General features: G+C 45.3%; 44 protein-coding genes and 1 pseudogene. 23 read left to right on the forward strand and 22 right to left on the reverse strand.

Annotation, left to right across the window (positions count from 1 at the left end; all coding sequences use genetic code 11):
- Positions 1-534 (reverse strand): annotated as a pseudogene (locus tag H528_RS0108185) (hypothetical protein); the annotation flags it as partial.
- Between the two features lie 339 nt (positions 535-873).
- Here H528_RS0108185 and H528_RS0108190 point away from each other — a divergent pair.
- Complete coding sequence (locus H528_RS0108190; protein ID WP_022853834.1) at positions 874-1644, forward strand: ABC transporter ATP-binding protein; 771 nt, start codon at positions 874-876, stop codon at positions 1642-1644.
- Here H528_RS0108190 and H528_RS13205 read toward each other — a convergent pair.
- The 7 genes from H528_RS13205 to H528_RS0108225 are packed head-to-tail and all read right to left on the reverse strand — an operon-like array spanning position 1620 to position 9370.
- Positions 1620-3176: a methylenetetrahydrofolate reductase C-terminal domain-containing protein gene (locus H528_RS13205; protein WP_022853835.1), complete on the reverse strand. Its 1557-nt coding sequence runs from the start codon at positions 3174-3176 to the stop codon at positions 1620-1622. The two genes, H528_RS0108190 and H528_RS13205, sit on opposite strands and share 25 nt — an antisense overlap.
- Positions 3176-4537 (reverse strand): sigma-54-dependent transcriptional regulator, encoded by a 1362-nt coding sequence (locus H528_RS0108200; protein WP_022853836.1) that lies wholly within the window; start codon positions 4535-4537, stop codon positions 3176-3178. Before H528_RS0108200 ends, H528_RS13205 begins: the two co-directional genes overlap by 1 nt.
- On the reverse strand, positions 4534-6702 hold the full coding sequence (locus H528_RS0108205) for a sensor histidine kinase (RefSeq protein ID WP_022853837.1): 2169 nt from the start codon (positions 6700-6702) through the stop codon (positions 4534-4536). The genes H528_RS0108200 and H528_RS0108205 overlap by 4 nt, the downstream gene beginning before the upstream one ends.
- A 6-nt stretch (positions 6703-6708) precedes the next feature.
- Entirely contained in the window at positions 6709-7269 is a 561-nt protein-coding gene (locus tag H528_RS0108210; protein WP_022853838.1) for a DUF4390 domain-containing protein, read from the reverse strand.
- Between the two features lie 2 nt (positions 7270-7271).
- Positions 7272-7799: a nitroreductase family protein gene (locus H528_RS0108215; RefSeq protein ID WP_022853839.1), complete on the reverse strand. Its 528-nt coding sequence runs from the start codon at positions 7797-7799 to the stop codon at positions 7272-7274.
- Positions 7780-8475: a flavodoxin family protein gene (locus H528_RS0108220; protein WP_022853840.1), complete on the reverse strand. Its 696-nt coding sequence runs from the start codon at positions 8473-8475 to the stop codon at positions 7780-7782. The genes H528_RS0108215 and H528_RS0108220 overlap by 20 nt, the downstream gene beginning before the upstream one ends.
- A gap of 1 nt (position 8476) precedes the next feature.
- Positions 8477-9370 carry a spermine/spermidine synthase domain-containing protein gene (locus tag H528_RS0108225; RefSeq protein WP_022853841.1) on the reverse strand — a complete coding sequence of 298 codons (894 nt, stop codon included), beginning with the start codon at positions 9368-9370 and terminating at the stop codon, positions 8477-8479.
- A gap of 290 nt (positions 9371-9660) precedes the next feature.
- On the opposite strand from H528_RS0108225, the gene sat reads away from it, so the two are divergent.
- Genes sat through ptsP form a run of 8 tightly spaced genes read left to right on the forward strand, consistent with a single transcriptional unit; the run spans position 9661 to position 17266 of the window.
- Positions 9661-11019: a sulfate adenylyltransferase gene (gene sat, locus H528_RS0108230; RefSeq protein WP_022853842.1), complete on the forward strand. Its 1359-nt coding sequence runs from the start codon at positions 9661-9663 to the stop codon at positions 11017-11019.
- A gap of 28 nt (positions 11020-11047) precedes the next feature.
- Positions 11048-11404 carry a DUF6955 family protein gene (locus H528_RS0108235; RefSeq protein ID WP_022853843.1) on the forward strand — a complete coding sequence of 119 codons (357 nt, stop codon included), beginning with the start codon at positions 11048-11050 and terminating at the stop codon, positions 11402-11404.
- 36 nt (positions 11405-11440) lie between these two features.
- On the forward strand, positions 11441-12592 hold the full coding sequence (locus tag H528_RS0108240) for an exo-beta-N-acetylmuramidase NamZ family protein (protein WP_022853844.1): 1152 nt from the start codon (positions 11441-11443) through the stop codon (positions 12590-12592).
- A 1-nt stretch (position 12593) separates the two neighbouring features.
- The gene (locus H528_RS0108245; protein ID WP_022853845.1) at positions 12594-13631 is read left to right on the forward strand and encodes a DHH family phosphoesterase; all 1038 of its coding nucleotides are present in this window, start codon (positions 12594-12596) and stop codon (positions 13629-13631) included.
- 12 nt (positions 13632-13643) lie between these two features.
- Complete coding sequence (locus H528_RS13210; protein WP_022853846.1) at positions 13644-14045, forward strand: FmdB family zinc ribbon protein; 402 nt, start codon at positions 13644-13646, stop codon at positions 14043-14045.
- Complete coding sequence (locus tag H528_RS0108255) at positions 14042-15283, forward strand: glucose-1-phosphate adenylyltransferase family protein (RefSeq protein ID WP_022853847.1); 1242 nt, start codon at positions 14042-14044, stop codon at positions 15281-15283. The genes H528_RS13210 and H528_RS0108255 overlap by 4 nt, the downstream gene beginning before the upstream one ends.
- 1 nt (position 15284) lies before the next feature.
- Positions 15285-15545, forward strand: coding sequence for an HPr family phosphocarrier protein (locus H528_RS0108260; RefSeq protein WP_022853848.1), 261 nt, complete (start codon positions 15285-15287; stop codon positions 15543-15545).
- Positions 15542-17266 (forward strand): phosphoenolpyruvate--protein phosphotransferase, encoded by a 1725-nt coding sequence (gene ptsP, locus H528_RS13215; RefSeq protein ID WP_022853849.1) that lies wholly within the window; start codon positions 15542-15544, stop codon positions 17264-17266. Before H528_RS0108260 ends, ptsP begins: the two co-directional genes overlap by 4 nt.
- On the opposite strand, the gene H528_RS0108270 is transcribed toward ptsP, so the two are convergent.
- A complete protein-coding gene (locus tag H528_RS0108270) occupies positions 17263-17472 on the reverse strand; it encodes a hypothetical protein (RefSeq protein ID WP_022853850.1) in 210 nt (69 codons plus the stop codon). The genes ptsP and H528_RS0108270 overlap by 4 nt on opposite strands.
- Before the next feature lie 92 nt (positions 17473-17564).
- On the opposite strand from H528_RS0108270, the gene ahbD reads away from it, so the two are divergent.
- A complete protein-coding gene (gene ahbD, locus H528_RS0108275; RefSeq protein WP_022853851.1) occupies positions 17565-18656 on the forward strand; it encodes a heme b synthase in 1092 nt (363 codons plus the stop codon).
- Between the two features lie 95 nt (positions 18657-18751).
- Here the strand turns inward: ahbD and H528_RS0108280 are convergent, their stop codons facing one another.
- The 4 genes from H528_RS0108280 to carA form a co-directional block, all read right to left on the reverse strand.
- Positions 18752-19090 (reverse strand): hypothetical protein, encoded by a 339-nt coding sequence (locus H528_RS0108280; RefSeq protein WP_022853852.1) that lies wholly within the window; start codon positions 19088-19090, stop codon positions 18752-18754.
- 63 nt (positions 19091-19153) lie between these two features.
- Positions 19154-20080: a bifunctional riboflavin kinase/FAD synthetase gene (locus tag H528_RS0108285; RefSeq protein WP_022853853.1), complete on the reverse strand. Its 927-nt coding sequence runs from the start codon at positions 20078-20080 to the stop codon at positions 19154-19156.
- 3 nt (positions 20081-20083) lie between these two features.
- A complete protein-coding gene (locus H528_RS14095) occupies positions 20084-20731 on the reverse strand; it encodes a DUF2760 domain-containing protein (RefSeq protein WP_022853854.1) in 648 nt (215 codons plus the stop codon).
- On the reverse strand, positions 20728-21852 hold the full coding sequence (carA, locus tag H528_RS0108295; protein ID WP_022853855.1) for a glutamine-hydrolyzing carbamoyl-phosphate synthase small subunit: 1125 nt from the start codon (positions 21850-21852) through the stop codon (positions 20728-20730). Before carA ends, H528_RS14095 begins: the two co-directional genes overlap by 4 nt.
- A gap of 115 nt (positions 21853-21967) precedes the next feature.
- On the opposite strand from carA, the gene gyrA reads away from it, so the two are divergent.
- Positions 21968-24391: a DNA gyrase subunit A gene (gene gyrA / locus H528_RS0108300; RefSeq protein WP_022853856.1), complete on the forward strand. Its 2424-nt coding sequence runs from the start codon at positions 21968-21970 to the stop codon at positions 24389-24391.
- Here the strand turns inward: gyrA and mqnE are convergent.
- Positions 24388-25473, reverse strand: a complete 1086-nt coding sequence (mqnE, locus tag H528_RS0108305) for an aminofutalosine synthase MqnE (RefSeq protein WP_022853857.1) — start codon at positions 25471-25473, stop codon at positions 24388-24390. The two genes, gyrA and mqnE, sit on opposite strands and share 4 nt — an antisense overlap.
- A gap of 28 nt (positions 25474-25501) precedes the next feature.
- Here mqnE and H528_RS0108310 point away from each other — a divergent pair, with 28 nt between their 5' ends.
- Genes H528_RS0108310 through H528_RS0108355 form a run of 10 tightly spaced genes read left to right on the forward strand, consistent with a single transcriptional unit; the run spans position 25502 to position 35831 of the window.
- Positions 25502-25828 carry an HNH endonuclease gene (locus tag H528_RS0108310; RefSeq protein ID WP_022853858.1) on the forward strand — a complete coding sequence of 109 codons (327 nt, stop codon included), beginning with the start codon at positions 25502-25504 and terminating at the stop codon, positions 25826-25828.
- Positions 25818-26375: a polysaccharide biosynthesis/export family protein gene (locus tag H528_RS0108315; RefSeq protein ID WP_022853859.1), complete on the forward strand. Its 558-nt coding sequence runs from the start codon at positions 25818-25820 to the stop codon at positions 26373-26375. The genes H528_RS0108310 and H528_RS0108315 overlap by 11 nt, the downstream gene beginning before the upstream one ends.
- An 8-nt stretch (positions 26376-26383) precedes the next feature.
- On the forward strand, positions 26384-27640 hold the full coding sequence (locus H528_RS0108320; RefSeq protein ID WP_022853860.1) for a porin family protein: 1257 nt from the start codon (positions 26384-26386) through the stop codon (positions 27638-27640).
- Between the two features lie 16 nt (positions 27641-27656).
- The gene (locus tag H528_RS0108325; RefSeq protein ID WP_022853861.1) at positions 27657-29201 is read left to right on the forward strand and encodes an XrtA system polysaccharide chain length determinant; all 1545 of its coding nucleotides are present in this window, start codon (positions 27657-27659) and stop codon (positions 29199-29201) included.
- Complete coding sequence (locus H528_RS0108330) at positions 29202-30185, forward strand: ExeA family protein (protein ID WP_022853862.1); 984 nt, start codon at positions 29202-29204, stop codon at positions 30183-30185.
- Positions 30186-30201: 16 nt separating this feature from the next.
- On the forward strand, positions 30202-31050 hold the full coding sequence (locus tag H528_RS0108335; RefSeq protein WP_022853863.1) for a P-loop NTPase family protein: 849 nt from the start codon (positions 30202-30204) through the stop codon (positions 31048-31050).
- 2 nt (positions 31051-31052) lie between these two features.
- A complete protein-coding gene (locus tag H528_RS0108340; protein WP_022853864.1) occupies positions 31053-32459 on the forward strand; it encodes a TIGR03013 family XrtA/PEP-CTERM system glycosyltransferase in 1407 nt (468 codons plus the stop codon).
- Positions 32459-34306: a glutamine--fructose-6-phosphate transaminase (isomerizing) gene (gene glmS, locus H528_RS0108345; protein ID WP_022853865.1), complete on the forward strand. Its 1848-nt coding sequence runs from the start codon at positions 32459-32461 to the stop codon at positions 34304-34306. Before H528_RS0108340 ends, glmS begins: the two co-directional genes overlap by 1 nt.
- 2 nt (positions 34307-34308) lie before the next feature.
- Positions 34309-35286 carry a GDP-mannose 4,6-dehydratase gene (locus H528_RS0108350; protein WP_022853866.1) on the forward strand — a complete coding sequence of 326 codons (978 nt, stop codon included), beginning with the start codon at positions 34309-34311 and terminating at the stop codon, positions 35284-35286.
- Entirely contained in the window at positions 35283-35831 is a 549-nt protein-coding gene (locus tag H528_RS0108355) for a hypothetical protein (protein ID WP_022853867.1), read from the forward strand. The genes H528_RS0108350 and H528_RS0108355 overlap by 4 nt, the downstream gene beginning before the upstream one ends.
- Before the next feature lie 31 nt (positions 35832-35862).
- Here the strand turns inward: H528_RS0108355 and H528_RS0108360 are convergent, their stop codons facing one another.
- Genes H528_RS0108360 through mqnC form a run of 8 tightly spaced genes read right to left on the reverse strand, consistent with a single transcriptional unit; the run spans position 35863 to position 44816 of the window.
- Complete coding sequence (locus tag H528_RS0108360) at positions 35863-37332, reverse strand: menaquinone biosynthesis decarboxylase (protein WP_028845870.1); 1470 nt, start codon at positions 37330-37332, stop codon at positions 35863-35865.
- Positions 37332-38714 (reverse strand): amidophosphoribosyltransferase, encoded by a 1383-nt coding sequence (gene purF, locus H528_RS0108365; RefSeq protein ID WP_022853869.1) that lies wholly within the window; start codon positions 38712-38714, stop codon positions 37332-37334. The genes H528_RS0108360 and purF overlap by 1 nt, the downstream gene beginning before the upstream one ends.
- Positions 38715-38732: 18 nt before the next feature.
- A complete protein-coding gene (locus H528_RS0108370; protein WP_028845871.1) occupies positions 38733-40118 on the reverse strand; it encodes a TldD/PmbA family protein in 1386 nt (461 codons plus the stop codon).
- Positions 40096-41052, reverse strand: coding sequence for a carbohydrate kinase family protein (locus H528_RS0108375; RefSeq protein WP_022853871.1), 957 nt, complete (start codon positions 41050-41052; stop codon positions 40096-40098). The genes H528_RS0108370 and H528_RS0108375 overlap by 23 nt, the downstream gene beginning before the upstream one ends.
- Complete coding sequence (locus tag H528_RS0108380) at positions 41024-41695, reverse strand: zinc dependent phospholipase C family protein (protein ID WP_169352788.1); 672 nt, start codon at positions 41693-41695, stop codon at positions 41024-41026. The genes H528_RS0108375 and H528_RS0108380 overlap by 29 nt, the downstream gene beginning before the upstream one ends.
- 43 nt (positions 41696-41738) lie before the next feature.
- The gene (locus H528_RS14100; RefSeq protein WP_022853873.1) at positions 41739-42500 is read right to left on the reverse strand and encodes a hypothetical protein; all 762 of its coding nucleotides are present in this window, start codon (positions 42498-42500) and stop codon (positions 41739-41741) included.
- 39 nt (positions 42501-42539) lie between these two features.
- Entirely contained in the window at positions 42540-43751 is a 1212-nt protein-coding gene (locus H528_RS0108390) for an amidohydrolase family protein (RefSeq protein ID WP_022853874.1), read from the reverse strand.
- A 6-nt stretch (positions 43752-43757) separates the two neighbouring features.
- On the reverse strand, positions 43758-44816 hold the full coding sequence (mqnC, locus tag H528_RS0108395) for a cyclic dehypoxanthinyl futalosine synthase (protein ID WP_022853875.1): 1059 nt from the start codon (positions 44814-44816) through the stop codon (positions 43758-43760).
- Between the two features lie 75 nt (positions 44817-44891).
- On the opposite strand from mqnC, the gene H528_RS0108400 reads away from it, so the two are divergent.
- Positions 44892-46172 carry an endonuclease Q family protein gene (locus tag H528_RS0108400; RefSeq protein ID WP_022853876.1) on the forward strand — a complete coding sequence of 427 codons (1281 nt, stop codon included), beginning with the start codon at positions 44892-44894 and terminating at the stop codon, positions 46170-46172.
- Between the two features lie 54 nt (positions 46173-46226).
- On the forward strand, positions 46227-46829 hold the full coding sequence (locus H528_RS0108405) for a hypothetical protein (protein WP_022853877.1): 603 nt from the start codon (positions 46227-46229) through the stop codon (positions 46827-46829).
- The last annotated feature ends 98 nt before the right edge of the window (positions 46830-46927 follow it).

Below are 46927 nucleotides of genomic sequence, written 5' to 3' on the forward strand. Positions count from 1 at the left end.
AACTCCAGGAGCAAAAATATCTTCTGCAAGGGTGCCCATTCGCTCTGCAATCTCACCCCATTTTTGGCGCATTTTTTTCATCTCAGTTTGAAATTCATCACGCATCTCTTTCAATTCAGTCTGGAATTCTTCGCGCATTTCTTTCATCTCAGCCCGGAATTCTTCGCGCATCTCTTTCATCTCAGCCCGGAATTCTTCGCGCATTTCTTTCATCTCAGTCTGGAATTCTTCGCGCATCTCTTTCATCTCAGCCCGGAATTCTTCGCGCATTTCTTTCATCTCAGTCTGGAATTCATCACGCATGTCCCGCATCTCAGCCTGGAATTCGTCACGCATTTCTTTCATTTCAGCATGGAACTCGTCGCGCATTTCTTTCATCTCAGCCCGGAATTCTTCGCGCATTTCATCTACTGCTTTGACGAGATTCCAGGAAACATCACGTAAAAACCTGAGTTCCATTTTTATGCGGTCGTGTTCGCTCAAAACCCGGGTTTTAAATTCTCGATAGTCCTTTTCAAGCTTTTCAGGCTGCATAAAAACTCCTGCCAAAGAAGATAATTCTACTTTAACACAATTTATTAGCTTTAATCCATAAGTACCGTTGCCTTTTATTCTTCTGATCCGCCCGTTTTTTCGGCCTTGTTCTAGTATTTTGTGTTTCAGATAGAATAGGGCCTGGCAAGATAAGTCTATCAGTCTGTGTTTAGGCAGGAGATATTTTTCCTACTTAGTTTTTTTGGCATACTAATCCGGGGTTTTTAGGCATAAAGACAAACTGAAACTTTACGCCGTCTGTGGCAAGAACTAAACTAAACACTATGAAGTCTCTTACTGCAGATTTTAACGAATTTGTGGAAAATTAGTTAGTAAGCAGTGCAAAAAGCCCTTCTTAAAGTAGAGAACTTAAGTAAAAAATTTCGCGGGGTTTTGGCCCTAAAAGACGTTTCTTTTTCTCTGGCCAAAGGAGAATTCCTCGGGCTAATCGGGCCAAACGGTGCTGGGAAAACTACTATTATCAACATAATCTCCGGGTTTATTAGGCCTGATACAGGGAAGATCCTCTTTAATGGCGAAGATATAACCGGTTTTTCGCCTGAAAAAGTCGCTCGTCTCGGTGTTTTACGCACTTTTCAGCACGTGCAAATCTTTAAAGACCTTACTGTTTTGGAAAACGTCTTGCTTGGTTTTAGCAGACATCTTAAGCGCCGTCTCTGGCACGATTTATTTTCCCTGTCTTTAGCCAGGAAAGAAGAAGCGGCCTTTCATGAAGAAGCGTTTAATATCCTAGAGCTTTGCGGATTAAAGGATAAAAGTGGATTCCCTTCCCACACGTTGCCCTATGGGGAACAGCGTCGGGTGGTGCTTGCGCGGGCGCTTGCCGCTAAACCCGAACTACTCCTTCTTGATGAGCCAGCAGCAGGGCTTTCTGCTACGGAAAACAAAGAACTGGTTTCCCTTTTGAAAAAACTAAAAGCAAAGGGGCAGAGCCTTCTCATAGTTGACCATGACGTAGAGCTTATCTGGGAACTTTGTGACCGGGTGATCGTCCTTGCTTTTGGCGAAATTATCGCCGAAGGCCCCCCTGCGCACGTGCGCCAAAATCCTCGCGTTATCGAAGCCTACTTAGGAGAGTCTTTTTCTTGATTTTTTCCCGCCTTATTGTGGCGGTGATGGTCTTTTCCAAGCCAGAAATTGAGCCAGGAAGAAGTCCCGGTAAGGCTCCAGTCCCTGGGGGGGACAAATTCTTCACGCAATAGATGTCGCTTGCCAACAGCTTTTAGCCGTTCATAAACCTTTACGTAGTGGCATATTTTGTCGGGATATACTTCACAGTAGCCGTTTTGGCTACCACCACAGGGGCCATTTAGGATGTTTTTAGCGCAACCTCTTTGAGGACAAAGATAGGCCATTTCTCCTAAAAAGCAGTCCCCACAACGCTGACAATCAAAAAGCAACTCTTTGGCCGTGTACTCGAACTTGGTAAACCATTTTTCATAACGGGTGCCTGAGATTTTTCGGGCAAACTTAACCGCCTGATTATAAAACCCTTTGCCAGGTTCGAAGAAAAGATCATGCACTTTAAGATTAATATGAAACATGAGAGGAGCCCTTGCTGACTCAGCAGTCTCAATCCGTTCGTTGGTGTTAAGGCCGGTAGTTGGGTCTTTGCGATAAAGATAAAAGGTATCAGGATGGGCATTATGAAATTCGGGTAAAAATTCTTGCCACCTAGGGTAAAACTCTTCAGCCTTGTCTAATAAAAAGGCTATGTCGTCGTAGTTTACTTTGGCACCACAAATATGGACTCCGTCGTATCCTATCCCTCGCAAAATGGCGATAAGTTTAGCGGCCCTAAGCAGGGCAGCCTTGTAATGGTCGCCTATTTTTTTGCTTTCTATTTCGATGTGGGCCAGATAGTCATTCGTAACGTATATCCCGGGAATAATCCCTTTGTTAAAGAGGCGTGCCATGCGCACATCCATCACAAACACGCCCCCGATCAACGGTACGTTCAATCCTTCGTCTTTCATGTAAAGCAAGAGTTCGTGGAATTTACGGGCGTCAAAGCCAACCTGGGTGATAACATATTGTGCCCCTGCCCGGATTTTCTTGTGAAGCTTGTAGTACTGGGGCATAAGCTCTGCTTCAAAGCGTTTAAAAGGGGTCACCACGCATCCCTTGAAAAAGGGCATGGGAGGGAGCTTCACACCTCCCCCTGGTGCTTCAGGGGGAAGCTCAATGCCTTTTTCCATTTCAGTAATGAGCTTTAAAAGATGGACTACGTCAAGGTCAAAGACTGGCTTGGCCTTTCCCATAAAGCCGTAACGGGGAAAGTCTCCTGTCATAACCAGGAGGTTGTGCAGGCTTTCTCGGTCTCGGGCAAAAAGAGAGCTTTCTATCTGGTTGCGATTTTTGTCTTTACAGGTGAAGTGCAAAATGGGCTCAAGGCCGATTTCAAGGATTTCTCTTCCTAACACCGCCGGAGAAAGGGCCGGGTGGCCGCCGGCATTTTCCGTAATGGTTAGGCCATGCAGGCGGCCGTCTTCGGCGGCAGCTCGGGCAAAGTTAATAATCCTTTCGAACTGTCTTAGGCGTGTGCTTCTCCCGGGGACCAGTTCGTAAGTAAAAGTAAACGTTTCTTTGTCATTGAGACTTTCTCGAAAAGAACGCGCCATTAATTTTCTCCTGCAAGGCCTAAGCTCTTGAGTTTACGGTGAAGATAGCTTCTTTCAAGCCCTATGGCTTCTGCTGTTTGGGAAATATTGCCATTGTATTCCGCAAGTTTACGCCTTAAGAATTCCCGCTCGAAAAGATGGCGCGCTGTTTTGAAATCATCACATTTAAACCAGGGCTCTTCAGGAGGCGGGGTTTGGCTTGGCCTTTGGAATTCCTGGGGAAGGTCGTCAAGGGTGATGATGTTGCCGCGGCTCATGATAACCAGCCGCTCAATAAGATTGCGCAATTCGCGAATATTCCCAGGCCAATGGTATTGCTTAAGAGCGGCCAAGGCTTCTTCGGATATTTTTTTGCGCCCAAGGCCTGAATGTTTGGCGAATTCTTCTAAAAATTCCTCTACTAAAAGAGGGATGTCTTCTGGGCGTTCCCTTAAAGGAGGAATGTGAATGGGGACTACGTTTAAGCGATAATAAAGGTCTTCACGGAACTTGCCTGCTGCTATTTCTTTTTTAAGGTCTTTGTTGGTGGCCGCAATCACGCGTACGTCAACATTAATAGTCCTGGTGCCTCCTACCCTTTCAAAACACTTCTCCTGAAGAACACGTAGCACCTTGGCCTGGGCTGAAAGACTCATATCGCCAATTTCATCGAGGAAAATTGTTCCGCCGTTAGCCAGGTCGAACTTGCCCTTTTTGGCAGAGAGCGCACCGGTAAAAGCCCCGCGCTCGTGGCCAAATAGCTCTGATTCAATTAACTCTTCTGGGATAGCAGCACAATTCACCGCCACAAAAGGGCCGTCTTTGCGACGGGAAAGGGCATGTACCGTGCGAGCTGCAACTTCTTTGCCCACACCAGATTCTCCGGTAATTAGCACCGTGGCGTCTGTTTGGGCTACCTTTTCCAAGGCTTCCTGGAGTTGCCTGATGGCCTGGCTTTTTCCAGTGATTCTTGGGCCGGAAAGGCTTTTTTTAAGGGAGATGTATTCCTGCTTTAAGGCACGGAATTTTAAGGCGTTGGCAACGGTAACAACTACCCTGTCGTAAGAAAGAGGTTTTTCTAGAAAATCAAAAGCACCGAGCTTTATCGCCCTGACCGCTGTTTCAACGGTCCCGTGGCCTGATATGACGATAACAGGAAGCTCTGGATAATCTTTACGCAGGCTTTTTAAAAGTTTAAGCCCGTCAAGATCTGGTAACCAGACATCAAGGATAAGCAAGTCAGGGGTGTCTTTTTTGATTTCTTCAAGGCCATTTTGGGCTGTTTTTGCGGTTATTACCTGATACCCTTCGTCTTCTAAAATGTCAGCAAGACTAGCCAGGATAGATTCTTCGTCGTCTATAACCAGAATTTTTTCGTTCATAAGCCTTTAGGTATTTCGATAACGAATTTTGCCCCTGAGGGATGATTATCTTCTATCCATATTTTGCCACGGTGTTCCTGTATAATGGAATTTACGATGGCAAGGCCAAGGCCGCTTCCGCCGTTGGCGGAAAAATATGGCTCAAAAATCCTTCCGCGGATTTCAGTTGGAATCCCTTCACCAGTATCTTTTACTTCAATATGCACTGAGCCGTTTTCCCCACACACTTTTACCGTTATGGTCCCGCCGTTAGGCATAGCACGGATGGCATTATCAAAGAGGTTTAAAAATACCCGCTTCATTTGTTCTCTGTCAAAAAGTGCCTCGGTGTCGCCACTTGTTTCCACCTGAAAAAGGATTCCTGGATGCCCATCACGATAAAGGTCAACCACTTCTTTTACAATGAGACTTAGGTCTCCTTTTTCAGCTTTAAGGGAGGGAAGGCGTGCGAAGGTAGAAAATTCGTTCACCAGGTGCTTTAGTTCGTCCACTTGTTTTTCAATGGTAGTGGTACAGCGCTCAAGTATTTCTTGCTCTCCTTTGGGAAGTTTATCCTTTAGACGGCGGCGCAAGCGTTGGGCAGAAAGCTGAATAGGGGTCAGAGGGTTTTTGACCTCATGGGCAATGCGACGGGCTACCTCTCGCCAGGCTGCCAGGCGCTGGATGCGCTCTTTTTCGGTGATATCCTCAAGCAGACAGAGATAGCCCAGGTTCTCGCCAGCGTTTGATTCAAGCAGTGTGATCGTAACCAGCAGGGTCAAGGCTTTTCCGCCAATCTCTACCCTTAAAGGGCGCTGGACGATCTTTTGAGGTGAGCTCTTGGCCTGGGCAAGCATTTCTTGGGCGATTTCAAAATATTCTTCTGGAAGCAGTTTTTCTATTTGGTGGCCAATTAAGCGCGAAGGATGTGCTCCAAGGAGTTTAGCCGCCATGCGATTAATGATGGTTATTTTCCCTTGGTTATCAAGCGCTATCACCCCGGCAGTGATGTTTGCCAGCACGGTTTCCAGATACCAAGTGCGCCGCATGAGCTCTTTGTTGGTTTCGTGGAGCGCTGCCGTGGTTTCTTCTACCTTTTGGCGATACTCTTTGAGTTCCTGGGTCATGCGTCTGAAGGCTCTTACAAGTTGCCCTACTTCGTCGGCACTTTCTTCAGGAAGTGAGACGTCGAAGTTTCCTTCTGCAATTTGCTGGGTGGCCTCGGCCAGGGCGTGTACCGGTTCAGTTAGTCTTTTGGCAAAACGCATACCAAACCAAATTGCTACAAATATCGTTAGGAGAGTTATCAGGAGCAAAATTAGAATTAGCGAAGATTTGAGCGGATCCTTGAAGAACTTGAGTTGTTGGTAAGTTTCAATGCCTTTTCCTACTTCGTTTATAAGTTTTTCTATGCTTGGATCAAGAAAGACCCCGCAAGCAACGGCGACTTTTTGTTTGTGATAAGAGGCAGGGATAAAAACCCTTAACAAGACCTTGTCTTTAAGGCGTGTTATTTCGCTGGTGGCGCTTTCTTCTTCAAAAACTTTGGCCAAAATACTCGGGGGAACACCGATGCCCGCTGCTATTTGGTACCGGTATGAGGCTTTAAGTAGTTTTCCCGAGGGAGCATAAACTTCCAGAGAGTCGAGATTTAGATGTTTGCGCCAGTAACGAAGATTTTTGGCTCTCAAGCGGTCGGTCTTCTCAAGGTACCCATTTATAAAATTTTCTGCTTTAACAGCAAGCTCACGTTCTTTTTCCTGGTAGATGGATTGGGCTTCAAAAAGGGCTTCTTGTAAGCTGCGGTCAAGATTACTGCTGAACCAAAAATCAAGGCTTGTTTCAATGAACTTAAAAGATACCAGGAAAAGAAAGATAGTGGGAATTAGGGCCAGAAAAATAAAGGCAATGGCAATACGGGTTCGCAATCGTTCGGCAAAGCGTCCTCTAGGGGAATCAAAAAATAACTTAAGGAGGTTTCGTACCACCAGGAAGCCTACAACCAGTAGCAAAATGGCATTCACTTGAAGCAGGATATAGGCCAATAAGTTGACCTCGCTTGAAGGCAGTTCGCGGAAGGTCTTAATCTCAACCAGAGAAAGAATCCCAAGCAAAACGAAGGCAAAAAAGGCAATGATTAATTCGCGGCGCCTTTTACGTCTTTCTTGTTCTTTTAGAAGAGGCATTATAGGCTAATTAGAAAATCTGAATCGAATTATTTTCCAGTCTGATTCAATTTTACCGCCTTTGAAAATTATACGTAAGACACGAGAAGGAAGATTGGGGGAGATTCTTTGAATAATGGTGGCTTTTATCTTCAGACGATAGAAAGCCCCGGGTTCAATGAGGTTTGCGGGTAAGAGGGGTAGATTTTGGGCACAAGCGGCTACATTTAAGGCTTCTTCAAGAGAGGAAAAAGCCCTGGGGGCACTGCTTATTCCTACGAACTGAACGTTATAAACGTTTTTGACCGCATCGTAATAAATTTCGCGTAAAACTAGATGATGAAGAAGGGTCTCATCCCACCAGAAGCGTCTAATTTTTTCGATAATAATTTCAAATTGTAAACGCACCGGGATGCCGTGGTGCAGGGTTTCATCGAGTTTTTCGATGGGTATGTCTTTTAATTCCCATGAACATACCAGATAATTGGCTTCAGTGCTTAAGCTCACATTTTCCAAAGATAGGGCCAGGGCATAAGATGCTTTTAGCAGGAAAAATATGGTCAGCACCAGAAGAGCGAATTTTTTCAAAATTACCAGCACTCCTTGATAATTACTTCTTCAATTGGTTTACGCGAACTTTTTTGGTCACGCCTTTTAGGATGGCCAATGGCGACCACTGCCATAAGTTCTAAGTTTTCAGGCAGGCCAAGGATATTTCGTACTTGATCCGCATTTTTTAGAATTTCACCAAGCCACACTGCTCCGAGGCCCAAGGCATGGGCAGCCAGGAGCATATTTTGAATACAGGCGCCCATAGCCTGGTGGTCTTTTACTTCGTGATACATGGCATCTTTGTCAACGAAGACCGCTATAACTACCGGAGCCCTTTTGATAATTTCCCCATAGCGGGTAAGCTCTGCCAGCTTTTCACGTAAATCCTGGTCTGCAACGATTACAAAGCGCCATGGCTGGTTGTTTAAACCAGATGGCGCCCAGGTACCTGCCCTGATGATCTCATAAATAGTCTTACGGGGGATTTCTTCTTCGGTATAGTCCCTAACGCTTCTGCGGGCGTAAATGGCTTCAAGTACAGGGTTCTCAGAGGTTGGTCTCTCCATGTTCTCTTTCGTACACCTCCTTTTCTGCTAAAATTTTGGTACGAATTTTTTCAAGCAGGTTTTTGTTGTCCTGGTAAGTAAGGGTTCCAGAAAGACCTTTAAGCCTTGCTGCCAGGCCACATGCCAGCAAACCAACGTTAATAGCATCCATCACCGCGCGGTCGTCATATATAGCTTTGTCCGCGTTGCGAGAGTATGCGTGGGCCCAGGGCGGCACGATAGCACCCATGGCATTAAGCACCGTAAGAAGATACCCCCCTGCCATGGTAAGCCCGGCATCGGCCCCCACGGTTATGGCGCCTACTACCTTGCCTTCCATGTAACTTGGTTCTCCATAAGCCACCATGTTTTCAAGGCAGGTCATGCGGTCAATGAGGTTTTTCATAACCCCTGAAGGGGCGTACCAATAAATAGGGGTGCCGAAAATAATTACGTCAGCCTGGTGTATCTTTATGAGCACCTCTTTGCCAAAGTCGTCAAAAATACAAGGAAATTTGCAATTAGGTTCTTCTTCCTGGATACAGCCCTTACAAGGAGTTATCTCTCCATCGTAAAGACAGGTAAGATCAGTCTTTGCACCTTCTAAAAGAGCACCTTTTAAAGCACAACGCAAAAGCTGGCCGGTTCCGCCAAATTGATGCGGAGAGCCTAGAATTCCTAGTACTGAAACAGACATCTTACTTCAACGCCTCCTGCCAGAATTTAGGTAATGCAAACGAAGCCCGGTGGACCTCATGGGTGTAGTATTTGGTGTTTTCTATTTCATCTCTTTTGGGTTCAACAGGTGAATCTCCCGGACACCGCAAAATATAAGCGTTGTCCCCACCAAAAGAAGGTATATCAGCACGGTAGCAATAAACGTCTTCTTTGCCATAGACCGCGACAAAAGTCTGGTAAGTCCAGGCGAGGACGTTTTTCATAGTAAAAGGAGTTGCGGCTTGCTGGACTATAAGACCATTGGGGGCAAGCTTTTTAAGGAGTTCATGAAACTCCTGGCTGAAAAGGGAATGCGAGAGTTCTATGGTTTGCCCTTCAGGGGAAATATCAGGGTCGGTAGAGTCAATAATAATTAGATCAAACTGTTTTCCTTGCGCGACCATTTCTTCTACCAGCTTATAAGCGTCTGTTACCAAAAGTTTGAGTCTTGGATCTTCTTTAGGAAGGAGTCCAGGGAAATATTCTTTTACGATTTCTGGAACATGAGGGTCGATATCGGCAATGATGACCTCTTCGATATCGTGGTACTTAAGGAGTTCACGGGCGGCCCCGAAATCTCCGCCACCGCAAATGAGTACTTTTTTAATGGTTCCTTCGGGCCTGGCCTGTACGGGAATGTGGATGAGGGCCTCATGATAAATAAACTCATCACGCGTTGTGAATTGTAAGGTGCCGTTTAAGAAAAGAATTCGTCCCCAGAAGGGATGATCCATAACGTAGATTGTTTGGGCTCCTCCTTCTGAATGGATAATATGACCGTGATACACGTAGAAAAAATCTTTCTGGATGGGCTCTCCTATCATCAGTTTGATACCTAAAGCCTCTGTGGGCAAAGAATCTTCCATAATGGTCATAAAGCAGCCTCCCTAAAGCTTCTAAGCAAAGATAGCTCAAGCTTCATTGCTAGCAAAGTTTTTTATTACTTTGTGGTGTTGAAGCTCAGCTATAAAAGGCTTTTAACAGTCTTTTTCTAATTTCCCAAGGAATATCAAGAAAACCAAAAAAATTTTTTAAAATGTTCGCCTATTTTCTTTTAAATTGATGAAACTAAGTTTTTCAATTTTGTAAGTTCAGGTATAAAAGCACTTAACTTGATATCAAAGCGATATAGGTTGGCAACCACAAATTTTTAAGGAGGTGTCCGATGTCGAGGTTTTTGATTCAACGTCCCTTGCCTCATGGAGGCAGATTAGTAGAGAGGGTAGTCACTGACAAAGAAGCTGCCAAAAAGATGATTAAGGGCTGTCCCTCTTACGACATTAAGCCTACCCTTCACTATGAGACAGGGGTACCGGTACGCAACGTGTACCGTGAAATCATGTCTATTTGTTACGGTTTCTTTAGCCCTGTTGAGGGCTCCATGAAGCAGGCCGAGGTAGAAAGAATTCTTAAAGAACGTCGTCTTTTGAACGAATGGATTTTCCCTTATCCGCTGGTTTTTGATATCAGCGAAGAAGATTACAAGAAACTTGGTGTTGGTGCGGGTGATCGTCTTGTCCTCAACCTAAAAGGCAAGCCTTTTGCTATTCTTGATATCGAAGAAGTATGGCGTATTGACAATCCTGAAGAACTTGCGCACCTCACCTTTGGTACCCCTGAGCGCAACCCCGAAGTAGTCAAAGAGCCTTTTAACAAAAAACACCCCGGTTGGGTTATCTATCGCAGCCTTCAGCCGGTAGTGCTTGCAGGTAAATACACCATCATCAACGAGCCCAAGATGAGGCCTCCTTTTGATCGTTTCTGGTTCCCGCCTCGCAAGAGCCGTGAAGAATTCGATCGTCGTGGCTGGCGCACGGTTATTAACCACCAGACCCGTAACGTGCCTCACGTTGGCCACGAGTTCTTGATGAAGTGTGCGGCTTTCACCGGCGACGTGGAGCCCTGCCATGGTATCCTTGTTAATGCCGTCATCGGTGTTAAGCGCCGTGGTGACTATCCTGACGAAGCCATCGTAGAGGGCCACGAGGCGGTTAACAAGGGTGGCTATATCAAGCCTGAGCGTCATCTGCCCACTATCGTTCTTTGGGATATGCGCTATGGTAACCCGCTTGAGTCCTTGCTCCACGGTATCATCCGTCAGAACATGGGCTGCACGCACCACATGTTCGGGCGTGACCACGCCGCTGTTGGTGAATACTACGACAAGTGGGCAACCCAGATCCTCTGGACCAAGGGTATCCCAAGCTTTGGTTTCCCTGCTCCTCCAACTGACGTGCCTTACGGCCTTGATATTAGGCCTCAGAATATGCGTGAGTTCTCTTACTGCCCGACCTGTAAAGAAATGGCTTACTCTGAGACCTGTGGTCACAAGCGCGAAAAACTCTCTGGAAGCTTCTTGCGCGGCATGGTAGCAGAAGGTGTTCAGCCTCCTAGCATTATCATGCGTCCTGAGGTTTACAAAGTAATCGTTAAATGGTGGAAGCACTTCGGCTATCCGTTCTGCAACGAAAAATACGTGGTCAACAAGGAAAAAGAACTTGAAGTAGATCTCGAAGATCTTTAAGAACATAAACCTTTAAAGGAGGTCGAAAATGGGTGAATATTTCATTGTCGTGCTTTTAGACGATAACCGGATGGAAAAAATCCGGGGAACCGGTTTAGAGGAAAATATAAAATACATGTTCGGAGGGGAGCTTCGTCTTATCGAAGTTCCGGTAAACGAAGAGCTTAAGAATAAGATTTTGCAGGAGTTTGACACCGCACGGGTAGACTCCCGTGGTGCTATTACCGACTTGCCGGTGGCTTTCATGAGGGAGCTTTTCAACCAGATCGTAGAGAAGAAATCCCTTGGTCCTGAGGTTATTGAAGCAGTGCTCCAGAAGGTTGACGAAATCAAAGAAGCTGCTGCTAAGGAATCAGAGTATCTTCCTCCTCCAGAAATAGACTAGTCAATAAAAGGCCGCCTGCAGGCGGCCTTTCTTATCATGGTCCTCACCGGGCTTGCCAAATTAGTCCAAAATATACCCCCTGATATTGCAAAACGCCGTGTGGGGTTGTTGTGTCATCAAGCTTCTGTTTTGCCTGATTTTTCTTCTGCTCCCAGTGTCTTGAAAGACATTCTTGGCAAAAATTTGCGCCTTCTCTTTGCTCCTCAACATGGTTTTGCAGCTGAAAAGCAGGCAAATATGGTTTCTTCAGCCGATACCTTGCACACCGAGACCGGTCTCCCTTTGGTGAGTCTTTATGGGCCTAGGCTTGCGCCAGAGCCTAGCCATCTTGCAGAAATCGACGTCCTTCTTGTTGACTTACAAGATGTTGGCGTGCGGGTTTACACCTACATTTGGACCCTTTTCCTTACCATGAAGGCCTGCGCCAAAGCAGATGTAGAAGTGGTGGTTCTGGATAGGCCCAATCCCATTGGAGGTAAAATAGAGGGACCTCTTCTTCAGGAAGAGTTTTTTTCCTTTGTGGGTATGGCCAGGATCCCGTTGCGCCACGGGCTAACCATCGGAGAACTGGCCCTTTATTTTAAACATATCCTAGGGGTTGATGTTTCTCTTCGTGTGATACCCCTTGAGGGTTGGAAACGAAATATGCTTTTTCCCGAAACTGGCCTTCCGTGGATACCACCTTCACCCAACATGCCCACTTTTCAAACAGCACTTCTTTATCCAGGTATGGTTTTACTGGAAGGAACTAATCTTTCTGAAGGGAGGGGAACTACCACTCCTTTTGAGCTTTTAGGGGCTCCTTGGCTAAATACTAAGATTGTGGAAAACCTTAGAAAGATTCCAGGACTTTTTATACAAAAAACTTCTTTTATTCCCTGGTTTGATAAATGGGCTGGAAGGCTTTGCCAGGGATTGAGATTAATGGTTAATGATATATCTTGTTTTGAGCCAGTTAAAGCCGTCTTGGCAATACTTGGCGAAATTTTGAAAGAACACGAAGAGTTTGCCTTTAGAACTCCACCTTATGAATACGAATGGCAAAAACTTCCTTTTGACATTATAGTTGGGACAAACATGGTGCGTGAGTTGCTGGTAAACGGCGAAATTAATGCCCTTTTGCAAGAATTAGATAAAGGAATTGACGAATATCAGGAGGAAACCAGGCCTATACGGCTTTACGTTTGATATGCCTGCCAATAAATCGTCGCAAAGCCAAATAAATGAAGAAATTGAACCCAGGATAGTTAAATTTAAGTCAAATAAAGAAAGGGTTCGTACGCTTCTTTCTCAGTTCAAGAAGGAAGACCGGGTTCTTATTTTGATATGGGCGGATCCGGATGCTATTGCAAGTGCCCTTGCGATGAAACGCCTTATTCGGCAGCGCGTTTCAGATGTTACCATTGCCCATGTCAATGAAATCCGGCGCCTCAACAACATTGCCATGATCCAGCACCTCAAGATCCCTCTAGTTAAGCTGCGTCAGGTTAAAACAGGTGAATACAACAAAAAAGTCCTGATTGATTCTCAGCCCCCTCATAACAAAGAGTTTTTGAGGTTTAATTTTGACGTTGTTATTGACCATCATCCGGTAACAAACGGCTGGGACGCACCCTTTATTGATATTAGGCCGGAGTATGGGGCGGTATCCTCTATGATGACTGAGTATTTGCGGACCCTTAAGATAAAGCCCGCAGTTACCCTTGCTACCGCCCTGATTTATGGCATCAAAACAGACACAAGCAACTTTGAAAAAGAGTGCACCCTGCAAGATGTGTTGTGTTTTCAGTACCTTTTCAAGCGCATGAACCGCCACCTTCTTCACAAAATCGAAGCCTCTGATATTAGACGCTCAGAGCTTAGGTATTTTCGCAAGGCCTTAGAAGAGGTAAAAGTACGCAAACAGCGGCTCTTTACCCACATCGGAAAGGTCCCTAATCCTGATATTTTGGTGGTGATTGCTGACTTTTTAAACCATGTCCATGAAATCGGCTGGGTCTTCGTTTCTGGGGAATACAGGGATCGGCTAGTGGTGATTATTAGATGTGATGGCTATCGTAAAGATGCCGGGAAACTAGCGCAGCGGGTCTTTGGTAAGATAGGCTTTGCTGGTGGCCATCGTGAAAAGGCCCGGGCTGAGGTGCCCCTTGAAAATATCAACAACAATGGTCACCAGTTCACTACGAGAAGTCTTATTCGTATGCTTGAAAAGCATTTTCGCAAGTAATGAGAGGGGCATATGCCTATCTATGAATACCGCTGTCTAAAGTGTGGCAAGATAAGTGACCATCTCGTGCTTAATCGCGAAACTTTTGAGCCTTTTTGCAAACATTGTGGGGCCAAACAAGTAGAAAAGCTTATCTCTCGTGTAAGGGTGCGCATTTCTCTTGATTCACGTCTTGAAAAAATGGCAGACCCTGCCCTTTTAGGTGCTTTTGACGAAGATGACCCTAAAAGCATGAAAAGACTAATAGATAAATTTGGGGCAGAGTTTGGCGATGAGCTCGGAGACGAATACGACGAATTGGTAGAAGGTTTTGAAGAAGAGCTTGAAACCAAAGGGCCCCAGGCTTTTAAAGAAAAAGAAGACGCCACAGAGACAGCTTCTTTTGAAAATGTCCAGGAAGAGGTAACCGAATGACCACCAAAAAAGTCCCAGTCTTGGCCATGGTGCTTGCCGGGGGGCGTGTTGATGAGCTCTCTGTTTTGACTTTTTTTCGTCCCAAGGCTTCGCTTCCCTTTGGAGGTGTTTACCGCATCATTGACTTTCCTATGACCAACCTTATGCGCTCAGGTATCATGTTAGTAGGCGTGCTTTCGCAATATCGTCCCTACTCCCTGATGAATCATCTTGACTACGGTATCCCGTGGGATATGTGCGGCCGCAGGCGCGGCGTTTACATTTTGCCCCCATTTCATGGCCATAAAGCTGCTGATTGGTACAAAGGTACTGCTGACGCGGTTTATCAGAACCTTGAGTTTATTAAGCGCTGGTCGCCCGAGGTCGTTTTGATTCTTTCTGGAGACCATGTTTATCAAATGGATTATCGTCCGCTTCTTTCTTTTCATCGCGAAAATAACGCAGATGTCACCGTTGCCTTTACCCCGGTAGCCGCAAAAGAAGCTCACCGGTTTGGCCAGGGTGTAGTGGAAGAGACTTCGCCCTTTGGAGGCCCTCTTAAAGATTACCAGGAAAAAGTCTCCCCTCCTGTTTCTAACTTGGCGTCGCTTACCATTTATGCTTTTCGTCCAGAAGTCCTTGAAGAAGTCTTGCTTGCCAATGCCAAAGAACCCTCTCATGAATTTGGCAGAGACATTTTACCCAAGATGATAGGTAGCTATCGTATGTATGGCTTTATTTTTAGGGGCTATTGGGGCTATACCAGGACTGTTCAGGAGTTTTGGCAAACACACATGGACCTTTTGGGAGCTAAGCCAAAGATAGACTTAAAACGCTGGCAGATTTGCACTAACCTTGCTCACCGAGACGTACGTGATCGCAAGCCAACTATTTTGGGATCGCGTGCAGCTATTTGTGATAGCCTTTTTTACAATGGTTCTCGCATCGAAGGCGAGGTGAATCGTTCAGTCCTTTTTCCTGGGGTGGTAATAGAAGAAGGTGCTTCAGTTTCAGAATCAATACTTTTTTACAACACGGTAGTGAAAAAGGGAGCCAAGCTTGAACGGGTAATTTGTGATACCGAAGTGGTTATCGGCGAAAGGGCAGTTGTAGGGGGAAGGGAGGAAATTACGGTTATTGGCAGTCGCACCGTCCTTCCCGATGAGCTCAGGCTATCTCCAGGCGTTACGGTCTATCCTAACCTAACTCCTGAGGACTTTTCTTCGCCGCTTTATCCAGAAAATGTAACTATTTCGTAACATGGTTAAACGGAGTATAATTATCCAGAATAATTTAGGGCTTCATGCGCGCCCTGCGGCCAAGTTAGCTGAGCTTACCCAACGTTTCAATGCGAGGGTGATTTTGAAGAAAGGTTCGCAAACAGCTGATGCCGCAAGCATTCTAGATGTTTTAGCGCTTGCCTGTACAAAGGGATCAAAGGTTGAAATATGGGCCGAAGGAGAGGAAGCGAGCCTAGCAGTAGAAGAAATAGCGAAACTATTGACTTCAGAGAACCTATGAAACGTCTTCAAGGGATAGGGGTTTCTCCAGGGGTAGCCATTGGCCCTGCTTATCTCCTGTTGACTGGCAATGTCAAAATTTCCCGCCGCATTTTGACTCCCTCGCAAGTTGAAAAAGAAATAGACAGGCTCCACCGAGCCCTGGCCACTACTATAAAAGACCTTGAGGAAGTAAAAAGGCATATCCCGCCTGAAATGGTTCAACCCCTTTCCATTATTGATGCTCATATTTTGATGCTCAAAGATCCTTCTCTTATACGGGACACAGAACAATTTATAAGACGCCACTATGTGAATGCCGAGTGGGCCTTACGAAAAGTCCTGAAGAAATATCAGCGGGTTTTTGATTCGCTCAAGGATTTTTACTTGAGGGAAAGGATTCATGACCTTGAGCACCTGATCGAACGCGTTATTTTGGCCCTTCAGGGCCAGAACGAAAGCGTTGAGATAGAAGAGCCAGCCATTGTAATAGCACATGATCTTTCCCCTGCGGACACAGCACGCCTAAAACCTGATACCACTCAGGCCTTTGTTACCGAAGTAGGTAGCCGCACGTCGCACACGGCCATTGTGGCCAGAAGTCTTGGGATCCCTGCGGTGGTAGCGGTAAAAGGCGTTACCGAGGAGATCTCCCCAGGGGATTTGGTAATCGTAGATGGGCTCTCAGGGGAAGTGATCGTCAATCCTTCCCAGGAAGTTATCGAAGAGTTTATTGACAGGCGTCTTGAGTGTCAGCTTCAACGTGAACGTTTTCTTGATCTGGCAAAAGAGCCTGCGGTAACTCTTGACGGAAGAAGGGTCTTTGTCAGGGCCAACCTCGAGTTATTGGACGAGATCCCCATGGCGTTGGAATTCGGTGCAGAAGGGGTAGGGCTTTTTCGTACAGAGTATCTTTACGTTACTAAAGAGGGCCTTCCCTCAGAAGAAGAATTATTTATCAATTACCGCCAGGTTATAGAAGGAATTAGGCCTAATATTGTTACCTTTCGCACCCTTGATATTGGCGGAGACAAGTTTGCCAAGGAACTTAATTTGCCAGCTGAAATTAACCCGGCCCTGGGCTTAAGGGCTATCCGGCTTTGTCTTAAAAACATAGAACTTTTTAGAACGCAGCTCAGGGCTATTTTGCGGGCCAGTGTGTACGGAAAGATAAGAATTATGTTTCCTTTGATTTCTGGCCTTAACGAACTCCTTGAGGCTAAAAAAGTTTTATTTGAAGTTTTAGACGAATTGTCCCAAGAAGGGCTTGAAGTTGACGTTCCCGAGTGCGGGGCGATGATCGAAGTTCCCACTGCCGCAGCCATTGCAGATATCCTTGCCAAAGAGGTAGATTTTTTTAGCATCGGGACCAACGATCTCATTCAATACGCCCTGGCCATTGACCGGGGCAACGAACAGGTTGCCCACCTTTATGAACCTCTTCATCCTGGCATTTTACGCATTATCAAACATGTTGCTGAAGCTGCTAAAAAGACAGGGATTAAAGTGGCTATGTGTGGAGAGATGGCTGGAGAGCCCCTGTGTGTGCCTTTGCTTGTGGGAATGGGGTTTGACGAACTTAGCATGAACCCGCAAACAATTCCCATTATTAAAAACATTATTCGGCAAATAAGTTACGAAGATTGCCAAAAGTTGGCTAAGGAAATCCTATCCCTTTCTTGTGCTAAAGAAATACGATCTTATTTAGAATACTGGTTCCAACAAAAAGACTTAGCTTTTTAGATACCTTTGGTTTTTAAGGTTTGGATCCTATTTTTCATCCTTTCCATGAAATTTTTGATATCGGCTTTGAATTCTGGAAGGCTTTGGTGCTTTTTGGCGTAAACTTTTTGAAGTTCTAAAAGCCAATATTCGAGACTTTCTATCTCTTTTTTGACTAATTCTTCTTGGACCTTCTTTTTCAGCTGTTCTAATAGTTTGCGATCCATAAAATCCTCCTCCCGTCTTAAAACATAAAACATTTATTGGGCTTTTGGAGAGTTTTTTTTGTGGTATTTTTGTCTTAAAAGGAGGAAATATTATGCATCCCAAAGCACATCCTGGTCAAGACGACAAAAAATTCGTCCCAAGGCTGGTGGCTTGGGAACTCACAAGGCATTGTAATCTTGATTGCGTACATTGCCGGGCAGCAGCCAGTAAAGGCCCCTATGAAAACGAACTCACTACCGAAGAGTGCTTTCGTATTTTGAAGGAAATAAAAGAAGTTGGCTCACCCATTATTATTTTGACAGGTGGTGAGCCGCTATTGCGGCCAGACATCTTTGAGATAGCCAAAGAGGCTTCGCGCCTTGGTTTTCGGCCTGTTATGGCTACTAATGGAGTGCTGATTTCTAGAGAAATTGCCCAGAAAATGAAAGAAACAGGCATTGCCCGGGTTTCCATAAGCCTTGATGGTGCAACCCCAGAGTCTCATGACGACTTTCGCAAAGTACCAGGCGCCTTTGAAGGGGCCCTTAGGGGAATAGAGTTTTTAAAAGAGGCAGACATTCCCTTCCAAATAAACACCACGGTCACCGAAGTTAACGTGGATGAAGTTCCCAAAATTTTAGACTTAACCATCAAACTCGGTGCAGTGGCGCATCATATCTTTCTTCTTGTTCCTGTTGGGCGCGGAAAAGATATGGCTTCACAGGCCCTTACCGCGGAAAAATACGAAAAGGTCCTGCATTGGTTTTATGATCAGCGAAAACGAGTCCCTGAGGGTTTCCATTTAAAGGCCACGTGTGCGCCTCATTATTACCGTATACTCCGGCAACGTGCCCGAGAAGAAGGCCAGGAGGTAACCTATGAAACCTTTGGCCTTGATGCGTTGACCAGGGGTTGTTTGGCGGGTACGGGTTTTTGTTTTATTTCCCACCGGGGCCTGGTGCAACCTTGCGGCTATTTAGAGTTGAATTGTGGCTCTTTACGCGAAAAAAGCTTCCCTGAGGTTTGGTGGTATTCAGAAATATTCGAAAACCTGAGAAATTTCAAAGCTTACAAAGGCAAGTGCGGCCGTTGCGAATACATAAGAGTTTGTGGCGGATGCCGGGCCAGGGCTTATGAAGCTACGGGTGATTATCTGGCAGAGGAACCACTTTGTTCTTATGAGCCAAAGAAAAAGGGGGGCTAACCCCCCTTTCTTAAAGTCTGTTTTTAGGCCCCCCATTTTATGGAACGAAAAACAGGAACGGATCCCCCTTTGCGCCTGGTAATTTTGCAAAGTCCCTATTCAAAATACTTTTCTTCGATTTCTATTCCTGCTTCTTTTAGTCTTTGATAGTCTTCTTTTAGTAAGGCATTAGCAAGATTTTTATTAGCGAGTTCTTCTTCTACTGTTTCAGTAGGAAAACCCATGGCATAAAATCTTTCTACTTTATAAGTGTTTCCATTTACTTGGAATTCGAAAATAGCTCCTAGAATATAAGCTTCTTTTTCTTCAAGTATTTGGGCTTCGGGATGGATTTTTAATACTATTGGGCGCTTTAGCAAAGTGACTTTGGCTTTGATTTTTTTACCTTGTTTAGCCATTTCAACTATTTGGGCTAAACGATCGATGCGTTCCATATGTGTTACCTCCTTGTTTTTTTAGGAGAGATAGACATTTGTTTAGCTAAGTCAAGAGGGTTTCTAGGCTTTTAATACTTCTCTTGCTTTGCGGCAGTCTTCTTTTATTTGGGCGGCAAGTTCTTCAGGAGAGGTGAATTTTTTTTCGTCTCTCAGGCGCGATACAAAAGAAAGGCAAATATTTTTGTCGTATAGATTTCCGTCAAAATCAAAGATGTGTACTTCTGCTGAAAGGTACCCATCGCCAAAGGTTGGATTAAAACCGAGATTCATGACTCCAGGTAGCCTTTTGCTATCAAAATGGACATAAACCGCATATACGCCTGTCTTGGGCAAGAGTTTTTCTTTGGAGAGCTTCAGATTAGCAGTAGGGAAGCCCAGTAAGCGTTTGCCTCGACCATGCCCCGGGATCACCTTGCCACAAAGCTTGTAATATCTTCCAAGGAGCTTGGCGGCAAGGGCTACGTCTCCTTCTGAAATGAGTTCCCGAATAAGGGTGCTGGAGACCGTAAGGCCGTTTACTTTTTGCGGTGGGATAACGGTTACCTCAAAACCAAACCGCTTGCCAAGGACCTTTAAAAGTTCAGTGTCGCCACGTCTCTTTTTACCAAAGCGGTAATCGTAGCCCACTACGAGTTCTTTTATGCCTAAACCCTTAACAAAGATGTCTTCTACGAATTCTTCGGCCTCTAACGAGGCAAGCTCTTTGTTGAATTCAAGCAAGAGCAGACAGTCAATCCCTGCTTTTTCAATAAGTTTTATTTTTTGCTCCAAACTGCATATTAGTTTGATAGTTTTTTCAGGGCGTAACACCTGCAATGGATGGGGATGGAAGGTAATGGCAATCGCTGTCCCATCATTTTGGCGGGCCTTTTTGGTGGTTTCGCGAAAAAGGGCCTGATGCCCTAAATGCACTCCGTCGAAGTTGCCAATAGTGGCCACCGGATAAGGTGCTTTAAAAGGTAAGTCCTGGTGTTTTAAGATTTTCATGGGCTAAGAGATTTCAACCTCAGCAGGAGCAAGAATCTTTTCTTGCTTGGGCTTAGGCAAATTTATTTTCTTGTAGCACCAGCCAGGATGCCGCAGGATTCCCTGATAAGGGGGTTCTCCTTTTATGTTGCCAATAAGACGAATGGCTTTGCGGTCAAAATCTTCTTCAATGATTATTTCACTTCCCTCTTTCGCATTTACTACCGGGGAAAGCTCGACGGTTTCAAAGACAGTTTGCTTTAGTTTGCGATGAATGGCACGCACAGCCGCCCCGATTTGAGCATCATCGTAGGCGTCTAAATTTTCGTTTAAAAAGTCAAGAAAACGCCCTTCTTTTTGCAAAACTCCAAGGAAAGCGGCTAGGTATTTTTCTGGCTCGGAAGAGGCTTCTGAGGGGGCAGGAGTAGGCTCTTTGGGCGCTGGGGTTTTGGGTTTTTCCTCAGGGCCTTCAGGTTCAAGCTTGATTTCGGTCTCAACCTGAGAGGTCTCCCTAATGAGAAGTGTTATGATAATGCCTCCCAAAATGGGAGCGCTTACCATAGTGCCTATCGCCCACGGGGGAAGAACTTCCTTAAAATAATAACCAAGGCCTCCCAGAGCAGCAGCTACAACCAAACTTATAAGGAGTGCGGCAATTCTTGCTTGTTTCATAGAGATTTTCCTTCTCCAAAAGCATGAATCATGTCAAGGAAACGGTCAAAAAGATAAACAGAATCACGGGGCCCTGGTGCGTTTTCGGGATGATACTGCACGCTAAAAAGGGGGATTTCTTTGTGTTTGATTCCCTCTAAGGTGCCGTCGTTTAAGTTTATGTGGGAAATTTCTACTTCCTTGGGGAGTTCTTCCTGGCGTACGCAAAAACCGTGGTTTTGCGAGGTTATTTCAATACGGCCAGTGGCGAGGTCTTTTACGGGCTGGTTGGCACCACGATGACCAAACTTGAGTTTGTAGGTGCTTGCCCCCAAGGCCTGACCAAGCATCTGGTGACCAAGACAGATCCCAAAGATTGGGCGTTTGCCAAGGAGTTCTTTGGCAGTCTCAACCACGTAGGGGACTGCGGCTGGGTCCCCTGGGCCGTTTGAAAAGAAAATGCCGTCTGGTTCGTAGGAAAGGATTTCTTCGGCAGAGGTCTTTGCCGGAACTACCAAAAGCTGGCAACCACGCTCTTCCATCAAACGTAGCTGGTTGTATTTAAGGCCACAGTCAATCACCACTACTTTCGGGCCACCGTTAGGATCAAAAGGGAAAAATTCTTTTTTTTCTCCTGCTACCCAGCGATAGGGCTTGTCACAGGTGACTTCTTTTACCAGGTCTCGGCCTACAAGGCCTGGGGAAGCCTTTACCTTTTCAAGGAGTGAGGAGGGGTTTAGGTCTTCAGTGGAAATACCGGCTTTCATGGCCCCAGAAAGCCTGATATGTCTGGTCAACGCCCTGGTGTCTATCTGTTCAATGCCAAGGACCCCCTGGGACTTGAGCCATTCCCCTAGAGAGCGTTTGGCACGCCAATTAGAATAAAATGGCTGATATTCACGCACCACAAAGGCTTCTACCTGGATACGGCTGCTTTCGTTGTCTTCGTCGTTTACGCCGTAATTGCCAATGAGGGGATAAGTCATTGTGACTATTTGGCCCCGGTAAGAGGGGTCGGTCAGGATTTCCTGATATCCCGTCATCGAGGTATTGAAGACGATTTCGCCAAAGGCTTCTCCTGGGCCGGTAAATGACTTTCCCCAAAAAGTGGTGCCGTCTTCAAGGACAATCAGGGCTTTCATAGCAAACCTCCTATGTTCTTGCGCTTTTTACCACGACTTTGAAAATCTTTCTAGCAGCAGAATGCGTTTTTTCGTGGTATAAAGCATTTGGCATTTTGAAGGGAGGTTTTGGTGTATGGCAGAGATTGTTCCTATTCCCATTGAGGAGGAGCTTAAGAAGTCCTATCTCGACTACGCTATGAGCGTGATTGTTGGGCGAGCGCTTCCTGACGTGCGTGATGGTCTGAAACCCGTGCAGCGGCGCATCCTTTTTGCCATGTATGAGCTTAAAAACGACTGGAATAAGCCGTACAAAAAAAGCGCAAGAATCGTGGGTGATGTTATCGGTAAGTATCACCCTCACGGCGATATGGCAGTTTACGACACCTTGGTGCGCATGGCCCAGGATTTTACCATGCGCTATCCCTTGATAGACGGCCAGGGTAACTTCGGCTCCATGGACGGCGATGCCCCGGCAGCCATGCGCTACACCGAAGTGCGCATGGCCAAGATTGCCCACGAGCTACTCACCGACATAGAAAAAGAAACCGTTGACTTCATGCCGAACTACGACAACACCCTTCAGGAGCCGGTGGTGCTGCCGAGCCGCATTCCCAACCTGCTGATTAACGGCTCAGCGGGAATCGCTGTGGGCATGGCCACCAACATTCCGCCGCACAATCTGGGCGAAGTTATCGACGCCCTGGTGGCCATGATCCACAACCCCAACATCACGGTAGATGAGCTTCTTGAGTATGTAAAGGGGCCAGACTTCCCTACAGGGGCTTTTGTTTGCGGCACTAAAGGCATTAAAGAGGCTTACGCCACGGGCAAAGGCCTGATTAAGCTTCGGGCGCGGGCCCACATTGAGCGCGAGGGCAGCCGCGCCTCCATCGTGATAACTGAGCTCCCCTACCAGGTAAACAAGGCCAAACTGGTGGAGAAAATAGCCGCTCTTGCCCGGGATAAAAAGATTGAAGGCATTGCCGAAGTGCGCGATGAATCAGACCGCGAGGGCCTGCGCGTGGTGGTGGAGCTCAAAAGAGAGAAGCAGGAGTTTGCCCCGGTTATCCTCAACCAGCTTTACAAGCAAACGCCTCTTGAAACTACCTTTGGGATAATCATGCTTGCCCTGGTTAACAACAGGCCGGAGCTTCTTAACCTGCGCGAGCTTTTGGGGCACTTTTTGGCCCACCGGCGCAAGGTTGTCATCCGCAGGACCCTTTTTGATTTGCGCAAGGCCAAAGAGCGGGCCCATGTGGTGGAAGGCCTTTTGATAGCCCTTGCCAACCTTGACGAGGTTATTGCCTTGATCAAGGCCTCAAAGACCCCTGCAGAAGCCAAGGAGGGCCTGATAGCCCGCTTTGGGCTTACTCCGGTTCAGGCTCAGGCCATTTTAGACATGAGGCTTCAGCGCTTAACAGGCCTTGAGCAGGAAAAGCTTAAGGCCGAATACGAGGAGCTCAAGCGGCAGATTGCCTGGTTTGAAAAGATACTTTCTGATGAGAAGGTGTTGATGAAGGTCATCGAAGACGAGCTTTTGGCCATCAAAAAAGAGTTCGCGGATGAGCGCCGCACCGAGATAATTCCCAAGGTTGAGGAGCTTTCCCTGGAGGACTTGATAGCCCAGGAAGACGTGGTGATTACCATTACCCACCGGGGCTACATAAAGCGCCTGCCTGCGAGCACCTACCGCAGCCAGCGTCGAGGTGGGCGCGGAAAGATTGGCGTAGAAGCGGGAAGCGAAGACGCAGTGACACAGCTCTATGTGGCCTCAACCCACGACTACTTTCTGTGCTTGACAAACAAAGGCAGGCTTTACTGGCTCAAGGTTTACGATATTCCTCAGGCCGGGCGCACTGCCAAGGGGACGTCGCTGCGCAACTTGCTTCCACTTGGCGAGGACGAAAAGCTCACCACCATCCTTCCGGTCAGGGAGTTCAAGGAGGACTGGTATGTTTTCTTTGTTACCCGGAAGGGCCTGGTGAAGAAGACCTCGCTTGCAGCTTTTTCAAACCCGCGCAGTACCGGAATCGTAGCCGCCGCAGTACGTGAAGGCGACGAGCTAATAGCCGCAGGGTTAACCGACGGCGATAAAGACATTTTGCTGGTAACGAGGAAGGGGCAAAGCATCCGCTTTCACGAAGACGACGTGCGGCCCATGGGGCGCACTGCCGCAGGTGTCAAAGGGATGGACCTTGCTCAAGGAGATGAGGTGGTGGGGCTTGAAATCATTGAAAGGGAAGATCATGAGAGCCTTTTGACTGTTACGGAGCTTGGTTACGGCAAGCGCACGAGCCTGGAAGAATATCGCCTTCAGAGCCGAGGTGGCAAAGGCATCATGGCCATGAAGCTTACGGATAAAACGGGTTTGCTTGCGGGATGCGCCCGGGTGTGCGATGACGACGAGATAATGCTTGTTTCTTCGGCAGGAAAAATTATCAGACTGCGGGTGAAGGACATCCCCGTTCAGGGGCGTGCCACTCAAGGGGTGCGCTTGTTCATGCTTGCCGGAGGTGAAAAGATCGTATCCTTGGCCAAACTGGCTGAAAAAGACTAGCTTAAAGGGTTGTAAAGGGCGTCGCGTTCCACAGGCTCAAACCCTGCTTCGCGAATAATGCGCTCGATCTCTTTGCGAGAAAGGGCCTTTTTGGTTTCTCCCCCTGAAAAATCGCTTATTTTTTCTTCATAAACGGTGCCGTGGAGATCATTAGCGCCAAAATGAAGCGCTACCTGAGCTAACTTGATACCAAGAAAAATCCAGTAAGCTTTAAGGTGTGGGATATTGTCTAACATCAAGCGCGCCACTGCCATCATTTTCAAATCTTCAAAGCCGGTGGTGGGGGCGACTTCTTTTTTAAGGTAGGATTTTTGGGGAAGAAAAGGCAAGGGGATGAAACATAAAAACCCGCCGGTTTCGTCCTGCAGTTTTCTAAGGGCGATGAGGTGTTCCAGGCGTTCTTCGTATGTTTCAATGTGTCCGTAAAGCATGGTAGCGTTGGTAGGGATGCCTAACTTATGGGCTGTGCGGGCAATTTCAAGCCAGCGTTTTCCGGTGATTTTGTTAGGGCAAAGTTTTTTTCTGATACGTTCAGAAAAGACTTCTGCCCCGCCTCCGGGAAGACAGGAAAGCCCGGCTTCTTTTAAATCTTTCAGGACTTCTTCTATGCCTTTTGAGGATATTTTGGCTAAGTGGTCTATTTCCACACAGGTAAATGCTTTGAGCTGGGCTTGAGGGAATTCTCTTTTTAAAGTCTTTAGGAGTTCAAGGTAGAAATCGTATGGTAAAGTAGGGTGTAAACCTCCAACAATATGAATTTCTTGGATAGGAGAGGGGTTTTCTTTAAGTTTTTTGACTATTTCTTCGATATTTAAAGCGTAGGCCTCAGGGTCTCCGGGGGGTTTGCCGAAGGCACAGAATTTGCATAAATTTAGACAAATATTTGAATAATTTACGTGCTGGTTGAAAACATAGTATACTTTTTTATTGTGTAATTTCTCTCTGACAAGGGATGCGAGGGAGCCTAGGCCAATGAGATCGTTAGAACGGAACAATTTAAGCCCGTCTTCAAAATCAAGGCGGGAATTTTCTCTGATTTTTTCGTAAATAGGCGATAAATTTTTGTCTGAAAATTTGATCATAATTTACGGCTAACAAAACTTTAGGAGAATGGCAAGAAGGACAAAAAGCATAAAAGACTACATTTTTTTTGCTGAAGATGCTTTACGCCTTGAAAGACAAAAGGCTCGCAAACTCAGGCAAACTAAATGGTGGCGTAAAAAAATAGCCTCAGGCATTTGTTATTATTGTGGGCGCAAGTTCAAACCCTCGGAGCTGACCATGGATCACCTAATCCCTTTATCAAAAGGTGGAAAAAGCGTTCGGGAGAACCTAGTGCCGGCATGCAAAGAATGTAATAACAAGAAAAAATATCTTCTTCCCTGGGAATGGGAAGATTATTTGGCAAGACTTAAGGGGGAAAATAATGAAGAGTAAGTTTGTTTTAGTTTTGTTTTTTTTAATGGCCATTTCAAGTTCGGTTTATGCCGCTAAAACGGCCTTTGATGAATACATTATTGGTCCCGGAGATGTTTTAGAGATAATAGTTTGGAAAGAACCCGACTTTACAAGGGATGCAACGGTTCGTCCTGACGGGCGTATTACCTTGCCTTTAATAGACGATGTTATGGCTGCAGGGAAGACCCCCATGCAACTAAAAGAAGAAATACAGAAAAAACTGCAAGAATATATCGATCTTCCAGTAGTTACGGTGATTGTTAAAGAAATTAACAGCAAATTTTACTATATGATCGGAGAGATAAAGAGTCCAGGAGCTTATTCTCTTAGCAAGCCTATGACGATTTTACAGGCTTTGGCAGTGGCAGGAGGATTTACTGAATGGGCTAATAAAGACAAAATAATGGTTCTAAGGTTTAAAGAAGGGAAGAGAATAGTTTTGCATTTTAGTTATGAGCAGGCTGTCAAGGGGAAAGATATTAACGATTTTAATCTTATGCCAGATGATATCGTTTTAGTTCCCTAGGAGGATTTATGAGGATATCTCTTTTTACACTTGTTTTTTTGTTGATAGCCAGTTTTTCGTTTGCTCAGAGTAGTTTTTATGCTTTAAGTCTTTTTCTGAATTCAGAATACACTGACAATTTGTTTTTGACTAATACTGATAAGACTGATGATATAATCTCTGTTTTTGGTGCAAGCTTTGCTGCAAATAGAGCTACGAAGATCTCTAGTATGGATCTTTCGTATAGTTTAAGTAGGTCTTATTACTGGAATAGAGAAGGGAGTGATTCGTTTCGACACAATTTAAGCTTTGATTATGATAGATCCTTATCTAAACATTTGAATTTTTCTTGGAAAAATATTTATTATCGAACAGAAGAACCTATAGAACCAAGTACGCTTGTCTTTGAGGAAAGAAGGGGAGAAAGAAGGCCATATTATCGTATAAATTCTTCTTTAGACACGAGTTATGAATATTACAAAAATTCTTTTGTCCGGTTTGGCCTTTCTCTAAACTACTTACAAAATGAAAGTCCTTTAACGGAAGATTCACGCTCTTATACGGAGTTTGTTTCTCTCTCACGAGATTTTGTGAAATATTTTATTGAATCCCGCTTTTCTGCAACGCAACGAGAATTTGAACAAACTCCTTCTGTGCAAACATGGAGTGCCGAGGCTTCTGGAGGATATAAAATCGCTCATAATAAGAAAGTTTCTTTGAAGTTTTCAATAGATAGAACTCAGGACAAGAGCCCCACTGGAGAGGATTATTGGGTTTATTCTTCAGACGTAACTTATTCTTGGAATCCAACTAGAAAAGATAGTTATCATTTTAGCCTTGGTTATTTTGTAAAAAAAGGAGATGACAAGGGTAAGGATTCAGATGGCATAACTTTTTCTTTAGATTATTCTAGAAAGTTCAGGTTGACCACTTTTTCTATTTCAGGTTCCGGTGGTTATCGTTATCGTTATGTTGAGGCAGAAAATACTGGATTTACTAAGTATTATCTGATTTCTGCAGATATTTCTCGCAAGTTAAGCCGCAGGACTTCTGTTAGTAGTAGCTTTTCTTATAGATGGGAAGATGATTTAAGGGGGGTAAGGAACACCTATGTTTTTTCGGCCGCTATTGCTCATCAGATAACTAAAAAAATTTCCGGTTCTATTTCTTACTCGTTTAGAAAGGTTTCAGCTGATTATTCCCAAGATGAATATACTGTTAATACTGTATTTTTGTCTTTTTCTTATCGTTTTTGGCAGGCCAAGCATTTGCCATGGAATTTATAGAATATGAGGTGTTGGTATGATTAATGCCGATAAAATGCCAAAGCAGATGGATTTGTTCTCAGTTTTAATGTTCCTTTGGCGCAGAAAATGGATCATTATTTTCACTTTCGTAGTAGTTTTTGCGCTGGTGCAATGGAAGATACTTCATACGCCAAAGATTTATCAGGCTCAGGTAGTTCTTTCTATCTCACCTCAAAAGATTCCTTCTGCCTATGTTAAATCGACAGTTTCTGGAGATATGGAAGCTTTTATCCATTCTATTTGGCAGGAAATTACCAGCCGTCGCAATTTAGAATACTTGATTAAGGAATTCAATCTTTATCCCCAGATGGTACAAAATGTTCCCATGGAAACGGTTGTTGAAAGGATGCGAAAGGCTATAAAGGTTTCTCGCCCTAGAGGAGGGAAAAGAAATGTTATTATAGTCAGTTTTACTTATTATGATCCCAATTTGGCTGCCAAGGTTGTAAATCGAATTGCGAATATTTTTATCGAAGAAAACTTAAAATTGCGTGAGGAGCAGGCCAAAACTATTACTGCTTTTTTAGATGAAGAATTAACCCGCATTGAAAAGCAGTTAAGAGAACGAGAGAAGGCTATTCAGGAGTATAAGCAAAAGCATATGTCAGAGCTTCCAGAACAGAAACAATCTATCATTGCGATTTTGGGTAGGTTACAAAAAGAAAAAGAAGCATTGCAAATGCGTAAAGAGATGCTTCAGGATCGGAAAGTGTCTATCTTAGAACAGCTTAAGAAGGCTAAAGATCAGCAGGTTATTGCTACAGATGAAATTCAAACAGATAGTCAGGATTTTAAGGCAAGCTTAGAATTTTTGAAACAAAAATACGAGGCTTTGTTAACAAAATATACTGAGAAACATCCAGATGTAATTAGATTAAAAAGACTGATAGAGCAAAAAGAAAAAGAAATGAAGAAAACGCAAAAAGGGGAAGAAAGTGGTGTGACTGAGCCGACAATTGTAAGCCAATTAAGGGCCCAGATCAAAGATATTGATAAGGAGTTGAAATCAATAGATGAACTTATTGCTAATACTAATGCAAAAATAGCCCTCTATCAAAAGCGCTTAGAGAATATCCCGAAAAGAGAACAGGAATTAACAGATCTTACACGTGATTATAATAATCTTATGAAAACTTATCGCATGTTACTCGACAAAAAAATTCAGGCCGCCATGGCTGAGACCTTAGAAAAACGCCAGCAAGGAGAACAATTTAGAATAATTGATCCTGCTCGTATCCCCGAAGTTCCCGTCTCTCCTGATGTCAAAAAGATGTTGGCAATGGGTTTAATTGCTGCTTTAGGATTGGGGCTAGGTATAGCTGCTTTGCTTGAATTTGTTGTTGATAAAAAGATTTATGACCCTTCTGTTCTTGAATATAATTTCGATGTTAAAGTTTTAGCCACTATTCCTAGTGTTATGATGAAAAACGACAAGTTGAAATATGCGTTAAAAACCGGACTTCTTTCAATTTTGGCTCTCAGTGGTTTTGCCGCAAATGCTTTTTTAACTTATAAGATTTTAACGGAGCTGCCACTTTAAATGTATTATAAATATTGGGGCTTACTTAAAAACCCCTTTGATATTCATCCTGATCCTGATTTTCTTTATTTGAGTGAGCAGCATAGAGAAGCTTTGTCACATCTTAAATATGCTGTTTTGGCAAAAAAGCCGTTCTTGTTGCTGACTGGAGATATAGGCGTTGGGAAAACTACTTTGCTTAATTATTTTTTAAGGGATTTGGAAAAAGACAAAAATGTCGTAGTTGTTCCAGTGTTTAATCCTTCTTTGTCTGTGTCTGAATTTTATGAACTACTTTCACAAACTCTTTTCCCACGCCAAGATGTCTCAAATATATCCAAGCCTATTTTTTTGCTTAAATTTCGGGAACAGCTAAAAAAAATATATCAGCAGGGCAAAATTTTGGTCCTAGTCATTGATGAGGCACAGTCTGCAAGTATCCGTTTTCTGGAGGAATTGAGGCTTTTTGCTAATATTGCTGCCGAATTTCCCGGGATGGTTATTATTCTTGTTGGTCAACCAGATCTTCTAGATAAGCTCGATTGTCCTGAGCTAACTTCGCTGCGTCAACGCTTTTCTTTTAAGTATCATCTTGGCCCTTTTAGAGATATCAAAGACGTATCTGATTATATCTCTACGCGCCTGTTAAGGGCTGGCTCTCCAAAAAACAGGGTTTTTACCGATGATGCCATCGAGGCCCTGTTTAAATTTTCAGGAGGAATCCCGCGCGTGATAAATATTTTGGCTGATCATGCCCTGATGTCTGCTTTTTTAGCAAAGGCAGAATTAGTTGATGCTTCGTTTGTGGAAGAAGCATCTAAAGAAGTTAAGCATTTACTGCCTAAACTTCAAAAGAACCAACATCTCGAGGCCAAGAATTCTAAGTCTAATTTTGAGCGTTACATTCCTTTTATATTTTTAGTGGTTATGTCGATTTTAATTTTAGGTTATCTTCTTGGTCTTTGGGATTGGGAACGATTAAAAGGCTTGTGGGATTTAGGTTAGTTTTAGGGGATTTTGTATGGGAAAGTTGTCAAAGCTCTTAGAAAGTATCGAAAATGATAAAGAAAACACCAACGTGGCCAAAGTTTTACCTTTAACCGAACACGAAGAGGAAAAACCGCTTAAAGACCAAAGCGACGCGCAAGTTTTGCGGCTATCAAACGTAGATCCAAAAATTTTGACCTACCACGATCCAGAAAATATAGTCGCAGAGCACTTTAAAATTTTGCGAAGCCAAATCCTTCATCCGCGTACAGGGCTTCCTTCTCGATTTATTTTGGTTACAAGTGCTGTTCCTAAAGAAGGAAAGACTTATGTGTCAATCAATCTAGCCTTTTCTTTTGCGCGGAGCGCGCCTACCATTTTAATTGAAGCAGATCTGCGTAAACCCACTTTCAAAGAAAAACTTGGTATAGCTCCTGAATATGGCCTTTCTGATTATCTTTCTGGACGTGTATCTTCCCTTGAAGACGTCATTTATAAAACAGATTATCCCAACTTGTTTATCATCCCTGCGGGGAATATAACCTCTGAAGTTAAAGACCTGTTTAGTTCAGAGGCAGTAGTAGCTTTGATGGAGGCTCTGAGAAATCGCTTTCCTAAGCACTTTTTTATTTTTGATAGTCCTCCTGTTTTAGTAGCTTCTGAAACAATTTCTCTTGCGCGCCTAGCTGATGGGATTCTTTTTGTGGTTCGTTATGCTTTTTCTGATGCAGAAGTTGTAAATGAAGCAGTTGATAAAATTGGTAAGTCTAAGCTGTTAGGCTTTGTTTTTAATAATTATAGACCATCGTTTTTGGGGCTTTTTTCTCCTAAACTAAAATATTATCGATATGCCTACAAATATCGATATTACAAATCACGTTAGCTATGATTTGGCTTTTTCATCGCTATTATCCCGCTAGAAAATTACTTTTTTTTATCTCAGAAACTTTTTTGATTTTTGCTGCATCGTTAATAGCTTTTTATATCCATGACGGCTATATAACCTATGATTTAGCGCATTGGCCGCTATTTTTTAAGATTTTCTTTGTTACTTTTATGTTTCAGTTGTGGCTTTATTATTTTGATTTGTATACTTTTCGGCGTGAAGATAGTCTATGGGATATGTTTTTGCGCCTTCTTCAGTCAATCGGTTTAGCTACGTTTCTTATAGGGATTGTCTATTATTTCTTCCCTAAAATGATGATTAGTAACTGGTCTTTTATGATTTTTCTCTTCTTTGTTATTGTTCTTGCTATTTCTTGGCGTCTTCTTTATTTTTATGTTTTGAAACAAGGCTATCTCGATGAAAGAATAGCTTTTGTTGGTTTTTCTTCTTTAGCTGAGCATTTAATGGAAGAAATAGACCGACAGCTAGATTGTGGTTTCTGTGTGGCTGCTATTTTTACCCGTGATAAAGATTACGTTTTAAGCGCTGTTAAAAATTTTAGCTTCTTTCCAAAGGTTCAAATAAAAACCGATTTCAAAAAAATCTTTGATTTTTGTCATAAGAATAAAATAAAACAGGTCGTAGTTTGCATAGAAGATAGGCGCGGGAAGCTTCCTGTCTCTGAGCTTCTTGAATGTCGTATGAAGGGAATTGATGTTGTTGAAGGGGAAACTTTTTATGAGCACCTGACTGGAAAAATCCTTGTTGAAAAAATAAGACCGAGCTGGCTTATTTTTCATGGTGGTTTCTACAAGTCCCGAAGAACATTATTTCTTAAGCGAGTTCTTGGTCTTTTGGTGGCAACTGCAGGCTTGATTATTTTATCTCCTATTGCCCTTTTAATAGCCATTCTCATTAAATTGGATTCACCAGGCCCGGTTTTGTTTGTGCAGGAAAGAGTAGGCAAAGACGGAAAAGTTTTCAAGCTTTATAAGTTCCGGTCCATGCGAACGGATGCCGAAAAAGATGCCCCTAAGTGGGCGTCTAAAAATGATCCCCGTGTTACCAGGGTGGGGAGGGTGATAAGAAAATTACGTCTTGATGAGATCCCTCAAATGTGGAATGTCATCAAGGGTGATATGTCATTTGTAGGGCCTCGTCCTGAAAGGCCCTTTTTTGTAGAAAGACTCCGTAAGAAGATCCCTTATTACGACCAAAGGCATACAGTGCTTCCGGGAATTACCGGCTGGGCGCAAATTTGCTATCCTTACGGGGCTTCTGACGAAGACGCCCTGGAAAAACTAAAATATGACCTTTACTACATAAAATACATGTCTGTTATGTTTGATCTGTATATCATCTTTAAGACCATCAAAATTGTCTTATTTGGAGAAGGAGCGCGCTAATGTGTGGCATTATTGGCTATGTTGGAGAAAGAGCCGTAATTCCGGTGCTACTTGAAGGTCTCAGACGCCTTGAATACCGCGGGTATGATTCTGCTGGGGTGGCTTTTTTTGATGAAGGAAAAATCTCGGTCATTAGAGCCCTTGGCAAGCTTTTTAATCTTCAGGAGCTTCTGGCGGGCTATGGTAAAAATCCCCGAGGCATAGGTCTAGGTCATACTCGCTGGGCCACTCATGGAGAACCAGCAGAACATAACGCCCATCCCCATGGGGACTGTCGCCAGGAATTAGTAGTTGTTCACAACGGAATTATTGAAAACTACCACACCTTGCGCGGTATGCTTGAACAAAAAGGGCATAAGTTTCGTTCGCAAACCGACACCGAGGTCATTCCCCATCTTATCGAAGAAGAATTGGAAGCAGGCTTTGATTTGCCTGAAGCTGTTCGCAGGGCCCTAAGTAAGGTAGAAGGCGCCTATGCTATTGGCGTTTTCTGGGCCAAGGCCCCTCACATGCTTATTGCAGCGCGCTATCAAAGCCCGCTGGTACTGGGCATTGGCGAGGGTGAAAACTTTATGGCCTCAGATATCCCTGCAATACTTCCTTGGACTAAAAACGTCATCTTCCTCGATGATGGGGAGATGGCTATCTTGACCAAAGACTCTTGCCAGATACTTAGCCTGCGTGATGGAAGAAAAATTGCCAAAGAAATTTCTCGTATTCACTGGGACGCCGCCATGGCGGAAAAGGCGGGCTTTAAGCATTTTATGCTTAAAGAGATTTACGAACAGCCGCAAGCCATTTTAAATACTTTTCGTGGCCGCCTTGATCCTGAAACAGGTGAAGTAAACATCCCTGAGATTTGTTTGTCTCCTGAGGAAGTTTTGTCCCTTAAAAAGATATGCATTCTGGCCTGTGGAACCTCTTACCATGCCGGGCTTGTAGGCAAATATTTGTTTGAGCGCTGGGTTAGGCTTCCGGTAGAAGTTGAGCTTGGCTCAGAGTTTCGTTACCGAGATTTGTTAATCGACAAAAATACCCTGGTAATCCCCATATCCCAATCAGGAGAAACTGCAGACACCTTGGCAAGTCTTAGGCGGGCTCGGGAAGTAGGGGCCAAGGCCGTGGCCATTTGTAACGTATTGGGAAGCACTATTACCCGTGAGTCAGATGGCACTATTTATACCCATGCCGGCCCAGAAATAGGGGTTGCCTCAACCAAGGCCTTTACCAGCCAGCTTACGGCCCTTTTGCTTTTGGTCCTTTATTTTGGCCAGATGCGCAAGAGTCTTTCCGAACAGGAACGCCGCCGCATTGCCCGTTCCTTGTTGCGCGTCCCCTACCAGGTAGAGAAGCTTATTGAAAAGGTCCATCCAGAAATAAAAGACCTTGCTTATGATTACCAAAGAAAAGAACACTTTCTCTATTTAGGTAGAAATATCCTTTTCCCTATCGCCTTAGAAGGTGCCCTTAAGCTTAAGGAAATTTCTTATATCCATGCTGAAGGCTATGCTGCAGGAGAGATGAAACATGGCCCCATTGCCCTTATTGATGAGAATATGCCGGTGATGGCTCTTGCCCCTGCCAATCACCATGTTTACGAAAAGATGATTTCGAATATCGAAGAAGTGCGTTCTAGACGGGGTGAAATCCTTGCTTTGGGCACTGAAGGGGATGAAACCCTTGCCCGCGTGGCTACGCGTACTGTCTCCTTGCCCGAATGTGAGTGGGAAGTCTCGCCGATTCTTTACACCATACCTTTACAACTTCTTGCTTATGAAGTAGCGGTAGTACGTGGTTGTGACGTTGACCAACCGCGCAATCTCGCTAAAAGCGTAACAGTGGAGTAATTATGGATGCTATCTTGGTTACCGGAGGAGCAGGGTTTATTGGCTCTCATTTGGTGGATACCCTTTTGGCCCGCGGAGAAAGGGTTGTTGCCATCGATGATTTTAACGACTACTACTCTCCGAAAATCAAGCATAAAAACATTGAAAGCGCCTTAAAAAATCCTCATTTCCATTTAGAGCAAGGTGATATACGGGATTTTCCCTTTTTAGAGCGGGTCTTTAAAAGATACCCCATCAAGTGCGTGGTGCATCTTGCCGCCCGTGCAGGGGTGCGTCCTTCAGTGGAAGACCCTATCCTTTATGAAGAAGTAAACGGCGTGGGCACCACTAATCTTCTTGAGCTTTCGCGGCGTTACAAAGTCCCAAAATTCGTATATGGGAGTTCTTCTTCGGTTTACGGCTATTCTGACCAGGTTCCTTTTAGGGAGTCAGTTTGTGCGGATAGACCAGTTTCTCCCTATGCCGCTACCAAGCGGGCCAATGAGCTTATGTGCCATGCCTTTCATCATCTTTTTGGTATCAAGATAGTCTGTTTGCGCTTTTTTACGGTTTACGGCCCGCGCCAGCGCCCTGAGATGGCCATCCATAAGTTTACCCGCTTAATTGACCAGGGGAAGGAAATCCCGGTTTACGGTGATGGCTCTTCCAAAAGGGACTACACTTACATAGACGATATCATCCAAGGAGTAGTAGCTGCGATAGATAAAGATTTTGACTTTGAGATTTTTAATCTTGGAGAATCTCAGGTTACAGACCTTCTTACCTTGATAAAACTCATAGAAGAAAACCTGGGCAAGCCTGCGAAAATTAAGTTTTTACCTTTTCAAGCAGGTGATGTACCTATTACTTATGCGGATATTTCAAAGGCCAGAGAACTTTTGGGGTATAATCCCCAAGTGCCTATTGAAGAGGGTATCAAACGTTTTATTTCCTGGTATAAAGAGGAAGCAAGAGATCTTTACACTGGAGGGGATAAATGAAGCCAGAAGAATGCACCTTATATCACAGTGGGTTGCGCGGGGCTGAAGCCACTTTTGGAGAAAATGCCGAACGTTTTGGGGTAAAAGAGGTTGTTTTTACTTACGAAGGGCATAAGCCTGACAGGGCCAAAAACCTTGTGGAGCTTTCCCCTGAGGAGCTTAAACGCGGTGATATCAGCATGGAACTTGTTTCCAAAATGATGAAACGTAATTATGCCAAGCCTGAACGCATTCGTAAGGTCCTTCAGGTTATTTTTCACATGGTAAACAAGGGCTATCAGGTCTTTATTGTGGGCGAAATCTTACCAAATGGCACTGTTAAAGGTGGAACCGGTTGGGCTGCCGAGCTTGCCAAGCTTTTTAATCGGCCTTTGCATGTTTTTGACCAGCGTGTAAACAAGTGGTTCACCTGGAAAGACGGCAAGTGGGTAGAAGACACCCCAGTAATCTCCCACAACACCTTTGTAGGCACAGGCACACGTAACCTTACCGAAGAAGGCAAAAAGGCAATCGAAGAACTTTTTGAGCGCTCCTTTGGGAAATAGTATGAAGGCGGCAGGCACCTTGCCTGCCGTTTTATCTTTTTCTCTTTAAGAACTCTTCAACACCCAGCTTTCGCCAGAGGCGATTAATCTTTTGTTGGACTTCAGGGTCCATTTCAATGACATCTGGCCAGTCGCGTTCAAAGCCTTCTTCTGGCCATTTGCGGGTGGCGTCTATGGCCATTTTGCTGCCATAGTAAGGAAGCGGTGCTGCGTGATCCAAGGCATCTACCGGGCCTTTCACGAAAAAGATATCTCGTTCAGGGTCGATGTTGTTGCCCAAACGCCAGAGACACTCAGAAACATCCTGGACATTTACCTCTTTATCGAAGATTACAATGATCTTGCAAAACATCATTTGCCCAAGGCCCCAGAGGGCGCAGGCTACTTTGCGGGCATGTCCAGGGTAGCGTTTGTCAATAGAAACAAAAGCAAGGTTATGGAAAACCCCTTCCATGGGAAGGTTTATATCGACTATTTCTGGCAAGGTTTTCTGAATAAGGGGTAAAAAGAGCCTTTCCGTGGCCTTTGCCATGTAGCAGTCTTCCTGAGGGGGTTTTCCCACGATAGTAGCAGGGTAAACGGCGTCTTTGCGCATGGTCATGCAGGTTACGTGGAAAACAGGATAGTAATCAGGAAGAGAATAATATCCCGTATGGTCGCCAAAGGGGCCTTCAAGGCGCCTTTCCCCCGGTTCAACATAACCTTCAAGCACTATCTGGCTGTTTGCAGGGACTTCGAGATCAACCGTAAGGCACTTTACCATTTCCACGGGTTTGCCACGCAAAAAGCCCGCAAAAAGGATTTCGTCTACCTCATCGGGCAAAGGTGCGGTGGCGGCGTAAGTGGTAGCAGGGTCCGGGCCTATGGCCACGGCCACAGGGAGCCTTTTACCTAGTTTTTCGGCAATACGAAAATGGTGCGCGCCGCCTTTGTGCAGGTGCCAATGCATGCCAGTAGTGCGCCTGTCAAAGACCTGCATGCGATACATGCCAACGTTGCGCACCCCAGTTAGCGGGTCTTTGGTAATTACCACAGGAAGCGTAATAAAAGGTCCGCCGTCCTGAGGCCAGCAATGAAGAATAGGCAAGCGATAAAGATCAACCTCACTTTCTTTAAAGACTATTTCCTGGCAAGGGGCCTTGGAAACGTATTTTGGGAAAACACTTGCCAGGCGTTTTATTTTGGGGATGAGATTGAGTTTTTTGACAATGGAGTCAGGCTTTTCGATTTCTATGAATTGCAGGACGTCTTCGCCAAGTTCGTTAAGGTTTTCAACCCCAAGGGCAAGGGCCATGCGGCGAAAACTGCCAAAAGCGTTAGTTAAAACAGGCATGTCATAGCCGGGAACATTTTCAAAAAGAAGCGCAGGCCCATATACCTTGCACACCCGGTCGGTTACCTCAGGGATTTCAAGTTTTGGGGAAAGAGGCTCTTTAATGCGCAAAAGTTCCTGTTCCTGTTCTAGTTTGGCAATAAATTCTTGAAGGTCTTTATAGGCAATCATTTCGTTTCCTTTATTTCAAAGATTTCTTTGTGAATACTGGCCTTGATGGGTACAGGGTATTTACCGGTAAAACAGGCCAGGCAAAAGCCCTTGTTATTACCCTGCGCGGCTTTAAGAAGCCCTTCTAAGGAAAGATAATGAAGGAGATCAAGCTCAAGATAGCGTCTTATTTCGTCAACACTGTGTTTGGCGGCTATGAGCTCACCACGCGAAGGAAAGTCTATACCGTAGTAGCAGGGATATTTTATGGGTGGGCAGCTTATCAGCATGTTTATTTCAAAGGCTCCAGCCTCGCGTATAGCTCTCACTCTGGTGCGGCTGGTAGTGCCGCGAACCAATGAATCATCCACCACAGCTACTTTTTTGCCCCTTAAGAGTTCTTTCACAGGGTTTAACTTCACACGTACTGAAAAATCTCGCATGCTCTGGGAAGGCTGGATAAAGGTACGGCCCACGTAGTGGTTCCTGATAACTCCCATTTCAAAGGGAAGTCCTGTGGCCTGGGCGTAACCAATGGCAGCATAGTTTCCCGAGTCAGGAAACGGCATGACAAAGTCTGTCTCCAGGGGGCATTCCCTGGCAAGCTCGTAACCCAGGCGTTTGCGAAAGCTATAAACGTTTTCACCAAAAATGTTGCTATCGGGGCGTGCAAAGTAGATGAATTCAAAAATACACTGGGCAAGGTTTTCTTTCTTTATTCCTTCGTACGAGTTTATGCCATTTTCATCGATGACTAGAATTTCGCCGGGTTTTACATCTCGTAAATATTGGGCCTGAACCAAGTCAAAGGCACAGGTCTCAGAAGCAACGATATAGCCGCCGTTTAACATGCCCAGGGCAAGCGGACGAAAGCCGTGTGGGTCTCTAAAGGCAATGAGTTTGTCCTGTGCCAGCAAGACAATAGAGTAGGCCCCTTCAATAATGGCCATGGTTTCCCGGATTGCTTCCACCAGGCCCTTCTGAAGGGATTTGGCAATGAGATGGACGATAATCTCACTGTCCATGGTGGTCTGAAAAAGTGAGCCCTGTTTTTCGAGTTCCTCTCGCAGAAGACAGGCGTTTACAAGATTTCCATTGTGAGCCAGGGCAAAGGTTTGGCGGCTGTGGGTTACCAAGAAAGGCTGGACGTTTTTTACCGTGCTTGATCCTGTGGTTGAATACCGCACGTGCCCCACGGCAATGTGGCCGGTAAGGTTTTGCAGGATGGGTTCATTAAACACTTCGGCAACCAGGCCAAGGTCACGGTGTTCTTTTACCACTTTGCCATCTGAAGAGACTATGCCGGCACTTTCCTGTCCGCGATGTTGCAGGGCGTAGAGCCCGAAAAACGCAATCTTTGCAGCTTCTTTATGTCCGAATACTCCTATTACGCCGCACATGAGCGGCCCTCCGTTTTCCTATTTTTGATCTATGGCACCACCTACTACAATTTCGGGGATGCGTAAAGTTGGTTGTCCGTCAGAAACAGGCACTCCCTGGCCGTCCTTACCACAGGTCCCAATGGTAAAACCAAGATCATTTCCTACCATATCAATGATTTGAAGGATCTGGGGGCCGTTTCCCGAAATAGTAGCCCCGCGCACTGGTTCGCCCAAAAGGCCTTTTTCAATTAAATAGCCCTCGGTTACTTCAAAGACAAAGTTACCAGAGATGGTATCAACCTGGCCTCCGCCCATTTTTTTGACAAAAAGCCCTTTATCAACACTTCTTATGATTTCTTCGGGGCTGTGTGGGCCTGGGGCAATGTAGGTGTTTGACATGCGAGGTATCGGGCGAAAACGGTAAGATTCTCGCCTGCCATGGCCATTTGAGTCTTTGCCTGCTTTCATGGCAGAGAGCCTGTCATACAAAAAGTCCTTAAGCACGCCGTTTTCAATCAAAACGGTTTTTTCAGGAAAGATCCCTTCGTCGTCAAACTGATAATAACCGCGCTGGTACATCAGGGTCGGGTCATCAATTACGGTGATAAGAGACGAAGCCACTTTTTCGCCGATCCTTCCTGCATATACTGAAAAACCTTCTTCGGCAAGGTCTGCTTCAAGTCCGTGGCCAACGGCTTCGTGAATCATGGTACCGCCTGCTTCAGCAGAAAGCACAACAGGCATGGTGCCCCCTGGGGCTTTAGGCGCAGAAAGCATTAAAATGGCCCTTTGAGCAGCCTTTAAGGCGATTTCTTCTGGGGGAGTTTTCTCAAAAATTTCAAGTCCTATGGCCCCGCCCAAGGGTTCATGTCCTGTTTGGATTACTTCGCCCCTTTTGGTGACCACCTGTACGGCAAGGAGCGTATAAAGGCGCTCGCCTTTGATATAAAGGCCTTCAGAATTGACAATGGTGATTTTTTTGTGGAGGTCATGATAGGTGACCTGCACCTGGGCTACTTCAGGAGAGGCCCCTCTTGCGGCCTGATTAGCTTTTTTTACCAGGTCAATTTTAAAAGCAAGGCTTTCTTCCTGCGGCGGTCTTTTGACCTCAGGGAAGGGAATCTTTTTTATTTCGTCGATGGTTATGTTTTTTTGGGTACTTCCGGTGAGCCTTGCAAGGCTTTCTGCAAGGGACATGAGTTCCTCTGGAGCAAAGCTATTGGTGTAGGCATAGGCTGTATGGTAGTCGCCGTAAATGGCCCTAAGCCCCGCCCCTTTATCGCTTCCGCAGACTAACTTTTCCAGCCGGTCGTTATCATACACAATGAAAGTGGTTTCTGTTTCTTCAAGGTAAATGTCGGCGAAATGTCCGCGGCCCAAAGCCTTTGAAATAATTTTGCTAGCTTTTTCCGGCTCCATGATTCCTCCAGTAAAGAAATTCTTCGCGCTTGGGATAACCCTTTCTACCATAATCGCGCAAGGAAAGGGCCGCCATAGCCGCACCCAAGAAACCTGCCTCTCGGGCGCTGAGTCCAGAAAGCACCCCTGCTATTACACCTGCATCGAATACGTCCCCTGCTCCTGTGTTGTCAAGGATCTCCTGGGGCTTCACCGCAGGAATCTCAATTTTTTGCCCGTCCTTAAAAAGAATGGCCCCTTTTTTGCCCCGCTTTAGGAAAACATTGGAAGAAAGATCGGCAAAGTCCTCTGGTTTCAGCCCCAGATAAACCAGTTCTTGTTCAGTGATAAAAAGAAACTCTGCCCTTGAAAGCAGGGGCTTTAAGAACTCTAGGCCCTTTTGGGCGTAAATTTCCCCTGGATCAATGCTAAAGGTGCCCTGGTGCTTTTCTTTTAGGTTTCGATGAAAAGCCAGGCCTTCATTGGTAATGAGCGAGCTTACGTGCAGCCATTCTTGAGGAATGGTTGAGGGCTGGTAGTGGGCAAGGAGATGTTCTTCTGAGTGTGGGGAGACAAAGATGGCCCGGTCTTTTTGGGCATCAATGATAATGATACAGCAGGCAGATTTTCCCTTTCGGATAACACGGCTTAGCTCAACACCCGCAAGCTCTGCCAAAATAGCATCGCCTTCAGGGTCTTCACCCACAATGCCGATAAACCCTGTTTCAAAACCCCAGTTTTTCAAGGCGTAAATGGTGTTAGCCGCAGAGCCTCCCCCTGAGCGAGCGATAAATTTTCCCTTTTGTTCGAGCTCGTCTCTTAATTTTTCGAATTCTTCTCTGGTGCCCCAGACTTCGCCACCGGGCTTCAGGTCTTTGCCAATTTTTTTTAGCCTGCGCAGGTCGTCTATTTCGTAGAAGAAATCGAGATTAAGCGCACCCGAGCCCACGATACGCATTATTTGCTCCCTTGGCGTGGAATACGTATTGCATTTCTGAGAGACAACTTGGCAGTGCAGCAAGGAAACGCCTTTCAAATAGTTTGACAAGGCTGTTAGGAGGGGTGCGGCGTCTTATTTTGGCAAGGCGCATACTTGAAAGGGTGATAAGCTTGCGCGTAAGCATTACGTGGCGTTCTATTTCAAAAGAGGAAGACACAAACAAATTAAGCCTGCGGTGCCCTGGCCAGAGGTAAAGCCCCTTTAAGAGGAAAAGATTGCGGCTTAAGTTTCTTTCAATAGTCCATTCGAAGTAGTAGTGAATTAAGCGTGGTGGTAGATCAAGGCGGCGTGCAAAAGCAGGAATTATTTTCTCGTGGGCTACTTTATCTGCCAGAAGATGCGTGCCATAGCCCAGGGCAAAGGCGTGTTCACAAGGTTTTTTGGCTTTGAGCAAAAGATGCTCAAAGGCCTCAAAAGAGTGGTAAAGCCTTTTCCAGCGCGGGGGAGCAATGAAAAAATCTGGCACCAGGTTGCCGTAAATAAAGGCAAGGCCCAGGGCGCCGGTGAGGTTTTTAAAACAGCCAGGGCCTTCGGCAAGTATTTTGAGCGCAAGTTCAATATGGGCCGCAGGGCCAAAGGCAAAGCTTTTATCAGGCCACATTAGCAAAAGCAAAAAAACTAATATTCCGCCTGCTAAATACATCTCAACACTTTTCAGCGCTTATGATTTCAGGGTTTAACGGCTCAAGATAATCGCCGCCCATCTTTACCAGAAGAACGCCTGCTTTGTTTGCCAGGTTCTTCAGGTCTTCAGGGACACGTAATGCCGCAAGGATGGGGATAATTCTTTGTCCTCTGGCAAGGCTTGCGTGGTTTACGAAAAAATCCAGGGCGTCTTTTAGCTGGCTAAAGTCATCAGCGCGTGCCTGGCTTTTTACTTCGGCTATCCAAATGGTTTCCTGGCCGTTTTTATCTGTGGTTATTACAATAACGTCAAATTGCCGCTTTCTACCTTTAGGGCCTGTTTCGTAATCAAAGAACCTTTCTTTGATTTGGTGGCCAAATTGTTTGATAAGATACGGGATCCCTGGACCAAAAATGTCTTCTGCAAGGGTCCCCAAACGCTGGGCAAGCTCTGCCCAGCGTTTGTTACTTTCGTCTTTGAATTTGTGCATTTCATCCTTGAAGTCTTTCATTTCATTTTTGAATGCCAGCATCTCGTCCTTGAAAACTTTCATTTCGTCTTTGAAGGCCTTCATCTCGTCCTTGAAGTCTTTCATTTCGTCTTTGAACTCTTTGAATTCGCGGGACAATTGTTCGTGGGCTTTGCGAAGCTCAAGGGTTGCCATGAGGTTATCTGTTGAAATTTGGCGAAGTATTTCCAGCTCGCGCATGCTGCGGTCAACTTTTTCTTCGTTGTAGCCTAGTCTTTTTTCAATTTCTTTAATTGCTTCCTGAGTTTGCATTTTTGCCCCCTGAAAAGGCTTTATAAAGAGCTTACCATACTAACCATAGAGTCGGCCAATTTGAGCGGGAGTTTTAGTGACAATTTCTTCAAGAAGGGCTTTGGGGTCCTTTTTTTCTGTTGGAATTATCAAGAGATCAGCCCTGGCACCCTGGCCAATGAAGCCTACGCCGTTGCGTTTTAGCGCCTTAGCCCCCCAGAGGGTTGCCATTTTGAGGATGACTTCTGCTGGTATTTTTGGAAAAAACTGTCTTACCGCAGCCATTTCTGCAAAAATTGATAGCTGGTCATTGCTTGCCAGGCTATCAGTCCCAAGGCAGGGCTTAAGGCCGAGGTCAAGCATTTTTTCAACTTTGGGAAGCCCCACCCCTAAAAAAGTGTTGCTACGCAGGCAAAGACAGGGCTTTGCCCTTTTTTTGGCAAGCAGTGCCAGTTCGTCTTCGGTGGCCTGGCAAAGGTGGACACAAATCGTATCCTCATCAAGGATGTTCAAGCGGTCAAGATAATGCACCGGGCTTAACCCAGGGGCCACAAAATTAGACGGCCACTGGCCCCTTTCTTCAAGGAGTTCTTTTATAGGGCCGCGGCCAAACCTTAAAAATTCTACTTCTTCTTGAGACTCTGCCACGTGTAAAGAAAAGGGAAGCTTGTATTTCTGGGTCCAGCCCTTGATAGCCTGCATGAGGATAGGTGAGACAGTGTAAGGCGCATGCGGTGCAAGGCTCATGGTAATTTTAGGATCACTTAAATTTTCTTTGAGGAAGTCTTTGAGATTGGTGTGTCCTTTAAAGTCGATTACTTCCCGGAAAAAAACTGCCAAAAAAGGGGACTCTCGCAAAAGGGGGACAGAAAGCCCGGTGTTTCCGTGATCTCCGATGAGGCCGATCCCGTTTTGCCAGGCCTCTTTTAGGGCCTGGCGTGCAGAGGAAACGTATTCCTCTGCGGAAATCTCTTGGCGAATGCGAATGAGGTTTTTTATCCAGCCAACAAAAGACCCCGAGGGCGTCAGTCGCCATTTTAGTGCGGAAAGTTCGATGTGGGCGTGCGCATTTACCAGGGCCGGCAAAAGGGCAACTTCCCCAAGGTCTATCTCTTCCCCCAGAAAACCCTTGCGCACCTGCTCATAAGGGCCGCACTCAAGGATTTCGCCTTCTTTGGTAAGGACGGCGGCATTTTCAATGGGCGGGTCGGTAACAGGGAAAATGTATTTTGCGCGGTAAATAGTTGGTCCTTTAGAAATGCGAAGTTCCATTAGCTTTCAGGATATAAGGGTGTAGTCCATGCGGCGCCTGCGGGGCTCATAGCCAGCATCCCGGATAATGCGTTCTATTTCGTCAACACTAAGCCGGTGTGAGACCCCGGCAGCCGCTACCACATTTTCTTCTATCATGGTGCTGCCAAAATCATTGGCTCCGAACTCAAGGGCTACCTGGGCAACTTTGGGCCCCTGGGTCACCCAGGAGGCCTGGATATTTTTGACATTGTCGAGAAAAATGCGCGAAAGAGCAAGCATGCTGAGATACTCAACAGGCATAACCTTGGGGACGTCTATTTCCGTATTTCCGGGCTGGAAAGGCCAAGGGATAAAGGCGGTAAAGCCGCCGGTTTCATCCTGAAGGTCTCTTATGCGTTTTAGGTGTTCTATTCTGTCTTCAATGGTTTCTAAATGCCCAAACATCATCGTGGCTGTGGTTTTAAGGCCAAGTCTATGGGCCGTGCGCATAACCTCAAGCCATTTTTCAGCAGAACATTTGTTGGGAGAAACTTTTTTTCTTATGCGGTCAACGAGAATTTCTGCCCCACCGCCTGGAATAGAATTAAGCCCGGCCTTGATAAGCTCCCTTAAGACCTCTTCGATGGTTTCCCCTGATATCTCTGAAAAATGGACTATCTCTGGCGGGGAAAAGCCGTGAATATGAATTTCTGGGAATTTTTTCTTTATGCTTTGCAGCATCTCCACATAAAAAGAAAAAGGAAGCTCTGGGTGCAGGCCTCCTTGAAGAAGAATCTGAACCCCTCCAAGGGCTAAGGTTTCTTCTATTTTGCGAAAGAGCTCTTCCTGGGAAAGGACAAAACCGCCTTCTTTTCCTGGCGGACGATAGTAGGCACAGAACTTACACCCTGAGATGCAAATATTGGTGTAGTTTATGTTGCGGTCGATTATGTAGGTCACAATGCGCTCAGGATGAATTCTGAACCGCACTTCACGGGCAAGGGCGCCAAGCTCAAAAAAAGACGCCTCTCGCCACAGGGTAAGGGCCTCTTCAGGGGAGATCCTTTTGCCAATACGGACTTTTTCAATGATTTTTTCTTTCATGTCTTCATGGGTAGCAGCGGAAAAGCTAAGCGTCAATGTAGCATATTAGTTTATCAATGTTAGAATTTCCTTTCCATGATGAAGCTGCCTTTGCGGGAAGAAATTTATTTTGCAGATCTTCATATCCATAGCCGTTATTCCCGGGCCACCAGCAAAGACATGACTATCCCTACTCTTGCCCAGGTTGCCCGGGCCAAAGGGCTTTCGGTTGTGGCCACGGGAGACTTTACCCATCCAGATTATGTGTCAGAGCTTGAGGAATATCTCATCCCTGCGCCAGAAGAAGGGCTTTATGTTTTTCGTGAAGACCCTGATGGCGTGCGCTTTATCTTGAGTGCGGAAATCTCAAACATCTTTTCTCAGGCAGGGAAGAAAAACCGTCGGGTGCATACGGTTGTCCTTGCCCCGAGTCTCAGGGTGGTAAAAGAGATAAATCGAGCTCTTGTGAGGCTTGGGAACCTTACCTCTGATGGCAGACCCATGTTTGGCTTTCCTGTTAAAGACCTGGTCAAGATCTTGCGTCAGATTTCTCCTGACGTAATCATTATTCCGGCACACATTTGGACACCCTGGTATTCCCTTTTTGGGGCCTTCTCTGGTTTTGATTCCATAGAAGAATGCTTTGAAGAAGAAACTGAGCACATCCACGCCCTTGAAACAGGCCTTTCTTCAGATCCGGCCATGAACTGGCGCCTTTCCATGCTTGACCGCTATACCCTGGTTTCTAACTCTGATGCCCACTCCCCTTCCAAGCTAGCCCGAGAAGCAAACGCCTTTTACGGAAAACCAAGCTACCAGGGTATAAAAGAGGCCCTTTTGAAAGACAACCTGGCATTCACCATTGAGTTCTATCCCGCAGAAGGCAAGTACCATTACGACGGCCACCGAAATTGTGGGGTTTCTTTTTCACCAGAAGAAACCCTGGCCCATGGCGGGAAATGCCCGGTGTGTGGAGAACCTGTTACCGTTGGGGTAATGCATCGGGTGGTAGAGCTTGCCGACAGACCTGCAGGGTATAAACCTCCTGATAAGCCGCAAGCACTGCACCTTGTGCCGCTTCAGGAGATAATAGCCGAGGCCCTGGGTAAAGGGCCACAGACCCAGGCAGTGCTTAAAACCTATAAGCAAATCCTTGAAATGGCAGGCCCAGAGCTAGACATTTTGCTATACAAAAGTCTTGAAGAACTAAAAGAACTTCTGCCCGAACGTATTGTGGAAGGGATTTCCCGGGTGCGCCAGGGCAGGCTTTACATCAAACCTGGTTTTGACGGGGTCTATGGCAAGATTCGCATCTTTGAACCCGACGAAGAAGAACCTGCTTCCCCTCCCCCCAAACAAAAAAGCCTTTTTGCTTAATTTGCCCAAAAATTTGCTACAATAAAAAGTAAAGTCAAGGCAGGAGGAAAACAAATGAGATATTTAATTTTTCTTCTGTCTTGCCTTATATTTTTTTCTTCACAGGCCCTGGGAGAATGGGTAATTGATCCTCTTCACGGAATTAGGGTTGATCTCCCCCCAGCTTATACTTTGAACGTTCGCTCCGCAGAGGGGCGTATCATTTTAAGATGTCTTGATAGACCTGGTGGCATAGTAATTTTCCCCCTTAAAAATCCCAAGAAAGCCGACGAAGCTTATCTTTTAAGAGTTCTTTCGCTGCCGTTTTATAAGCAGGGAGAAGTCTTTTTCAAGACTAACAAGAATTTTTCGCTGGCCTTAGTTAAGGCTCCTTATCTTTCTTTTTCTCCTTATTTTGACCAGGGCTTTATTTTTCGGCTTTACTTAAAAGGCCTGGCAAACCAAGAAACACGAGCAGCGCTGATGCTAACCAGGGGCAAAAAGTATAGTCTTGCGGTGCTTTTTTTGCCACCACCTGGAGAATCTCTTGAGAGACTTTTCAAGCTTTATAGTTCCTTTAAATGGGAAAAACCCACGGTTCCCTTTAAGCGCATAGAGGTGCGAAGCAAGCTTTTTGAAATTCCGGCTCTCTGGATTGATATTCCCAAGGGCTTGTAGTGCTACCCAAAATACCGGACACTTTTGGGCCTCATCTTGAGGAGACATCATTTAAGCTGCCTCCCTGTATCTTCCCTCATAATATCTTGCCTCAAATT

The sequence above is a fragment of the Thermodesulfatator atlanticus DSM 21156 genome, from assembly GCF_000421585.1.
In the GTDB taxonomy this organism is placed as follows: Bacteria; Desulfobacterota; Thermodesulfobacteria; order Thermodesulfobacteriales; family Thermodesulfatatoraceae; genus Thermodesulfatator; species Thermodesulfatator atlanticus.

Excerpts from the sequence above, each read along its gene's own strand:
- H528_RS13205 (WP_022853835.1), bottom strand. The coding sequence starts at position 3,176 with ATGGCGCGTTCTTTTCGAGAAAGTCTCAATGACAAAGAAACGTTTACT.
- H528_RS0108200 (WP_022853836.1), bottom strand. The coding sequence starts at position 4,537 with ATGAACGAAAAAATTCTGGTTATAGACGACGAAGAATCTATCCTGGCT.
- H528_RS0108205 (WP_022853837.1), bottom strand. The coding sequence starts at position 6,702 with ATGCCTCTTCTAAAAGAACAAGAAAGACGTAAAAGGCGCCGCGAATTA.
- H528_RS0108215 (WP_022853839.1), bottom strand. The coding sequence starts at position 7,799 with ATGGAGAGACCAACCTCTGAGAACCCTGTACTTGAAGCCATTTACGCC.
- H528_RS0108220 (WP_022853840.1), bottom strand. The coding sequence starts at position 8,475 with ATGTCTGTTTCAGTACTAGGAATTCTAGGCTCTCCGCATCAATTTGGC.
- H528_RS0108225 (WP_022853841.1), bottom strand. The coding sequence starts at position 9,370 with ATGACCATTATGGAAGATTCTTTGCCCACAGAGGCTTTAGGTATCAAA.
- sat (WP_022853842.1), top strand. The coding sequence starts at position 9,661 with ATGTCGAGGTTTTTGATTCAACGTCCCTTGCCTCATGGAGGCAGATTA.
- H528_RS0108235 (WP_022853843.1), top strand. The coding sequence starts at position 11,048 with ATGGGTGAATATTTCATTGTCGTGCTTTTAGACGATAACCGGATGGAA.
- H528_RS0108240 (WP_022853844.1), top strand. The coding sequence starts at position 11,441 with ATGGTCCTCACCGGGCTTGCCAAATTAGTCCAAAATATACCCCCTGAT.
- H528_RS0108245 (WP_022853845.1), top strand. The coding sequence starts at position 12,594 with ATGCCTGCCAATAAATCGTCGCAAAGCCAAATAAATGAAGAAATTGAA.
- H528_RS13210 (WP_022853846.1), top strand. The coding sequence starts at position 13,644 with ATGCCTATCTATGAATACCGCTGTCTAAAGTGTGGCAAGATAAGTGAC.
- H528_RS0108255 (WP_022853847.1), top strand. The coding sequence starts at position 14,042 with ATGACCACCAAAAAAGTCCCAGTCTTGGCCATGGTGCTTGCCGGGGGG.
- H528_RS0108260 (WP_022853848.1), top strand. The coding sequence starts at position 15,285 with ATGGTTAAACGGAGTATAATTATCCAGAATAATTTAGGGCTTCATGCG.
- ptsP (WP_022853849.1), top strand. The coding sequence starts at position 15,542 with ATGAAACGTCTTCAAGGGATAGGGGTTTCTCCAGGGGTAGCCATTGGC.
- H528_RS0108270 (WP_022853850.1), bottom strand. The coding sequence starts at position 17,472 with ATGGATCGCAAACTATTAGAACAGCTGAAAAAGAAGGTCCAAGAAGAA.
- ahbD (WP_022853851.1), top strand. The coding sequence starts at position 17,565 with ATGCATCCCAAAGCACATCCTGGTCAAGACGACAAAAAATTCGTCCCA.
- H528_RS0108280 (WP_022853852.1), bottom strand. The coding sequence starts at position 19,090 with ATGGAACGCATCGATCGTTTAGCCCAAATAGTTGAAATGGCTAAACAA.
- H528_RS0108285 (WP_022853853.1), bottom strand. The coding sequence starts at position 20,080 with ATGAAAATCTTAAAACACCAGGACTTACCTTTTAAAGCACCTTATCCG.
- H528_RS14095 (WP_022853854.1), bottom strand. The coding sequence starts at position 20,731 with ATGAAACAAGCAAGAATTGCCGCACTCCTTATAAGTTTGGTTGTAGCT.
- carA (WP_022853855.1), bottom strand. The coding sequence starts at position 21,852 with ATGAAAGCCCTGATTGTCCTTGAAGACGGCACCACTTTTTGGGGAAAG.
- gyrA (WP_022853856.1), top strand. The coding sequence starts at position 21,968 with ATGGCAGAGATTGTTCCTATTCCCATTGAGGAGGAGCTTAAGAAGTCC.
- mqnE (WP_022853857.1), bottom strand. The coding sequence starts at position 25,473 with ATGATCAAATTTTCAGACAAAAATTTATCGCCTATTTACGAAAAAATC.
- H528_RS0108310 (WP_022853858.1), top strand. The coding sequence starts at position 25,502 with ATGGCAAGAAGGACAAAAAGCATAAAAGACTACATTTTTTTTGCTGAA.
- H528_RS0108315 (WP_022853859.1), top strand. The coding sequence starts at position 25,818 with ATGAAGAGTAAGTTTGTTTTAGTTTTGTTTTTTTTAATGGCCATTTCA.
- H528_RS0108320 (WP_022853860.1), top strand. The coding sequence starts at position 26,384 with ATGAGGATATCTCTTTTTACACTTGTTTTTTTGTTGATAGCCAGTTTT.
- H528_RS0108325 (WP_022853861.1), top strand. The coding sequence starts at position 27,657 with ATGATTAATGCCGATAAAATGCCAAAGCAGATGGATTTGTTCTCAGTT.
- H528_RS0108330 (WP_022853862.1), top strand. The coding sequence starts at position 29,202 with ATGTATTATAAATATTGGGGCTTACTTAAAAACCCCTTTGATATTCAT.
- H528_RS0108335 (WP_022853863.1), top strand. The coding sequence starts at position 30,202 with ATGGGAAAGTTGTCAAAGCTCTTAGAAAGTATCGAAAATGATAAAGAA.
- H528_RS0108340 (WP_022853864.1), top strand. The coding sequence starts at position 31,053 with ATGATTTGGCTTTTTCATCGCTATTATCCCGCTAGAAAATTACTTTTT.
- glmS (WP_022853865.1), top strand. The coding sequence starts at position 32,459 with ATGTGTGGCATTATTGGCTATGTTGGAGAAAGAGCCGTAATTCCGGTG.
- H528_RS0108350 (WP_022853866.1), top strand. The coding sequence starts at position 34,309 with ATGGATGCTATCTTGGTTACCGGAGGAGCAGGGTTTATTGGCTCTCAT.
- H528_RS0108355 (WP_022853867.1), top strand. The coding sequence starts at position 35,283 with ATGAAGCCAGAAGAATGCACCTTATATCACAGTGGGTTGCGCGGGGCT.
- purF (WP_022853869.1), bottom strand. The coding sequence starts at position 38,714 with ATGTGCGGCGTAATAGGAGTATTCGGACATAAAGAAGCTGCAAAGATT.
- H528_RS0108375 (WP_022853871.1), bottom strand. The coding sequence starts at position 41,052 with ATGCGTATCGTGGGCTCGGGTGCGCTTAATCTCGATTTCTTCTACGAA.
- H528_RS0108380 (WP_169352788.1), bottom strand. The coding sequence starts at position 41,695 with ATGTGGCCTGATAAAAGCTTTGCCTTTGGCCCTGCGGCCCATATTGAA.
- H528_RS14100 (WP_022853873.1), bottom strand. The coding sequence starts at position 42,500 with ATGCAAACTCAGGAAGCAATTAAAGAAATTGAAAAAAGACTAGGCTAC.
- H528_RS0108390 (WP_022853874.1), bottom strand. The coding sequence starts at position 43,751 with ATGGAACTTCGCATTTCTAAAGGACCAACTATTTACCGCGCAAAATAC.
- mqnC (WP_022853875.1), bottom strand. The coding sequence starts at position 44,816 with ATGAAAGAAAAAATCATTGAAAAAGTCCGTATTGGCAAAAGGATCTCC.
- H528_RS0108400 (WP_022853876.1), top strand. The coding sequence starts at position 44,892 with ATGATGAAGCTGCCTTTGCGGGAAGAAATTTATTTTGCAGATCTTCAT.
- H528_RS0108405 (WP_022853877.1), top strand. The coding sequence starts at position 46,227 with ATGAGATATTTAATTTTTCTTCTGTCTTGCCTTATATTTTTTTCTTCA.